The sequence below is a fragment of the Micromonospora sp. DSM 45708 genome, from assembly GCF_039566955.1.
Taxonomy (GTDB): domain Bacteria; phylum Actinomycetota; class Actinomycetes; order Mycobacteriales; family Micromonosporaceae; genus Micromonospora.
This window is the reverse complement of the sequence record NZ_CP154796.1, coordinates 2,101,182-2,158,852: the sequence shown is the minus strand read 5'-3', so window position 1 is coordinate 2,158,852 and position 57,671 is coordinate 2,101,182. Positions and strand designations below refer to the sequence as shown.

Here is a 57,671-nt window from a genome sequence, read left to right as displayed (position 1 = left end):
CTGTGGTTCCACGCCCAGGCGGTGGTGTTCGGGGCGGACCCGCCCAGCGCCGCCGTGACCGCCGACTTCCTGGCCCGCTGGGCGACGGCGCTCGGGCTGGCCGACGCCGACCCCGACGCCCGCGAGTTGCGCTTCGACGCCGCCGAGCTGACCGCGCGGGTCGCCGCCGCGTTCCCCGCCACCGCGCCCGGCTGGGCCGCCGCCCGGATCCACAGCCCGGACGTGCACCTGTGCGCCCCGGACGAGGCGGCGCTGCGGCGGGGCGACTTCACCGTCGTGCTCGGCGAGCTGCACGTGGCCCTGGCCGCGTTCGACACGCACTTCTTCGCCCACGGTCACCCCGATCCGCGGCGGCTGCGCGACGGCATGCGCGCCGACCTGCCCGAGGGCCGGGTGCGGCTGCTGGCCCCGGTGGACTGGCCCCGGCACACCGCCCGCATCGCGGAGTGGCTGCACGGGCCCGCCGACGCGCAGCTCGGCTTCACCGGCGCCCCCGGCGCCGACCCGGACCGCCTGGTGCCGATCACCGACCTCACGGTGCGTCCCGACGCCGACGGCGACCTGCGGGCGCACGCCGGCGACGGGCGGCAGTGGCCGCTGCTGGAGGTGTTCGCGCCGCTGGTCGACCACCAGGTGTTCGACACGTGGAAGCTGGCCGGGAACGCCGGGCACACGCCCCGGGTCACCGTGGACGGCCTGGTGCTGGTGCGGGAGACGTGGCGCACCACGGTCGGCGCGACCGGGCTGCACACGGTGAAGGGCGAGCGGGCGCGCTACCTCGCGGTGCGGCGCTGGCGGCGCGCGCTCGACCTGCCCGAGCAGGTCTTCGTCCGGGTCGACACCGAACTCAAGCCCACCTTCGTGGACCTGACCAGCGGTGTCTACACCCGGCTGCTGTGCACGCTGCTGCGCGGCGCGCACGCCAAGGGTGGGCACGGGGTCGGGTTGACCGTCACCGAGCTGCTGCCCGGCCCCGGCGACGCCTGGCTGACCGACGCGGCCGGCCGGGCGTACGCCTCGGAGCTGCGGCTACAGATCGTCGACCCGGCGCCGCCGCGGTAGCCACTGCGTCGCGTCCGCCGGCGCGTCCGGGGTCTCGGTGTCGAAGTGGCGCAGCCGGCGCACGCCGTAGGCGCCCGCCGCCACCACGGCCAGCGCCAGGCCGGACACCACGAACGCGAACCCGAGCCCCCGGCCGGGGCCGGTCCCGATCAGGGCGCCGACGCTGCCGGCCAGGGCGCCGCCCGGGGCGAACATCGGTTCGAGCACGGCACCGCTCAGTGGCACCAGCACGGCGAAGCCCAGCGGCAACGTCGCCCAGGTCAGCGTCTGGATGATCGCCAGCACCCGGCCGTGGAACCGCTGCGGCACCTTCACCTGGACGAGCGACAGGTAGATGCCGTTGTGCAGGCCCAGACCGAGGCCCACGCCGAAGCTGCCGAGCGCGATCAGCAGCAGGTTCGGGCGTACGCCGCTGAGCACCAGGCTGATCGCGACCCCGAACGCGATGGCGATGAGCGCGGGCATCCGGCGTCGGGTCGGTCCACCCCAGACCGCGACCGCCAGCCCGCCCAGGACGGCGCCCAGCGCCTCGGCGAACGCCACGGTGCCGACCTGGCCCATGGTGCCGAACGCCAGCACCATCGGCGGCACCAGCAGCAGGCTGGCCAGGCAGAGGTTGTAGAGCGAGAAGAAGCCGAGCATGGCCCGGAAGCCCGGCTCCGCCCACGCCATCCGCGCCCCGCCGACCAGTTCGGCCAGGAACGGCTCCTTGCGGCGGCGGCCGAGCAGCCGGGGGAAGCGGACCACCGCGAGCACGCCGATCGCGACCGTGTAGCTCACCATGTCGATCAGCAGCACCCCGGTCAGGCCGACGGCCGCGAGCAGGCCCGCCGCCAGCAGCGGCACCGCCAGCGAGCTGAGTCCCACGGCGAGCTGGGCGATGCCGTTGGCGTGGCCCAGGTAGCGCTTCGGCACGACCTGCGGGATCGCGGCCAGGTAGGTGATGCGTTGGAACACCGACGCCGCGCCGAGCACGCAGACCAGCGTGTAGACGGCGGCCAGCCCCAGCCGGTCGGTCCACAGCAGCGTGGCCAGCAGCGCCTCCGCCGTCACCGCGACCGCGCAGGCGGCGATCAGCACCCGACGCCTGTCGAACCGGTCCGCGACGGTGCCGGCGACCGGCAGCGCCAGCAGCGCCGGCAGGTAGGCGATCACCCCGGACAGGCCGAACCACAGCATCGAGCCGGTGCTCAGGTAGACCCAGACCGGCACCGCCCACTGGGTCAGCGCCGAGCCGGTGGCCGAGACGAGCTGGCTCGCGGTGAGCGCCAGGAACCGGCGTACGCCGGGCTGCACCCCGGCCTCGACGGCGGCCGGGTCGGCGCTTGTCGCGGCGAGTTCCCAGCCGTCACCGGCGACCGGGGCCGGCGCGGTGCCCGGCGCGGACAGACCCGGGTGGGTGAGCACCTCGGCGAGCGCCCGGGCCCGCTGCTTGACGAAGTAGTGCCCGGCCTGGTCGAGGACCACCAGGGCGGTGGAACCGCCGAGGAAGTCCCACTCGCGGTAGCGCTCCTCGTGGTACTCGGTGAGCACGTCGTGGCTGCCCACGACGGAGATCACCGGCGCGGGGACCCGGACCGGCTCGGCGTCCAGCCAGGCGGTGAACCGCTCCTGCGCCTCGGCCGCCTCGCGCCGCACGTGGTGGACGAACCGGTCGACCTGGGCCTGGTCCAGCCCGGCCAACTCGGCGCCGATCGAGCGCAGGAACGTCTCGTAGCGCCGGTCCGCGCCCCGCGAGTCGACCCAGTCGACCAGCCGGCCGAGCATGTTGTCCGGCCGGGCGGTGGGGAACACGCCGCCGGCGTAGATCGCCTCGATCGGCCGGCCCCGCTCGTGCAGCCGCCGGGCGATGCCGGTCAGCAGCGCGCCGCCGACGCAGTGGCCGTAGAGGACCAGCGGGCCGTGCACCCGGTCCTCGATCTCGGCCACGCACCGCTCGACCAGCTCGTCGAAGGGCAGCTCGGTGTCGTCGACCCCGACGTCGTGCCCCGGGACGGCCAGGGAGTAGAGCGTGTGCCCGGGCGGCAGCTCGTCCGCCAGCGGCTGGTAGATGCTGGCCAGCCCGCCGCCGTAGGGCACGCACACGTAGGACCGCACCCGTTGCTCCGCCGGCCGGGTCAGCTCGTAGAGCAGCGGGCGGCGGCGGTCGTCGGCCGGACCGTCGATCAGCGCGGCCAGCCCCGCCACGGTGGGGTGCTGGAACAGGTCCATCACGCCGACGTCGACCGGCCCGTACGCCGCGCGCAGCGTCGCCAGCATCCGGATCGCCAGCAGCGAGTGCCCGCCGAGGGCGAAGAAGTCGTCGTCGAGCCCGACGTCGGTGACGCCGAGCGCGTCCTGCCAGGCGGCGGCGACGGCCCGTTCGACCGGGGTGACCGGTGGGCGGTGCGCGGCGGTGCCGCCGCCGTCGGGCACCGGGTCGGGCAGCGCGGCGGTGTCCAGTTTCCCGTTGGCGGACAGCGGCAGCACGTCCAGCGGCACGAACGCCGACGGCACCATGTAGTCCGGCAGCCGCCGCCGCAGCGCCTCCCGCAGCGCCGCCGGGTCCACCGCCCCGGCGCCCGCCGCCGGTGTCACGTACGCGACCAGGCGTTGGCCGGCGGGCGGGGTGCCGCGTACCGCGACGGCGGCGGCGCCGACGCCCGGCTGCTCGCGCAGCACGGCGGCGATCTCCCCCGGTTCGATCCGCAGTCCCCGCAGCTTCACCTGGTCGTCGAGGCGACCGAGGTACTCCAGGGTGCCGTCGGCCCGCCAGCGGGCCCGGTCCCCGGTGGCGTAGAGCCGCCCGCCGGCCGCGCCGAACGGATCGGCGCGGAACGCGTCGGCGGTGAGCCCGGGGCGGCGCAGGTAGCCCCGGGCCACCTGCACGCCGCCCAGGTGGAGCTGTCCGGCCACCCCGACCGGCACCGGCCGCATGGCCCGGTCGAGCACGTAGGCGCGCACGTTGCGGATCGGCCCGCCGATCGGCACGCGGGTGACAGCGGCCAGCGCGGCCGGGGTGGCCGCCCAGGCGGTCACGTCGATCGCCGCCTCGGTGGGCCCGTAGAGGTTGTGCAGCGACGCCGCCGGGAGCGCGGCCACGGCCCGGCGGGCGAGGTCGAGCGGCAGTTCCTCACCACTGCACACGATCCGCCGCAGCGAGCCGCACCGGGCCAGGTCGGCGGCGTCGGCGGTGGCCAGGAACGCGTCCAGCATCGACGGTACGAAGTGGACGGTGGTGATCCGCTCGCGTTCGATCAGCTCCCGCAGGTACGCCGGGTCGCGGTGCCCGCCCGGCGCGGCCAGCACCAGCCGCGCGCCCACCACGAGCGGCCAGAACACCTCCCACACCGACACGTCGAACCCGATCGGCGTCTTGTGCAGCACCGCGTCGTCCGGTCCCAGCGCGAAGGCGTCCTGCATCCAGTCGAGCCGGTTGACCACGCCGGCGTGCGCGTTGACCACGCCCTTCGGTCGCCCGGTGGACCCGGAGGTGTAGATCACGTAGGCCGCGTTGCCCGGCCCGGCGGCGCGGCCCGGCACCGGTCCCGGCCGGTCCGGGCCGGTCAGCGGCACCGGCCGGTCCGGGCCGGTCAGCGGCAGCACCACGCCCGCGTCGGCGAGGCCGGTCGGCACCTCGTCGGCGAGCAGCACCTCCGCGCCGGCGTCGGCCAGCATGAACGCCAGCCGCTCCGGCGGATGGTCCGGGTCCAGCGGCAGGTACGCCGCGCCGGCCCGGTGGATGCCGAGCAGCCCGGCGACGAGGCGGCTGGAGCGGGGCTCGTGGACGGCGACGACCGACTCGGGCCCCACCCCGGCGGTGGTCAGCCGCCGGGCCACCCGGTCGGCGGCGGCGGACAGCTCGGCGTAGGTCAGCCGGGTGTCGCCGTCGACCAGCGCCACCGCGTCCGGCGTGCGCCGGACCTGGGCGTCGAACAACTCGGCCAGGGTGCTGCGGCGCACCGGGGCGGCGGTGTCGTTCCAGCCGGCCACCACGACGTCCCGTTCGGCGTCCGACATGACCGGCAGCGCGCCCACCCGGGTCTGCGGCGACGCGACGGCGGCGGCGAGCAGCAGCAGGTAGCGGTCCGCGAACGCGGCCATGCCGGCCGGCTCGAACAACGCGGTGTCGTACTCCAGCCGCAGTTCGTCGCCGGCGATCTCCAGCGACAGGTCGTCCATCGCGCCGCCGAACGCCGCGCCGCGCCCGGTCGGCAGGTGGTGGAACGTCACCTGGTAGAGCGGCGGCACCCCGGCGTCGCGCCGCACCGCCAGCTCCTCGACCAGCTTCTGGAACGGCATGTCCTGGTGGTCCCACGCGTCGAGCACCACCCGGCGGACCCGGCGGACCAGCGTCCGGAACGGCGGATCCCCGGAGACGTCGACGCGCAGCACCACCATGTTCATGAACATGCCCAGCAGCGGTTCCAGCTCGGCGCGGTCGCGGCCGGCCACCGGCATGCCGACCACGACGTCGTCGCTGCCGGACAGCCGGTGCAGCAACGCCACGAACGCGGCGAGCTGCACCATGAACGGGGTGGCGGCGGTCTGCCGGGACAGCTCGGGCAACGCCTCCGCCACGCCGTCGGGCAGGGGGCGACGCACGTCGGCGCCGTGGAACGCGCGCGTCGGCGGGCGCGGGCGGTCGGTGGTCAGCCCGTGCACGGTGGGCAGGCCGGCCAGCGTCTCCCGCCAGTGCGCGCGCAGCTCGCCCCAACGGGGGCCGTCGAGGCGGTCGCGTTCCCAGGCCGCGTAGTCGGCGTACTGGACGGGCAGGTCGGGCAGGTCCGGCGCGCGGCCCGCCACCGCGGCGGCGCACAGTTCGGTCAGCTCCGCGCGCAGGTTGAGCAGCGACGTGCCGTCGAGGATCACGTGGTGGCCGGCGAAGAGCAGCCACCAGGTGTCCGCGTCGAGCCGCAGCAGCCGCGCCCGCCACAGCGGCGGGCCGTCCATCGGCAGGTCGAGGCGGGCGTACTCGGCGACGATCCCGACGCGGGCCCGCTCCCGCTCCGGCGGCGGCAGCCCGGACAGGTCGGTCACCGGCAGCTCCACCGGCACGCTCGGGTGGATGTCCTGCCGGAGTTCGCCGTCCACCAGGCACAGCGAGGTGCGCAGCGCCTCGTGCCGTTCGGTGACCGTCCGCAGCGCGGCGAGCGCCTGCTCCGGGCCCGCCCCGGCCGGCAGGGTGACCGCGTCGGTCATCGTGAACAGCGGCTGCCCCGGGCTGAGCTGGGCGGTGAACCAGACCCGCTCCTGGGCGTACGAGGCGGCGGCGCGGTAGACGCCGTCGACCGGGGTGAGGTCCTGCCGCGACTCGGTCACGCCGGCCGCCCCGGCCGGCGCAGGCGCGGGATCGGCGCCTCCGCCGCCGTGGCCGGCCCGGTGGCGCGCAGCGCCTCGATCCGGGCGGCCATCGCGGCGACGGTCGGCGCGTCGAACAGCACCCGCATGGACAGCCGGGCGCCGACGGCCTGGCGGATGCGCAGCACCAGGTGCGCCGCCACCAACGAGGTGCCGCCGAGCCGGAAGAAATCGTCGTACGGGCCGACCTCGGCGACGCCCAGGACGTCGCGGAAGATCCCGGCGACGGTGGCGGTCAGGTCGCCGTCGACGGCGGTCGCGGTGGCGGTGGTCGCGGCGGTGACCGAGGCGAGCCGCCGCTCGTGGCCGGCGACCGCGGCGACGGTGTACGCGCCGATCGCGACCGAGCCGGCGCGGCCCGCGTCGAGGACCCGCCGCGCCGCCGCCGTGGCCGCCGCGGCGGGCAACCCGTCGTGGTCGGGCACGCCGTCCTCCTGCCACGCGCCCCAGGCCAGCGCCACCACGCGGGTCGGCCAGCCGTGCGGGGCGCGGGCGTACGCGTCGAGGAACGCGTTGGCCGCCGTGTCGTCGACCCGGCCCAGGCCACCGGCGAGCGCGGTCACCGACGCGCTGAGCGCCACGAAGTCCAGCGGCAGGTCACCGAAGACCTCGCGCAGCACCAGCGTGCCGGTGAGCTTCGGCCGCAGCTCCGCGGTGGCCTCCGCCAGCCGTGACCCGGCGACCGGGCCGGTGTCCGGCCGCCGCGCGGCGTGGATGATGCCGTCGAGACCGCCGAGGTCGCGCAGCACCTCGGCGCGGACCGCCCGCATCGCGTCCGGGTCGGCCACGTCGGCGGTGAGGTGCCGCACCCGGGCGCCCGCCCGCTCCAGCGCCTCGATCCGGGCGGCCGGCGGCGCGGTGGCGCGGCTCACCAGCACCAGCCGCGCGCCATGCCGGGCCAGCTCGGCGGCGAACGCGCCGCCGACCTGCCCCGGGCCGCCCGTGATCAGATACCGCCCGCCGTCCCGGACGGCCGGCGCGGAACCGGCCCGCGCGCCGGCCGGGACCGCCGCGAACTCGCGCATCCAGCGACGCCCACCGAGCCGCAGCGCGACCGCCTCGGCCCGGTCGACGCCGAGCAGCTCGTCGGCCAGCGTGTCCACGGCGGGTTCGCCCGGGTCGGCGTCGATCCAGTGACCACGCAGCCGCGGGCGTTCCAACGGCACCGAGCGCACCACCCCGGCGACCGTGGCGTGCTCCGGGCGCAGCAGGTCGGCACCGGTCACGTCGGCCACCCCGGCGGTCACCACGTCCAGCTCCACGTCGGTGTCCGGCAGCGCCTCCAGCAGCGTCAGCAGCGCGAGGTATCCGTGCTCCTGGGCCGCCGACACGGCCGCCACGTCGGAGCCGGCCGGCTCACCGTCGAGCGGCCAGGCGTGCACGACCCGGCCGGCGCGGTCGTCGTCGGCGCACTCGTCGAGCAGCCGCCGGTGGTCGGCGACGCTTGTCGGCCGCACCTGGTAGCCGTCCGGGTGGACCGCGAAGGCGGGCCCGGGGCGGACCACGGTGACGTCGACGCCGCGCTCCCGCAGCCGCTCCGCCAGTGCGGTGCCCCGCGGGCCGGCGGCGAACAGCAGCAGCGCGGCCGGCACCTCGGCGGGCGCCGGGGCGGGCAGCTCCCGCCAGACCGGGACCTCGACGACGCCGTCGTCGTGGCGGCGGTCGACGGGCGGCGCGGCGGGCGCCGCCACGGCCGGCGGCGCCGGGTCGATCCAGTGCCGGGTCCGCTGGTACGGGTAGCCGGGCAGGGACACCCGGCGCGGCCGGCCGGGCGTCGGCAGGTGGACCGGCACGCCGGCGGTCCACAACCGGCCGGCCGCCTCGTGGGCGGTCTGCCGGTCGGTCAGCCGCTCCCCCGGGGCGGGCAGCGTGCGCAGCGGCGCCCGGGCCCCCGGCGGCAGACTGAGCCGGGCCAGCCCGGCGAGCTGGCGGCCCGGGCCGCACTCCAGCAGCAGCCACCCGTCGGCCTGGCCGGTCGCCGCGAGCGCCGCCACCGTGGCCCCGAAGCGCACCGGCCGGCACAGTTGCTCCGCCCAGTACGCCGGGTCGGTGAGCTGCGCGTCGGTGAACGGCGCGGCGGTCGCCGCCGACCACACCGGCTCCGTCGGGGCCCGGCGCGGCACCGCCGCCACCAGCGCCGCGAACTCGTCGCGCACCGGCTCCAGCAGCGGCACGTGCATCGCGTACGGCGTGCGCAGCGGCGTGCAGCCGATGCCGCGCCCGCGCAGCGTGTCGGCGAACGCGGTCACCGGCTCCGGCGCGCCGGCCAGCACGCAGGTCTGCGGCCCGTTGCTGATCGCCACCGCGACCCCGGCCGGCAGCAGCGGCGTGATCTCGTCGGCGCCACGCTGCACGGCGAGCATCCGGCCCTCCGGCGCGGCCCGGACCAGCCGGCCCCGGGCGGCGGCGAGTCGCACCGCGTCGGGCAGGTCGAAGACTCCGGCGACGGTCGCCGCCACCAGCTCGCCGACGGAGTGGCCGATCATCGCGGCGGGCGTGACGCCCCAGTGCCGCCACAGCGTCGCCAGCGCGTACCCGACGGTGAACAGGGCGGGTTGCAGCACCTCGGGCTCGGCCAGCCGCTCGTCGGCGCCGGGTCCGGCGCCGACGATCAGCTCGTGCGGGTCGCGCCCGAGCACCCGGGCGCACTCCCCCACGGCGGCGGCGAAGACCGGCTCGGTCGCGGCGAGGCCCGCGCCCATTCCCGGGTACGGCGAGCCCTGGCCGGAGAAGAGCAGACCCACCCGGGGCGGGTCCGCCGCGTCCCCGTCGGCCCGACGGCGCGGGTCGGCCAGGGCAGCCGCCGCCCGGACCCGGTCCACCGCGACCACCGCGGCCCGGTGCCGGTACGCCGGCCGTCCCTCCCGCAGCGTGTACGCCACGTCGCGCAGCGCCAGCTCCGGCTGGTCGGTGAGGTGGGCGGCCAGCCCGGCGCACGCCGCCGCCAGCGCGGCCGGGGTCGCGGCGGACACCTGGAGCAGCTCGCCGCCGCCGTCGTCCGGTTCGGTGCGGACACCGGGCGGAGCCTCCTGGAGCACCAGGTGCGCGTTGGTGCCGCCGAGGCCGAGCGAGCTGACGCCGGCCCGCAGCGGGCGCTGCTCCTCCGGCTCCCACTTGGTCAGCGTCGACACCACGTAGAACGGGCTCGCCGCGAAGTCGATCTCCGGGTGGGGCCGGTCGTGGTTGATGCTGGGCGGGATCAGCCGGTGCCGCATCGACAGCACGGTCTTGATCAGGCCGACCACGCCGCCGGCGGCGCTGAGGTGACCGATGTTGGCCTTCGTCGAGCCGACCCCGCACCAGCCCCGCTCGGCGGTGCGCCGCCCGTACGCCGCGGTCAGCGCCGCGATCTCGATCGAGTCGCCCAGGACCGTGCCGGTGCCGTGCGCCTCCACGTAGCTGACCGAGCGCGAGGCCACGCCGGCCACCGCGAGGGCCTGCACGACGACCTCCACCTGGCCGGTGACGCTGGGCGCGGTGAAGCCGGCCTTGGTCGCGCCGTCGTTGTTGACCGCGTTGCCGATGATCAGCGCCCGGATGTCGTCCCCGTCGGCACGCGCGTCGGAGAGCCGCTTGAGCACGACCACGCCGACGCCGCTGCCGTAGACGGTGCCGTCGGCGCGGGCGTCAAACGGGCGGCAGTGCCCGTCGGCGGAGGTGTAGCCCTCGTCCGCGACGTACCCGACGGCGTGCGGCAGCTCCACGCACACGCCGCCCGCGAGCGCCGTGTCGCACTCGCCGTTGCGCAGCGCCTCACTGGCCAGGTGCACCGCGACCAGCGACGACGAGCAGGCGGTCTGCACGGTCATCGCCGGGCCGCGCAGGCCGAGCCGGAACGACACGGTGCTGGCCAGGTAGTCCGGCTTGTTGCCCAACGACACCCGCAGCTCACCGGCGTCGGCCAGCGCGCGCGGGTTCCGCCGGACGTTGAGCCACTGGTAGAGGTCGGCGTTGCCGCCCGCGTAGACGCCGATCTCGCCGTCGTAGCGGGCCGGGTCGCAGCCGGCGTCGGTGAGCGCGGCGTGCGCGTGCTCCAGGAACAGCCGCTGCTGCGGGTCGGCCAGTTCCGCGTCGCGCGGGCTCATCCCGAACAGGCCGGCGTCGAACTGGTCGACCTGGTCGAGCACGGCGGCCACCGGCACGTACGCCGGATCGTCGAGTTCGTCGGCGGCGACGCCCCGGGCCAGCAGCTCGGCGCGGCTGAACCGGGTGAACGACTCGGCGCCGTCGACCAGGTTGCGCCAGAACCGCTCCGCCGACGACGCGCCCGGCACGCGCAGGCTGAGCCCGACGATCGCGATCGGCTCCACTGTCTCGTTCGTCACGGCATGACCTCCGGCTCGGCGGCGTCGCGGATGTGCAGACGCAACTCGCTGACGTAGGGGCGGCCCCGGCCGTCGGGCAGCCACGCCTGCGCCGGCGTGGGCAGCAGCTCGGTCACCGTGACCGGCACGTCCGCGCCGCCCGCCCGCCGGGCCGCGCGCAGCGTCAGGCAGAGCCGGTTGGCGTAGAGCGGGCTGGTCAGGTCGACGTACTCGGGTTTCAGCTCGGTCGCCGCCCGGACGAAGACCCGCTCCGGCAGGCCCAGCGCGGCCCGCCAGCGGCGGACCGCCAGGTAGCGCCAGGCCGGGTCGACGACGTCGGTCAGGCCGCTCGCCCCGACCGTGGTGCGCCACGTCTCCCGGGCCAGCACCAGCCGGTCCACGGTGACCCGGGGACTGTGCAGGCGTTCGGTCATGATTTTGAACGCGTCGCCGGCGTGCACCGCGATCAGGTCGGAGAACACCTCGACCAGCGGCCAGCGGGTGCCGTCGGGGCCGGTCGCCACCAGCACGCCGTCCACCTCGCAGACCACGGCGGCGTTGGCCGGCACCAGCCGGTCCCGGCCCGCGCCGGGGGCGTCGGCGAACGCGAGCCGGTGGTCGTCCGGCCCGAACAGGGACGCCGACAACCGGCCGCCGACCCGGGGGAAGTCGACCGGGTAGACCGGGCGCAGCCGCGCCGGGCCCAGGTCCGCCGCGTACGCCCGGCGCAGCCGCGCCAGGTCGGGATGGCAGTGGGTGAACAGTTCGGCGTTGAACGTCGTGTACGCCGCGTGCAGCTCGCCGAGCACCGCGACGAACTCGGCGTCGGGCGACTCCGTTACGAGCTGGAGGTCCGGGCTGTGGATCCGGCCCGCGCTCCAGCCGGGGCGGGTCGCCGGGAACTCGGCCGCGACCCGGGGCGCCAGCTCGGCCGCGTCGAAGGCCAACCGCGCGGTGCCGGCGGGCAGGTCGGCGAGGCGGAGCACCCGTTCCCAGCGGGCGGCGAACTCGCGCGCGACCCGGTCGGCGGGCCGGTCGCCGGGGCCGAACAGCGGCCCCTGGGCGACGAACCACAGGTCCCCGAGCCGGACCGGCCCGTCGCCGCTCAGGTCGTCGTGGAGGTCACGCAGCGCGTCGCCGTACGCCGTGGCCAGCTCGGCGGTGAGCCAGCGCGCGGCCCGCAACGGCAGGTCCAGCGCCGGGGCGAGCGCGTCGAGCAGGTCACTGCCCACGGTGAACTCGACGTCGCGGACGGTCTCCTCGTGGCACAGCGCCCGCCCGGCGTAGTTCTGCCCGGCCCGGCGGCGCGGCGGCCGGCCGGTCAGCCCGGTGAACTCGGTGTCCAGGGCGGCCAGCGCGGCGGCCAGCGCGGCGGGGTCACCGCCGGCGTCGGCGACGCGGTCGCGGGCGGCGGCGAGCCGGTCCAGTCCGGCCCGGGCCGGCTCCCGGGCCGCCGGGTCCCCGACGGCGTCGATCCGCTCGCGCAGCTCCGCCTCCGCGGCGAAGCCCGGCGGCAGGTCGAAGTCCCAGCGCAGCAGCCCCCGCTCGGTCAGGTGGGTGAGGAGCAGGAACCCCTCCTCGGCCCGGCGCACGCCGGCCTGTTCGTCGCGGACCAGGCCGTCGACGATCTCCCGGGCGGGGTGGCGTCCGTCGCAGCGGGCCAGCGCGATCGACTCGGTCAGCGACACCGGGATGGGCCGCTGGGCGGGCCGGTGCACGATCCGCCCGTCCAGGTGGGCGTGCGGCGCCAGTCTCGGGGCCAGCCACGACCGCAGCAGCGGGTCCGCCGCCAGCCGGTCGGCGTAGGCGGACAGCGCCCAGTGCTCCAGGTGGACGACGCGTCGGCGGAGCAGGCCGGGGCCGGGCCGGGCGGTGACGGTGGCCGGGCCCGGCGCCACCGCGCCCCAGCACACCGGCCCGAAGAAGCCGATGGTCTCGCACTTGGCGACGTAGCGCTGCCAGTAGCCGGCGACGACGTTCTCCCGGCCCCGGCGGCGGACGTTGCGCGGCCCGTCCGGGCCGTCGCGGACCAGCCCGTCCAGCGCCACCAGCACGTCCGGGTTCTGCCAGGTGACGGCCTCACGGAACAGCGGGTCGGCGGCGATGCCGCACACCGCCGCCGACGCCGCCCGGGTGGTGTCGGCGTACGCGGCCGTGAACGCCGACGCGTCCAGGTCGCCGGCCAGGTGCCGGTCGGCGGCGTCGGCGCAGTCCGGTGCGGCGAAGCGGTCCAGGCCGTCGGCGGGGAACCCGGCGCTGCGCAGCAGCACGTCCCGCCAGACCGACCAGCCGGTGTCGCCGAGGGGGACCAGGTGCGTCACTCCGGATCACCCGCCCCGGCCGGCCCGTCGACGGCCCGGCGCAGCACCCGCTGGCGGCGGACGGCGCCCCGGCGGGCGGCCCGTTCCACCGCCGCGTCCTCGGCGGTGTCGCCGGGCGACCCGGCGGACGCGTGGCCGCTGTCCAGGTGCGCGGCGAGCGCGCGGACGGTCGGGTGGTGGAACAGGTCCACCACCCGCAGTTCGGTGCCGAGCAGCCGGTTGAGCTGCCGCTGCACGACGGCGACGGCCAACGAGCCGCCGCCGACGTCGAAGAAGCTGTCCGTCGCGGCCACCTCGGGCACGCCGAGCACGTCGCACCAGACCGAGGCGATCCGCCGCTCGGTGGCGGTGGCCGGGCGGGCGGCGGTCGCCCCCGGCCGGCGCGCGGCGCGGGTGACCGGCGCGGCCCGGGGCACCTCGCCCGGCCTCCCGGCGGGGATCTCCGCCCAGGCGGGCAGCCGGGACACCGGCCGCTCGGGGTCGGCGGCCCCGGCGCGCAGCACCCGCTCGACCCCGTCCAGCACGGCCGCCATCAGGTCGCCGCCGTAGACGTCCGGGTTGAACACGATCTCCACCCGGAGTTGCCCGTCCCGGGTCACGCCGTAGAGGGTGAGGTCGAACGGGGACCCGGGCGCGGCCACCGGCACCGGCTCGCCGGTCAGGCCGGCCAGGTCCAGTTTCGGCTCGTCGAACGTGTACATGTTGAACAGCACCTGCACCAGCGGGCTGCGGTCCAGCAGGCCGCCCAGGCCGAGCCCGCCGACGACGCGTTCCACCGGCGCCTCCGGGTGCGCGAGCGCGTCGAGCAGTTCCGCCCAGGCGGCGCGGACGTGTGCGGCGAAGCCGGCCCCGGGGAGCGGGCGCAGCCGCAGCGGCGCGATCTCGATGAAGAACCCGACCATCGGCGCGAAGTCGACCACGCGCCGGTCCACCGTGGGGGTGCCGACGAGCAGGTCGGGCAGGCCGGTGCGGCGGGCCAGCACCAGCGTGAACGCGGCCAGCACGGCGGCGGCCGGGGTCGCGCCGAGCGCGGCGGCGAGGTCGGTGAGGGCGGTGGTCGCGGCGCGGTCCAGCCGGGTGCCGACGGTCGCGCTGCGGTACGTCTGCTCGGCCGGCCGCTGCCGTCCCCCGGGCAGCTCCACCACCACGGGCGCGCCGTTCAGGTGCGCCAGCCACCAGTCCAGGTCGGACGCGGCGCGACGCCGGGAGCGCTCCTCACGCCACGCGACGTAGTCGCCGTAGGTGGCGGGCAGCGGCGGCAGCGGCGGCCCGTGCCCGAGCGCGGCGCGGTAGGCGGTGGCGAGGTCGGCGTAAAACAGCGACTGGGACCAGCCGTCGAACACGGCGTGGTGGGCGTAGACGGCCAGCACGTGCTCGTCGGCGCCGGTCCGGATCAGCTCGGCCCGCCACAGCGCGTCGGTGGCCAGCGCGAACGGCGTCGCCGCGCCGGCCGCGAGGTGCGCGGCGAGGTCCGTGCCCGGGGGGAGGTCGCGCACCGGCAGCGGCACCGGCGCGGGCGGGTCGACCACGGCGTACGGCTCGCCGTCGGTGTCGGGGATGCGCCAGCGCAGGATCTGCTGGCGGTCCGCCACGGCGGTGAGCGCGGCGGCGAGGGCCGCGACGTCGAGTCCGCCGGTGAGCCGTTCGGCGAAGGCGACGTTGTAGGCCGACGCGGCGGCCGGGAAGTAGCGGTCGAGGAACCACAGCCGGCGTTGCGCCGGGGACAGCGCCGGCGGCCGGCCCCGGACGGCGGCGGCCGGGCCGGTCCCGGCGGCGGCGTCGACGCGGGCGGCGATGCCGCGCAGCGTCCGCCCGAGCAGCACGTCCTCGATCGCGACGTCCCGGCCCAGCCGCTCCCGCAGGTCGGCGACGAGCCGCATCGCCGCGATCGAGTGTCCGCCGTGGTGGAAGAAGTCGGCGTCGCGGCCGACGGCCGGGGCGTCCAGCAGCGTCGACCACGCCTGCGCGACGAGGCGTTCGGTGTCGGTGGCCGGCGCCTCGCCGGGCGGTGCCGGCTGCGGCGCGGTGGCGGTGAGCGTGGCCAGCCGGTCGACGTCGATCTTGCCGTTGATGGTGACCGGCAGCGCGGGCATGGTGTGGATCAGCGCCGGTACGGCCGCCGCCGGCAGCAACCGCCCGCAGTGGGCGCGCAGCTCGGCCACGTCCACGCCGGTCGCCACGTACGCGACGAGTTGCGGCCCGCCGGGGCCGCCGCGTGCCTGGACGCTGGCCAGGTCGACGTCGGGATGACGGCGCAGCACCGCCTCGACCTCGCCCAGCTCGATGCGCTGCCCGCGGATCTTGACCTGCCGGTCGGCCCGGCCGAGGAACTCCAGGTTCCCGTCCGGCAGCCAGCGGGCCAGGTCGCCGGTGCGGTAGAGGCGCTGCCCGGGCCGGTCGGTGAACGGGTCCGGGACGAACCGCTCGGCGGTGCGCGCGGCGTCGAACAGGTAGCCCCGGCCGAGACCGGGTCCACCGGCCAGCACCTCGCCGATCTCGCCGGGACCGACCTCGCGGAACCGGTCGTCGACGAGGTGGATGCGGTGGTTGGCGGCCGGCCGGCCGATCGGGATGGGCCGGGTCCACACGCCGCTGCCCTCGAACCAGGTCACCAGCACGGTCGCCTCGGTCGGGCCGTAGACGCTGACGAACCGCCGGCCGCCCGCGGTCCAGCGGCCGACCTGCTCCGGGCCGGTCGCCTCCCCGCCGGTCATCACCAGCCGGACGCCGGGCAGCCGGGCCGGGTCCAGCAGCGGCAGGACCGGCGGCGGCAGCACCACCACGTCGACGTCCTGCTCGGCGCAGACGCGGTACAGCCGGGTCGGGTCGGCCCGCTCGGCGTCACCGGCCAGCACGACAGTGCCCCCGGCGGCGAGCGGGGCGAGCAGGTCGGCCACCGACGCGTCGAACCCGATCGAGGCGAAGGCCAGGCAGCGGGTCGCCGGCCCGAAGCCGGAGAACTCCGCGATGCCGGTGACCGCCTCGGTCAGCGCCCGGTGCTCGATCACCGCGCCCTTGGGCCGCCCGGTCGACCCCGACGTGAACATCACGTACGCGGTGGTGGCCAGCGTGGCGGGCGTCGGCTGCCAGGGCGCCGGCGCGGTGGGCACGTCCCGCACGGTCCGGTCGGCGAAGACGTCGGGCGCGGCGGCCGGCGCGCCCACGACGACGCGCAGGCGGGCCTCGGCGGCCAGCTCCCGCAGCCGCGGCGCCGGCAGCGCCGGGTCGAGCGGAACGTAGCCGGCGCCGGCCGCCTGCACGCCCAGCAGCGCCACCACCAGGTCCGGGCGGCGGTCCACGCACACGCCCACGAGGTCGTCCGGGCCGATGCCGTCCGCGCGCAGCGACGCGCCGAGGGCGGCGGCGCGGCCGACCAGGTCGGCGTAGCTCAGCGTCCGGTCGCCCTGCGTCACGGCCGGCGCGTGGGGCCGCCGGGCGGCGTGCCCGGCGACCAGGTCGGGCAGGCACACCTCGGGATAGGGCAGGTGGGGGCCGGTCACCGCGTCGCCTCGATCCAGTGCCGGCTCCGCTGGAACGGGTAGCCGGGCAGCGGCACCCGCCGCCCCCGCGTCACCGGCAGGTCGCCGCCGTCGCGCCAGGACCGGGTCGCCGCGTCGTCGGCCACCGGCCCGCCCCGGGCGAACGCGGTGAGCTGCGCGACCGCCTCCGGCACGTCGGCGCAGCCGATCGCGCCCCGGTGGGCCAGCCGCCGCCGGCCCACCGCCAGCGTGTGCGCCACGTCCGCGACCGTGAGGTCACCCTCGGCCAGCCGCGCGGCCAGCCGGCCGGCCAGCTCCCGCAACGCGGTCGGGCTGCCCGCCGACAGGCCGAGCACCACCCGTTCGCCGTCGGCGCCGGCCGGCCCGTCCCGGTCGCTCGCGGCCGGCGCCTGCTCCACCAGCACGTGCGCGTTGGTGCCGCCGAGGCCGAACGAGCTGACCCCGGCCCGCCGCGGCCCGTCCCACGGACGGGTCCGCGCGGTGACCTCGACGCCCGCCGCGGCCAGGTCGACGTCGCGGTGCGCGCCGGTGAAGTGCGCCGTGCCCGGCACCTGGCCGGTCCGGACCGCGTACGCGGTCTTGATCAGGGAGATCACGCCGGCCGCGGCGTCCAGGTTGCCGACGTTGCCCTTCACGGAGCCGAGCAGCAGCGGGGCCCGGCTGCCCCGCCGGGCCCGGACCAGCGCCTCGACCTCGATCGCGTCGCCGACCGGCGTGCCGGTGCCGTGGCCCTCCAGGTAGCCCACGTCGGCCGGGTCCCAGCCCACCGACGCCAGCGCCTCCGCCAGCACCGCCGCCTGCCCGGCCACGCCCGGCACGGTGAAGCCGGGCCGGTCCGCGCCGTCGTTGTTCACCGCCCACCCGGCGAGCACGGCGTGCACGTGGTCGCCGTCGGCGCGCGCGTCGGCGAGCCGTTTGAGCACCACCGCGCCGGCGCCGTTGCCGAACACCTGCCCGGTGGCCGCCGCGTCGTAGGGGCGGCACACCCCGTCGGTGGCGAGCAGGCCGCCCGGCCGCAGGCGGTAGCCGGCCTGCCGGGTCGACACCACCGCCGCGCCACCGGCGACCACCACGTCGCAGCGGTAGTCCAGCAGGCTCTGCGCGGCCTGGCAGACCGCGACCAGCGACGTCGAGCAGGCGGTCCGGACCGCCACCGCCGGCCCGGTCAGGCCCAGCGCGAACGCGGCGCGGGTCGGCAGGTAGTCGCCGTCGGCGCCGGTCAGCGCGTCGTCCCAGTCCTCGGCCAGGTCCCCGGCGACGGGCCGCAGGGCGGGGCTGCCCAGCAGGTGGTGACGCAGGTAGCGGTTGGGGCCGCAGCCGGCGAACACACCGATCTGGGCCGGGTCGCGGTCGGGGTCGATGCCGGCGTCCTCCAGCGCGCGCCAGGCCACCTCCAGGAACAGCCGGTGCTGCGGGTCGAGCAGCGCCGCCGGCCCGGCCGGGTAGCCGAACAGGTCCGCGTCGAAACCCGCCAGGTCGTCGAGCCGGCCGAACACCGGCACCCAGTCGGGGCCGGTGGGCGTGCCGTCGGCGGCGGCCAGCCGGCGTACCGACACCGTGCCGGCCAGCAGGTTGCGCCACAGGGCGGGCGCGTCGTCCGCGCCGGGCACCCGGCAGGCCAGCCCCACCACCGCGATCCGGTCGTCCTCGCTCACGGTGCCTGCCTTTCGTTCGCGACTGCGGGACTCCGCTGCGCTGCGTTCCTCGCGCTCACGGTTCACCCTGCCCCGGGCCGCCGCCGCGCGCGGCCCGGCGTCGCGCCATCCGGCGGCCGACCGCCGCCAGGCGACCGTCCTCCGGTACGCCGACCGTGGTCGACGCCGCGCCCAGGTGCGCGGCCAGCGACGCCACCGTCGGGAACTCCACCAGCCGGGCCAGCGGCACCCGCCGCCCGAGCTGGTCCTCCAGGTGCTTCTGCACCAGGGCGAGCTGGAGCGAGTGGCCGCCCGCGGCGAAGAAGTTCACCTGCCGGTCCACGGTGGGCAGTCCCAGCACCGCACGCCAGCCCGCCGCGATGGTCTCCTCGACCGGCCCCGACGGCGGCCCGCCGGTGGGTCGCCCGGACCCGGCGTCCGGGTCGGGCAGCGCGGCCGGGTCGGGCAGCGCGGCCGGGTCGAGCTTGCCGGTCGGACCGGTCGGCAGGTCCGCCACCGGCACCACGGCCCGGGGCACCATGAAGTCCGGCAGCACCGCCGCCAGCCGCTCCCGCAGCACCGCCGGCCGCAGGTCCGCCCCGCCGGCCGGCACCACGTACCCGATGATCTCCTGCTCGCCGGCGCCGGCCGCGCCGCGCCGCGCCACCACTGCCGCCCGACCCACCCCGGGCAGGCCGGCCAGGTGGGCCTCGACCTCGCCCAGCTCCACCCGGTAGCCGCGGATCTTCACCATCCGGTCGCTGCGGCTCAGGAAGACGAGCGTCCCGTCGGGCAGCCGCCGGGCCACGTCCCCGGTCCGGTACGCCCGCACCCCGTCGTGCTCGGTGAACCGGGCCGCCGTCAGCTCCGGCAACCCCAGGTAGCCGAGGGCGACGTGCGGGGTGCGGACGACGACCTCGCCGGTCCGGCAGGTGGGGCGACCGGCCGGGTCGGTCAGCACCACCTCGACGCCCGGCAGCGGGTGCCCGATCGGCACCACGGCCCGCTCCGGTCGCGCGCCGGGCGGCAGGTGGTGCTGCGCGGCGAAGCTGATCTCGGTGGTGCCGTACCCGTTGACGAACACCACGCCCGGCGCGAAGGACCGCCGGGCCAGTGTCACGTCGTGCCGGGTGACCTCCTCGCCGCCGAGCAGGACCGCCCGGACCGACGGCAGCCGCCCGCCGTCGCCCAGGCTCGCCACCAGATAGCGGTAGACGGTGGGGGTGGAGTGGTAGACCGTGACGCCCCGGTCGGCGAGCGCGCCGGCCAGGTGGCCGAGGCCGTGCGCCCGCACGTCGACGGGGACGGCGGCGGCGCCGGACAGCAGCGCGGCGAACGTGTCGGTGACCGCCATGTCGTAGCCGAACGAGGTGAGCACGCTGGTGCGGTCGTCCGGCCGGACGGCGAAGTTGCGCACGTGGTTGCGGATGCCGAACAGCACGTTGCGGTGGCTCTGCACCACGCCCTTCGGCCGCCCGGTCGACCCGGAGGTGTAGAGCACGTACGCCGGGTCGTCCGGCCGCGCCGGACCGTGCGGCACCGGCGGGCCGGACCCGGGAGCGCCCGGTCGCAGCGGCACCACGGGCAGCTCCGGCAGCCCGGCGTCGGCGGCCAGCGTGGCGGCGAGCCGCGCGTGTGCGGCGTCGGTGACGACAGCCCGCACCCCGGCGTCGCGCATCATGCCGGCCAGCCGGATCGTCGGGAACGCGGTGTCCAGCGGCACGTACGCCGACCCGGACGCCAGCGCCGCGAGGATCCCGGTGATCGTGGCGACGCCGTGGCGGCACAGCACCGCCACCGGCGCCTGCGGCGTCGCGGCGTCGTTCGGCCCGGTCAGCGCCGCCGCGGTCGCGGCCACCGCGGCGCCGAGGTCGCGGTAGGTCACTGTCGCGTCGTCGGCCAGCACCGCCACCCGGTCCGGGTGCGCGGCGACCACCGCGGCGAACGCGGCGGGAATCGTCTCCCCGCGTACGGCGTCGGCCTCGGTGCCGTCGCCGCCGTGCAGCCGGCCCGGGTCGGGCGCCGGACGCCACTCGTAGCGGGCCGAGCGCAGCACGTCGGCCGACGACGCGTCCGGGTCGAACGCGGACAGCACGTCGGTCAGGTCGGCGTGCAGGTCGTCGGCGTAGTCGTCGGGCAGGCCGGTCAGCGTGCCGGCGCGCAGGTCGGGGTCGATCCGGACGACCGCGTCGGGGGTGGCGCCGGGCGACGCCGGGCGCACCGCGCGCCACAGTTCCCGGATCGGGGCGTCGACGGTCAGGTCCAGCGTCACCGGCTCGTCGCCGTGGCGCAGCGTCACCACCTGGACGCCGGTGTACCGGCGTACCAGCAGCGCGGTCGCGGTGAGGACCACCGTGGCCGGCGCGACCCCGGCGGCGTGGGCCCGCGCGACGAGCCGCTCGGCCCGTTCGGCGGGCAGGCCGAGCGGGCGGGCGGCCGGCGTCGGGCTCACCGCCGGCCCACGACGGCCGCCGCGACGTCGGCGACGGTGGACACCTCGGCGTCCGCCTCGGCGACCGGGAAGTCGTCGGCGTAGCTGCCGGTGCCGTGCACCACGACGTCGTGTCCGGCCGGCACCAGGCCCCGGTCGACGGCGTTGCAGACACCGGTCAGCGCCATCACGATGGACCACTCCCGCAGCCGTCCGGGCTCGGCCGGCAGCACGAGCCCGGCGTCGGCCAGCCGGCCCCGGACCGCCGGGTAGCGCTCGACGCACTCGCGCCGCGACACCACGATGCCGTCGCCGCCGTGCCGGTCGATCAACGCGTTCATCGCCGGGGACGTCACCGGGCGGTGGGTGTAGAAGGTCGGGTCGAGCACCTCGGCCGGGTCGTCGGTGACGGCCGGGAAACGCGGGTCCTTGTCCTGCGTCCAGGCGTCCCGGCTCTCGTCGCGGGTCCAGGTGGGGCCGTTGTCCCGCGCGAACGAGCCGTGGCGCAGGCTGAGCACCATGTCGGGCGTGCCGAGGTGCTGCACGAGCAGGAAACCGGGACGGTCGTCCGGGTCGGCCCGGCCCGCCGCCTCCAGCACGTCGCGACCCAGGTTGTAGCCGAGCAGGCCGAACGCGCTGGAGACGGCGTGGGCGTGCCAGCGGGCGGGGGCCGCGCCGGTCGGGGCGACATCGGCCTCGAACGCGGCCCGGGCCGCGTCGGCCACCAGGTAGTTCTTCAGGTCCAGCGTGTACCAGAGCGTGACGCCCTGCTCGTCGTGCAGCCGGGCGGCGTACGCGTCCACGAACGCGCGGCCGAGCGCCTTCACGCCCTCCGGGTCGTCGCCGGTGTAACGCAGCAGCGGGTTGAGCCGGCGGGAGACCGGGTCGGCGGCGAGCGCGTCGTGGCGGAACTTGTGCCGGGTCGCCCGCGGCGCCAGCACCACGATGGCGAGTTGCTCGGGCGTGACCAGCCCGGCCGCGTACGCGCGGGCCACCGCGTCGCGCAGCGCGACACCCTTGTTGGCGGAGGTCGGGGTGACGATGCGCAGGCGGGCGCCGGTACGCCGGATGTGTTCCACCGCGCGGGCGACGATCACCAGGGACGCGAACGTCTTGGTGGTCCGGGTGCCCGGGTTGCCGGTCAGGTCGAGCAGGTGGAGGCGGTGCCCGCCGTACGCGCCCAGCGGGGCCCAGCGCACCGTGGCGGCGGCGTAGAAGTCACGCACGGCCGGGGTCAGCTCGGGCAGGTCGAAGCCGGGCGCGAAGCCGGGCGTGCCGGCGGCGTCACCGGGGACCGCGCCGCAGCGCCGCACGGCCGCGGCGATGACGTCGTGGTAGTCGGTGATCAGGTTGCGGGTGGTCGGGGCGGTCACGGACATCGGGCTTCCTCCCACACACTCCGGGCACGGGCCGGCGCCGGCGGCACCGTTCGCAGTTGGTCGCGCAGGGCGGCGAACCGGGCGAAGACCTCCGGCAGCTCGCCGGCGTGCCAGCCATCGGCCAGTTCCGGCCGGTACGCCGCCAGCGCCGCCCGCGACCGCTCCGGGTACCGCACGTGGCCGTCGTCGACCTCGACGCCGTCCCGGCGCCCGGCGGCGGTGTTCCAGGCCGACGCGTGCGCCACGTCGACGCCGGCCGGCAGGCGCAGCTCGGCCCGGCCGTCGCGCAGTCGGACCGGATAGCCGCCCGGCAGGCCCAGCGGCCCGGGCAGGTTCGCCGCCACCTCGTCCACCCCGGCGGCCAGCGCCGCCACCACGGCGGCCCCGGCGTGCCCGGCCAGCGCGTTCAGCTCCGGGCGGGGCAGGGCACGGTAGCCGGCGAGCAGCGCCGTGACGTCCGGGACCTCCCGGCCGTCCAGCCAGGCGCGTACCTCGGCGGTGTCGTCGGTGGCGGCCGGGTCGGGCGCGGCGAGGTGGGCGTGGTGGCCGAGCACCGCCAACCGCCGTGGCCCGGGGCCGCCCAGCGCGGCGTCCAGGCAGGCGGCCAGCGTCGCCACGTTGCCGAGGCCGCAGAGCACGGGCCGCCCCGCCGCGGCCAGCAGCGGGTTGACCGCGTCCGGGAAGGCGGCGTTCACCAGCGACGCGTCCGGCGCGCCGGCGGCCAGCGCGGCGGCCAGCCGGGACACCAGCTCCGCCTGCAACGCCAGCGTCACGCCGAACCCGGCGGCGGCGACCAGTTCCGTCCAGGCCGACGGCGCGTGCGTCCGCTCGTACGGCGACTGCGCCGACGCGGCGCAGACCAGCACGTCGGGCCGGAGTCGGGCCATCGACGCGGCGTCGGCGGCGTACCCGGGCCCGGGGTCGGTGGTGGACGGGGTGAACGGCCGGGCGGTGAACCCGACGGCGGCGCCGGCGACGGTGGCCCGCACCTGCGCGCCCCGGGCCAGTCGGTCCGCCGCGCCCGGGTCGCGGGCCAGCACGGTCACCCGGAGCCGGACGGGGGTGTGGGTCGCGGCCAGGGAGTCGCAGAGCGCGCGGGCGAGCCGGCCGCCGCCCACCACGACGACGTGCCGGGACGCGTCACCGGGCGGCGTTGACATCGCGTTCCCCGTCGGTGACCCGGGCCAGCCAGGCGGCGAACGACCCGGCGCGCAGGCAACTCGCCGGGGAGACCTCCAGGCCGGCCATCTCGCGCACCCGCAGCGCCGCCCGCAGCGCGGTCAGCGAGTGCCCGCCGAGGGCGAGGAAGTTGTCGTCGTCGTGGACCGCGTCGACGCCGAGCGTGACCCGCCACGCCTCGCGCAGCCGGTCGGCGAGGACGCCGCCCCGCTCGGCGGCGACGTCCGCCGGCCGCCGGGGTGGCGGCGGCAGCTCCCGCCGTGCCACCTTGCCGTTGGGCAGCCGGGGCAGGTGGCCGACGAGGACGATCTGGTCCGGGCGCATCGCCGACGGCAGCACCGACGCCAGGTAGCCCTGGAGCTGGGCGGTGGTCAGCATCTGGTCGGCGGGCTCGTCCCAGGGCGACCCGGCCGGCGGCTGCTCGCCCGGACGCACCGCGTAGAGGTAGCTGACGTCGGCGTCCGTGCCGACGTTCCAGTCGCCGATCTCGTGCACCTCGAAACCGGCCGCCGACAGCAGCTCCCGCGCCCGCGGCGTGGTGACGCTGCTGCGCTCGACCTCCAGGCACACCTGGCGGACGCGGGCCCAGTGCTCCGGGCGCACCCCGCGCAGCACGCTCAGCTCGGCGCCCTCGACGTTGATCTTCAGCAGGTCGACCCGGTCGAGCGCGAACCGGTCCAGCAGCTCGGACAGGCTCACCGTCGGCACGACGTGCGCCACCGGGGTCAGCCGGCGGCGCGCGTCCGCCAGCAACGCGGCCCGCTCGGCCTCGTCGTCGGCGCCGCCGCCGTGCCGGTAGTGCGACCGGACCAGCTCCGACGCCGCCTCGGCCCGGTCGGCGCCGAGGCCGGACAGGTAGCTCAGTTCGGGAAACGAGATCAGCTCGGCGGTGCCGGCGACGTCGGTCACCGCCGCCTCGACGACGGCCGCCGACGCGGCGTAGAGGCCGAGGTTGGCCCGCAGGTACGGCAACGTGTCCGGATTCGGCTCGACCGCGACCAGGCGTACGTCGCGGGCCTGCCGGGTCGCCCAGAGCGAGAACAGGCCGATGTTGGCGCCCACGTCGACGACGACCGCGCCGTCACCGAGGCGGACGCCGAACCGCGCGTACTCCGCGTGGTCGAAGATCTGCCGGTAGAGGAAGACCGCCTCGTCGGGCGAGGCGGCGGTCACCGCCATGCCGTTGGGCAGCCGGAACCGGGGCAGCCCACCGACCGCCGGGGCACGCCTCGGCCGCGGCACGACGTACCCGACCAGGCGCGGCCCGGCGTCGGCGTCGGGCACGGTCACCACCACCGCGTCGTGCACGGCGGGATGCTCGCGCAGCACGGCCGCGACCTCGCCCGGCTCCACCCGGACGCCCCGGACCTTGACCTGGTCGTCGGCCCGGCCCCGGAACTCCAGGAACCCCTGCGGCGCGATGCGCACCAGGTCGCCGGTGCGGTAGAGCCGGCCGCCCGGCCGCGCCGGGTCGGGCCGGAAGCGTTCCGCGGTGAGCGCGTCGTCGCCCAGATAGCCCAGGCCGACCGCGACCCCGCCGAGCCACAGCTCACCGGTCTCCCCGTCGGCGACCGGCCGGCCCTCCTCGTCGCGCACGTCCGCGCGGACGCCGTCGATGAGCCGGCCGATCGGGGCGATGCTGCCCGCGTACGGCTCCGCGCAGTCCCAGTAGGACACGTTGATCGACGTCTCGCTCGGGCCGTACCCGTTGAACAGCTCGCACGGCAGCGCCGCCCGCAGCCGCCGGACCAGCCGCATGTCCAGCGCCTCACCGCCGCACAGCACCCGCCGCAGCGTCCCGCAGCCGGCGAACTCCGGCTCGTCCAGCACGTGCCGGAGCATGGTCGGCACGAAGTGCGCGGTGGTGACCGCCTCCCGCCGGATCAGCCGGACCAGGCCGAGGCTGTCGAACGGGAGCCCCGGACCGGCGACGACCACGACGCCGCCCGCGACGAGCGGGGAGAAGATCTCGTGCACCGACGCGTCGAACCCGATCGACGCCTTGTGCAGCACCCGGTCCTCGGCGGTGAAGCCGAACCGCTCGTGGCCCCAGGCCAGCCGGTTGACCAGCCCGGCGTGGTGCAGCACCACCCCCTTCGGCCGGCCGGTGGAACCCGAGGTGAACAACACCAGCGCGGCCTGCTCCGCCGGCGGCGCCCAGCCCGCGCGGTCCGGCGGGTCGAGGCCCACCCCCACCCCGGCGGTACGCACGTCGCGCCAGCTCGTGCCCGCCGGCGCGGCGACCGTCGGGGGCCGGTCCGCGTAGAGCACGAGGCGGGGGGCGGCCAGGGCGAGCATCTGCTCGGCCCGGCCGGAGGGCAGCTCGGGGTCGACCGGGACCGCGACCGCGCCCGATCCGAGCGTCGCCAGCAGCGACGTCACGTAGTCGGCGGACCGGTGCAGGTAGAGGCCGACCCGGTCGCCCGGCCGCACGCCGGCCCGGCGCAGCAGCGCCACCGTCGCGTCGACCCGCTCCCACAGGTGCGCGTAGCTCAGCTCGCCGTCGGGGGCGACGACCGCGGGCCGGTCGGCGTCCGGGCCGGTGGGCCGGTGCACCAGATCGGACAGGTAGCGCGGATCGGACATGGCGGTCACGCCGCCCTGGTCGCGGTCGCGACGATCGCCATCCGGGGCACCTCGGCGACGAACTGCCCGTCGGCCCGGTAGACCACCGGCCGGACCGGGATGCCGTCCCGGCCGCCGATCGCGGCCAGGTAGCCGGTGTGGTCGAAGTGGTGGGTCAGCAACCGCCACACCTCGTCGTCGCCGATCGTCGCGAAGAAGTCCCGGAGCCCGTACATGTCGCCGACGTAGTCGCGCATCCCGGCGTACGCGGCCCGCTCGGTGTCGGCGCGCACGATCAGCGGGTCGTACAGGTCGACGACGCGCACCGGCAGGTCGGCCCCGGCGAACAGGCCGGCCAGCTCCGCGCGGCTGAAGTGCCGGTAGTCGTGGCCGCCGACGGCGTGCGGATGCACCACCTCGCCGAAGAAACCGGCCATCGGGCTGGACTCGTCGAAGTCGTGCAGCACGATCCGGCCGCCGGGGCGGACCACCCGGGCCGCCTCCGCCACCGCCGTTGGCCGCCGGTGCGCCGGGATGTGGTGGGTGCCGTACGCCAGCAGCACCGCGTCCACACTGTCGTCGCGCAGGAAGAGGAAGTGGGCGGCCTGACGCACGGCGGGCAGGCCGTGCGCGAGCGCCCGGTCGACCATGTGGCCGGACACGTCACCGGTGACGAACGCCAGTTTGGACTCGAAGCAGGCGGACTGGCTGCTCGCGGCGCGGGCCACGGTGCCGTCGCCGCCGAGCACGTCCAGGATCAGCGTGGCCGGCTCGGCGTCCGCCGGGGTGGCCAACTCCAGCAGGCGCCGCATTCCGGTCCAGCGCACCAGCGTGTCGCGCTGGGCCCGGCGGTACGAGTCGCCCCGGCCGGTGGAGTCGGTGTCGAACTCGCTCACCGTGGCGGCCAGCTCGGCCAGCGCGTCGGCCGCGCCCGGCCGTCCGAAGTCGAGCATCGCGCGCAGGTGCGGATGCAGTGTCGCCACCGCGTGCAGGTAGTCGCGCAGGACCAGGGACGGCAGGTACGGCCGGCTCATCAGCACCTCGGCGCGCTACGGTATGCCGCCTCGTCAGCGGCGTTCCTCGACGAAGGAATGGCGAACTCTAGCACCGCGTCTCATCGATCCACCATGTCCGCCGGCCGGCATCGTGGAAGCCCCCGCGCGCCGATGGGTCCTTACCTGTCCTTTGTCGCGGAATGCGCCGGAGCGGGGTGACCGGTGACGATGCGTCGCATCAGGTCCAGGATTTCCGACCGGTGCTCGGCCAGGAAGAAGTGCCCCCCGGCGAACACGTGGACCTGCGGCGGGGTGGCGCAGTCCCGCGCCCACCCGGCTGCCCGGCCCGGGTCGACGTGCTCGTCCCGGTCGCCGAGCAGCACGTGCACCGGCAACTCCAGCGGCGGCCCGGCACGGTAGGCGTACCGCTCGGACAGGGCGAAGTCGGCCCGGATCCCCGGCAGGATCAGCTCCATCAGCTCCCGGTCGGCCAGCAGCGCGGCCGACGTGGTCCCGAAGTCGCGCAGCGCCTCGATCAGGCCGGCGTCGTCGAGCTCGTGGCAGCGCCGCGCGACCCGCCGGGTCTGCGGCCCCTCGGCGCCGCCGACCAGCAACGCCAGCGGATCGGGGCCGCCCCGGCGGCGCAGCTCCCGGGTCACCTCGAACGCCACCAGCGCGCCCAGGCTGTGCCCGAACAGCAGGAACGGGCCCGAGGCCCGCTCGGTGACCGCCGTCGTCAGCTCCGCCACCAGCTCGGTCAGGTCGTCGACGGGCGGCTCGTGCAACCGGACCCCCCGCGCCGGCAACTGCGCGACCCGCACCGACAGCTCCGGCGGGGCCGCCTCCCGCCAGGACGTGAACGACGCGGCGATGCCGCCGGCGTACGGGAAGACGAACACCTGGGCCCCGCCGGCCGTCCCGGTCACCGGCCCGAACCAGCGGTCCGCGCCGCCCGCGCTCCCCAGGGACATGACCACGAGCATAGACACGGCGGCACCGCCGCCGGGGTGTGCCCGACGCGAACCGGCCGGGCGGCGTCTCGCCACCGTGTCGACGGCGACCTCGCCCCGCCCACGTTTCGCCGGAGCCGCTACGGGTCAATGTCGGCGCATGTCATCGCTGTCCTCGCGGGCTCGCGGCACCGTCTCCCGCGCCGCCGACAACCCCACCCTGGAGCGTCTCACCCGGGCCGGCTTCATCGGCTACGGCATTCTGCACCTGCTCTTCGCCTGGGTGGTCGTCCGGGTCGCCTCGGGCGGGCCGGCCGCCGACGGCGACCAGTCGGGCGCCATGCAGGAGATCGCCGACGAGCCGTTCGGCCTGGCGCTCGTCGTGGCGATCGTCGTCGGGCTGGTGGCCATGGCGGTCTGGCAGGTGCTGGAGATGTTCCGGGAGCGCCGGCTGACCGAGCGGGTGGCGTCGGCCGGCCGGGCCGCGTTCTACCTGTACCTCGCGTTCAGCGGGGTGAAGGTGCTGCGCGGCAAGAAGTCGTCCAGCGCCGACACCCAGCAGGACACCGCCGAGGGTCTGCTCGCGTCGAGCGGCGGACGGCTCGCCGTTCTCGCGGCGGGCCTGGTCCTGGCCGGGCTCGGGGGATGGCTGGCGTTCGTCGGGGCCACCGGGCGCTTCGAGAAGCACCTGCGGGTCGGCGAGATGGCGGCGGCGACCCGGCGGCTCGTGCGCCGGCTCGGCATGGCGGGATTCGTGGCCAAGGGGCTGGCGTACGGGATCGCCGGCGTGCTGTTCGTCCTGGCGGCGTGGCGGTACGAGCCGGACCGGGCGCGTGGGCTCGACGCGGCGCTGCGGACGCTGGCCGGCGAGCCGTACGGCACCGGGCTGCTGCTCGTGGTCGCGGCCGGGTTCGCGGCGTACGGTCTGTTCGCGGTGACCGAGGCGCGCTTCCGCAAGGTGTGACCCGGGGCGGCGCGGGGGGGGGGGGGCGCCCCCCGCCCCGCCCGTGCGCTCAGAAACCGGTCAGCCCGGCACCGTAGGGGTAGAGCGGATTGCCGTATGTCGTCGCCGGTGGCTGGCCGGCGTCGATCGAGGCCCGGATCTGACCCCGCTCGGTCGCGGTCGCGCCCAGGTCGTACGGCAGGTCCCACGACTCGACCGCGTCGGCCGGGGTGTCGGTGCCGCCGGGACGCAGCACGTCGGAGAGGTTGCGGGGCAGTTGCCAGGGCAGCTTGCCGCGCGGCTGGTAGTCACCGAAGAGCAGGCCGGCCAGGGCCGGGCCCATCTCCTCACCGCCCCGGTAGGTGACCACGATGGCGCTGGCCAGGTCACGCCACTCGGTGATGACGTAGGGCCGGGGCAGCACCAGCGCCACCACCACCGGGATGCCCCGGGCGCGGAACTTCTGGATCACCGCGAGCTGGTCCGGCGGCAGGTACGGCTGCTCCTTGGGCCAGTTGGTGGCGTGGGTGTAGGAGGCCTCGCCGACCGCGACGACCGCCAGCTTCGGGTTCGGGCTGTCGTCCTGGTGCACGGTCACCCCGGCCTGGGCGGCCCGGGCCCGGACCGCGTCCAGGATCGTCTGCGACCCGTACTCGGCGTGGAAGAAGCTGGTCCACACGCAGCAGGCGCCGCCGTCGGCCGCCCGTGGACCGGCGACCACGATGTCGTCACCGGCGGCGAGCCGCACCGGCAGCGTGCCGGCGTCGTTCTTCAGCAGCGTCATCGCCTCGCGGGAGGCCTGGCCGGCCAGCGCCGTGTACGCCGGCTGGTGGAAGCGGTACGGGCCGTTGACCGGGTCGCCGTAGGGGGCCTCGAAGATGCCGAGCTGGAACTTCAGCCGCAGCACCCGCCGGACCGCGTCGTCGATGCGCGACGCTGGCACGTTGGCCACGAAGTCGGCGATCGAGAAGCCGGCCGCGCCCGGGTCGGCGCCGCCCATCACGTCGGAGCCGGCCTTCGCCGCGCCGATCCAGGAGCCCGACGGCAGCCAGTCGGTGGTGATCAGACCCTGGTAGCCGAGGTTCTGCCGCAGGTAGGCGAGGATCTTGGCGCTGTCGCCGGCGCCGGGGCCGCCCGGGTCGAGCAGTGAGCTGCCCGCGTATCCGGGCATGATGTTGACCGCGCCGGCCTCCATCGCCGCGCGGAACGGGATCATGTGGTACTTGATCGTCACGCTGTCGTAGACGATCAGGGCCTCGCCGCCGGCGCCCTCGCCGGGCCAGTGCTTGACCGTCGCCAGCACCGAGTGCGGGTTCAGCTCCGGACCGCCCTGGAGGCCGGCCACCAGGGCGCGGACCTGGGCCGCGGCGACCTGCGCGTTCTCGCCGTTGCCCTCCTGGATCCGGGGGTAGATCACCTTGGTGCCGACCTCGGCCAGCGGACCGAGCACACCACGGGTGCCGACCTCCAGCTGTTCCCGCCGCTGCACGTCGCCGAGTTGGTAGTCGAGGGGATAGTTCTTCGCCGCGGCCAGCGCGCTCTGCATCGGGTACGTCGTCTGGTAGCCGTGGATGGTGTCGCCCGCCGAGACGAACGGGATGCCCAGCCGGGTGCCGGCCGAGGCGAGCAGTTGGCTGTGCAGGTCCGCCGCCTGCGCGGGGCCGAAGTGCCAACCCGACCGGGGGTACGCCTGGGCGTTGTAGAACAGCTGGTACGCCTTCTCCTCGGGCGTCATCCGGGCGAGCAGGTCGTCCACCCGGCTCTGCACCGGCAGCCGCCAGTTCTCGTACGGTTCGATGGCGCCGCTGCGGTTGAGGTCGCGGGCGTCGGCGACGATGCCGATCCCGTCGGCGACGCTCTCCAGCTCGGGCAGGTAGACGCTGAAGCGCCGGATGTTCGACGTGACCGGCGTGCCGCCGACGGTGGTCACGTACCACTGATAGGTCCAGCGGTCCGGCAGGTCCCAGGTGGGCGTGTACGTCGTGCCGGTCGGCTCGGCGACCTTGGTGTAGAGGTCGAGCAGGTTGCCGGCGGCGGTGAAGTCGTAGTCGGTGCGACTGATGTTGATCCACACCTGGTAGCGGGTCGCGCCGGCGACCGCCGTCCAGCTCAGCGCGGGCCGGCGGGTGGTGGTGACCATCGCCGCGTCGGCCGGCGCGGTCAGCGCGAACTGGTCGCGGGTCGCCGGCGGGCGGGTGGGGCCGGAGAGCAGCGGCGCGGTGGTGGCCGTGTCGTCGACGCCGCCGTACGCCTGCACCTCCCACAGCGAGTAGCCGTAGCCGGTGGCCCGGGCGGTGCCGTAGAGACGCAGGTAGCGGCCGGAACCGGTGACGGTGAGCTGTTCGGTGCCGCCCCGGCCGGTGGTGGTGGCGTAGATCGTGGTCCAGGTGGCACCGTCGGCGGAGGTCTCCAGCCGGTAGCCGGTGGCGTAGGCGGCCTCCCACACGAGCACCACCCGGTTGATGGTGGCGAGGCCGCCGAAGTCGATGCTGAGCCACTGCGGGTCGCTGCCGAACTGGCTCGACCAGCGGGTGGTGCTCCGCCCGTCGAGCGCGGCGGCGGGCGCGTTGCCGCCCTCCCACGAGGACGCGGCGACCTTCCGGAACTCCGAGATGGGCCGACCGGTGGGCGGCGGGACGGTGCCGATGCTGCCGAAGACCTTGAACTCCCAGAGCGAGTAGCCGTAGCCGGTGGCCCGACTCGTGCCGTACATCCGCACGTACCGGCCGGTGCCGGTGACCGCGAGGGTCTGCGTGCCGCCGGTGCCGGCGGTGGTGGTGTGGACGGTGGTCCACGGTCCGGACGGCGCGGCGGCCACCTGGATCTGGAACGCGGTCGCGTAGGCCGCCTCCCAGACGAGCTGGACCTGGTCGATGGTGGCGGTCGCCCCGAGGTCGACCTGGAGCCACTGCGGGTCGGCGAACGTGCTGGACCAACGGGTGCCGGCGTCGCCGTCGGTGGCGGCGGCGGCCGGTGTGGCGGCGCCCTCGGACGACGAGGCGGTGGTCGGGCGTCCCTGCGAGATCAGCGGCCCGGCCGCGACGGCGACCGGGCCGGGCACGACGAGACACGTGGCGAGGAGGGCGAGCAGCGCCAGCGTCACGCCGGCCGGGCGGTGCCGGCGGCGCACGGGTGCGGACAGCGGTGGTGTCGCGGGCATGCGTGGCTCCCAGACGGTGATGGTGGGGACCTTGCGGAGAGAGCGCCCTCGAATCCAGCGTCATCGACACTCTTCACTGAGTCAACGATGCGCGGGAAGTCCGGAAAAGATCATGGAGCGCCGGTTGTTCCTTGACAGCGACCGCGATCCGGGTCCACCCTCGGTGACCGAGAGAGCGCCCTCCGTCGGATCCACCGAAGGAGGCGTTCATGTCCCCCACCCCACCCGTCCCGCACCGGCTCGTGCCGGCCCGTCCCGCCCCCGGCCGTCCCGGGCGTCGGCTGCTCGCCGCCGCCGTCACCGCGCTCACCCTGCTCGCCGGCGGCATGCTCGCCACCGCCCCCTCGGCGGGCGCCGCCCCGGGCCTCGCCGCCTGCGGCGGCAACGTGGCCGCCGGCCGTCCGGCGGTCGCCTCGTCCACCGAGAGCGCCGCCTTCCCGGCCTCGGCCGCGGTCGACGGCAACACCGGCACCCGGTGGTCGAGCGCGTTCGCCGACCCGCAGTGGCTGCGCATCGACCTCGGCACCACCCAGAACATCTGCCAGGTGGTGCTCCGGTGGGAGGCCGCGTACGCGGTGGCCTTCCAGCTCCAGGTGGCGGCCGGACCGGACGGGCCGTGGACCACCGTCTCCTCGACCACCACCGGCACCGGCGGCACGCAGACCCTCGCGGTCACCGGCACCGGCCGCTACCTGCGGATGTACGGCACCGGCCGGGCCACGCCCTACGGCTACTCGCTCTGGGAGGTGGCGGTCGCCACCACCGACGGCTCGACGACACCGCCGACCACCCCACCGCCGACCGGCGGGTTCTGGGGTGACACGACAAGCATCCCGCCGGCCCGCAACGTGCTCACCGTCAAGGTGCTCAACCGGACCAACGGCCGCTACCCCGACAGCCAGGTCTACTGGAGCTTCAACGGGCAGACGCGCTCCATCGCCGAGCAGCCCTACCTGGACATGCCGGTCAACTCCGCGGGCCGGATGTACTTCCGCCTCGGCTCGCCGACCAGTCAGTACAGCGACTTCATCGAGTTCACCGTGGGCGCGAACCAGTTCAACGGCAACACCACCCGGGTCGACGCGTTCGCGCTCAAGCTGGCGATGCGGCTGCACGCCCGCGACGGCTACGACGTCGCGGTCGGCGAGAACGAGGCGACCTTCGCCGAGGACCGCTCGGTGACGTTCCAGCGCTTCGCCGACGCGGTGCCGGCGGAGTTCAAGCATCTCGCCAGCATCGAGGCGCCCTACCGGATCCCGGCGCCGGGCAGCTCGCCGCAGTTCCGGGCCGGCGGCCAGTACGCCGGCTACTTCACCGCGTACGCCGACTCGGTCGGGCTGTCGGCGGCCACGTCGGACATCTTCGGCTGCGCCGGCCGGTTCGCCGGTGACCCGACCGGCTGTGCCGCGCTGAACCGGCACACCGCGCAGTTGCCCCGGACGCAGTGGGAGGACCCGACCCGCTTCTACCAGCAGTCACCGGCCAACTGGTACGCGAAGTTCTGGCACGACCGCGCCATCAACGGCCGCGCCTACGGCTTCCCGTACGACGACGTCGCCGACCAGTCGTCGTTCGTGTCGCACAGCGACCCGCAGTGGTTGGTCGTCGCCGTCGGCTGGTGAACGCGTGACGGTTCCGGAGCCGCCCGGGGCGGCTCCGGAACCGAGGCGAACGACCGTGCCGACGGCGCCGCCGCTCCCGCTCCGTGGTCTTTCTTCCTCCACCCCGTTGACGCGTCGGTCATCCGTCTGAAACATTGACGGCCATCCTTGCAAAAACTCGCTAGAGAAACGCAAGAACGTAACGAGGCCACGGAAGAAGCCGGGAACCGCATCCGTGTGATGCGTGCGGCCCGCCCCCGCCACCCACGGATCGAAGGACCCGATGACACCGAAGAATCACCGCCGACGGCTCGTCAGCGGGCTCACCGCAGCCCTGCTGGCCGGCCTGTCGGCCCTCGCGCCCACCCCGGCGGCGGCAGCCGGCGGCGCGAACCTCGCCGCCGGCAAGGCCGTGTCCACGAGCGGCTCGGTCGAGAGCTACGTCGGAAGCAACGTCACCGACGGCAACCAGCAGACGTACTGGGAGAGCCCCGCCCAGGCGTTCCCGCAGTGGGTGCAGGTCGACCTCGGCAGCAGCGTCGCGGTGGACCAGGTCAAACTCAAACTGCCGGCGTCGACCGCCTGGGCGACCCGGACCCAGACGCTGGCCGTGCAGGGCAGCGGCGACGGCAGCACCTTCAGCACCCTCTCCCCCTCGGCGGGACGGGTCTTCGACCCGGCCTCGGGGAACACGGTGACGATCGACTTCACCGCCGCGACCGTCCGCTACCTGCGGTTGACCATCACCGGCAACACCGGATGGCCCGCCGCCCAGATCGCCGAGCTGGAGGTCTACGGCGTCGCCGGGCAGGGCGGCGGCGACCCGGGCACACCGTCCGGCACCAACCTGTCCGCCGGCAAGCCCGTCGACGCGTCCTCCTCGGTGTTCACGTTCGTGGCCGCCAACGCCACCGACAACAGCCCCACCTCCTACTGGGAGTCGAACGGTCTCCCGGCGACCCTGACGGTCAAGCTGGGCGCCGACGCCGACGTCACCGGGATCGTGGTCAAGCTCAACCCGGACCCGGTCTGGGGCGCCCGCACCCAGACCATCGAGGTGCGGGGACGCACCCAGGGCGCCACCACGTTCACCACCCTGAAGGCCGCCGCGGCCTACGGCTTCGACCCGTCCGGCAACCGGAACTCGGTGACCATCCCGGTCACCGCTCGGGTGGCCGAGGTGCAGCTCAGGTTCACCGGCAACACCGGAGCGCCCGGCGCGCAGGTCGCCGACCTCCAGGTCTTCGGCGGCTGGGCGCCGAACCCGGACCTGGTCGTGACCGCGGCGAGCTGGACCCCCACCGCGCCGAGTGAGGCCACACCGGTCAACCTGAGCGCGACGGTCCGGAACAGCGGCAGCGCGACCGCGGCCGGCACCAAGGTCGACTTCAGGCTCAACGGCGGCGTCGTCGCCAGCGGCGTGGTCGGTTCCCTGGCCGCCGGCGCCACGGCCACCGTGTCGGCGACCGCGCCGGCGCAGGCCATCGGCACCTACACCCTCGTCGTGGTCGTCGACCCGGCCGACACCGTCGCCGAGCAGAACAACGACAACAACAGCTTCACCGCGTCCGCGCCGCTGGTCGTCGGCCAGGCCCCCGGCCCGGACCTCCAGGTCGTCGCCATCACCAGCAACCCGCCGAGTCCCGCCGTCGGCGCCACCGTGACGTTCTCCGTCAGCGTCCGCAACCGTGGCACCAGCGCCGCCGCCGCCAGCGTCACCCGGCTCGTGGTCGGTGGCACCACCCTGAACACCGCCACCGGGGCACTGGCCGCCGGAGCGACCGCCACCGTGGCCGTGACCGGCAGTTGGACGGCGACCGCCGGCGGTGTGACGCTGACCGCGACCGCCGACGCCAGCGGCGTCGTCACCGAGACCAACGAGACGAACAACTCGCTGTCGCAGTCCATGGTGGTGGGACGCGGCGCGGCCGTGCCGTGGACGGAGTACGAGGCCGAGGCGGCCCGCTACCAGGGCACCCTGCTGGAGGCCGACCCGCTGCGCACCTTCGGCCACACCAACTTCGCCACCGAGTCGTCCGGCCGCAAGTCGGTCCGGCTGACCAGCACCGGCCAGTTCGTCGAGGTCACCTCCACCAACCCGGCCAACTCGATAGTCGTCCGCAACTCCATCCCCGACGCGCCCAACGGGGGCGGGCTGACCGCCAGCCTCAGCCTCTACGTCAACGACACGTTCGTCCAGAAGCTGACGCTCTCCTCCCGCAACAGCTGGCTGTACGGCACCACCGACGACACCGAGTCGCTCTCGAACACCCCACAGGCGAACGCCCGGCGGCTGTTCGACGAGTCGCACGCCCTGCTCGCCCAGTCGTACCCCGCCGGCACCCGGTTCCGGCTGCAACGCGACGCGACCGACACCGCGTCGTTCTACGTCGTCGACCTGATCGACCTGGAGCAGGTGGCGCCGCCGGCGAGCAAGCCGGCGGAGTGCACCTCGATCACCGCCTACGGCGCCGTCCCCAACGACGGGATCGACGACACGGCCGCCATCCAGCGGGCCGTGACGGACGACCAGAACGGCGTCATCGGCTGCGTCTGGATCCCGGCCGGCCAGTGGCGGCAGGAACAGAAGATCCTCTCCCCCGACCCCAACCGGGGGCAGTACAACCAGCGAGGCATCCGCAACGCGACGATCCGGGGCGCGGGCATGTGGCACTCGCAGCTCTACACCGAGACCGAGCCGCAGAACGTGGTGGGCAACATCAACCACCCGCACGAGGGCAACGTCGGCTTCGACATCGACGACAACACCACCATCTCGGACCTGGCCATCTTCGGCATGACCACCAACCGCGCCAACCGCGGGCACGGCCTGAACGGACGGTTCGGGAAGAACACGAAGATCAGCAACGTCTGGATCGAACACGTCAACGTGGGCGCCTGGGTGGGACGCGACTACTCCGACACCCCCGCCTACTGGAACCCCGGCGACGGGCTGGAGTTCACCGGGATGCGCGTCCGCGACACCTACGCCGACGGCGTCAACTTCTCCAACGGCACCCGCAACTCACGGGTGTTCAACTCCTCCTTCCGCACCACCGGGGACGACTCGCTCGCGGTGTGGGCCAACCCCCGCGTCAAGGACGCCGCGGTGGACGTGGCACACGACAACCGCTTCCTCAACAACACCGTGCAACTGCCGTGGCGGGCGAACGGCGTCGCGATCTACGGCGGTTACGGGAACACGGTGGAGAACAACCTGATCTCCGACACCATGAACTACCCCGGGATCATGCTGGCGACCGACCACAGTCCGCTGCCGTTCTCCGGCACGACACTGGTGGCCAACAACGGCCTCTACCGGTGCGGTGGCGTGTTCTGGAACGAGGACCAGGAGTTCGGAGCCATCACCCTGTTCCCCGCCAGCGGCGACATCACCGGCGTCACCATCCGCGACACCGACGTCATCGACTCCACCTACGACGGCATCCAGTTCAAGAACGGCGGCGGCAGCATGCCGAACGTCACGATCAGCAACGTCCGCATCGACCGGTCGAACAACGGCGCGGGCATCCTCGCCATGAGCGGCGCCCGGGGCAACGCCACGCTGACAAACGTCACCATCAGCAACTCCGCCGACGGTGACATCGTCCGGCAGCCCGGCACCACGTTCACCATCACCGGCGGCTGACGCCGGTCAGGACCGCCGGACGGGCGGCGGGGTGGTCCGGGCGCCGGTCGGCGCGCGGGCCACCCCGTTCCGTACCCCGTCAGGTCGGGGCGGCCGGCGCCCCGCGGCTCAGAGCGCCCGCTGGTACTCCTCCCAGGTGCGCTTCGGGCTGACCACCGGACCGTCGTCGGGTCCCCGGTTGGCCAGTCCGTTACGGCCCAGGTAGTAGTCGCCGGCCTGGTTCTGGGCACCGGTCGACTGGTCGGTGTCGGCCAACGCGATCGCGTGGATGTGGTATCCCCAGTCGCCCTGGTCCGGGGTCCGGTACCAGGCGGCGAAGCCCACCGTGCGCAGCCGGCGCAGCACGTCGGTCCGGGTCGCCGACGACAGCCCGCTGACCGAGATGTCCAGCGCCCCGCCGCCGTCGTGGGTGCCGGCGGATGCCCCGACGCCCGTGTTGTAGGAGCCCTGGGTGAGGCCGAGCTGACGCCCGAGCAGACGTTCCGCCTCCAGCAGCATCGACCGGGTACGGGTGTTGACCTGCACCCCGCGCATCGTCACGATGCTGCCGGGTGAGATCGACCGGACCACGGTGTAGCGTCCGTCCCCCAGCGACCGCAGCGAGGACGGGCCCGGCAGGCCGGTCGCGTCGAGGCCGGTGTAGCCGAGCGAGCGCTGGTACGCCGCGTACGCGGCGACGGTGCTGGTGCCGAAGTGCCCGTCCACGTACGTCGAGGCCAGCAGCCCCCGGGCCTGCAACGCGCGCTCCACCAGCAGGACGCTGTCCCGGGCACCCTCGGTGAGCGCGGTGTCCGCCCGGCGCGGGTCGATCTGCGCTGCCTTGATCAGGGCTTCCATGTCGACCTCGGGCAGTGCGGCGCCGGCACGCAGCGGTGTGCCGGCACCGACCGCCACCGCCGCCGCCGAGACGAGCAGGCTCCTTCTCGTGATCACGTGGCCTCCGTACTGTGTCGGGATCGGGCCGCCCGGCCGGGCGGCCCGGAAGGCACGGCGAAACCCGGGGGCTCCCGCCCCACGAACGGCTTCACCCGCGCCGACGATCAGGCGATCTCCAGGTAGTCGAGTTCCGCCCAGCGGCTCCGCCGGGTCAGGCGCACCGTGTTCCATCCGGCGTTCAGCACCACGTCCGCGCGGGCCTGCCGCCACGTCTCCCACCCGGTGTTCGGGTACGCGAGCACCTGCGCGCCGCCGCCGTTGACGGTCAACGTGTGCTCGGCGTCGCCGTAGCCGGCGGAGTAGCCGACGTACGCGGTGTAGCCGCCGGCGCGCGGCGCGAAGACGCTGACCTCGACCCAGCTGTCGGCGTCGTCGAGGTACGCCGCCACCTGTCCCTGCGAGGCGGTCGTGGTGCTGCGGACGGCGCAGTGGTTGAGCGTGCCCCGCTCGGCCTCGTAGCGCACCCGGCTGCCCCGCACGACCGGGTAGTCCCCGGCCCAGCCGAGGTCGGCGACGTACATGCCGCGCGCGGAGTAGTCGTTGCGCCACCCGTGGAAGACCAGCCGGTCCCCGCTGGCCTCGCGCACCACGTCCGCGCCGCCCGGCCCGCGCACCGCGCCGTCGAGGCTGGCGGTGGTCAGCAGCGACCGGTACGCCTTGGTGTACGGGCCGGCCAGCGACGTGGCGCTGGCGTAGCTGGTCTGGTAGCCGTCACCGCCGTACCCGCCGAGGGAGTAGAAGAGCACGTAGTGCGAACCCACCCGGGTCAGCACGGGCGCCTCGATGACGCCCGCCTCCTCGGCGCGGCCACTGCGCAGCAGTTCGACCCGGCCGCCCTGGAGCGTCACGCCGTCGGCGGCGACCGCCTGCGCCCACAGGCTCGTCGGCTGCCCGATGGCGTTGCCGTCGTCCTTGTAGAGCAGGTAACGCCGGCCGTCGGTGTCGACGAAGCTGGACGGGTCGATGTCACCGCCCTCGGCGGCGTCGCAGACCAGCGGGCCGGACCCGACCGGGGCGAAGGGGCCGAGCGGTGAGGTCGAGGTGGCCGCGCCGATGCACTGGCGGCCGGCGGCACGGCTGCGCGCGGTGTAGTAGAGCAGGTAGGTGCCGTCGGCCCGGCGGGACACGTCCGGCGCCCAGGTGAGGCCGCCGGAGGCCCAGGCGCCGAGCGTCGGCAGCGCGTCGGCGCGCCGGGTCCACGGGCCGGTGAGCGCCGACGCGGTGGCGACCGGGACGTTGCCGTTGCCGTTGTTCGTCGAGTAGGCGTGATAGGTGCCGCCGACCTTGAGGATGTCGGGGTCCGGGAAGTCGGTGCCGAGCACCAGGGACGGCGCGGTGGTCGCCGCGCCGGCCGGCGCGGCGACGAGCACGCACGACGCGGCGACGAGGGCGGCCAGCAGGTGGGCGAGAGTGCGACGCATGCCCACATGCAACCACAGATGTCGATGCCCAGGTGTGGTGGCGGCGTGGTTCCGGAACCGCCGGATTTCCTTGACACGCGCCTGTCGCGCGCCGAACCTGGTCACCAGGGAGCGCTCTCCATCGCTGGTCACGGCCGACCGGCGAGCCATTCTCCGGCCACCGCCCGCTCCTGGAGACGCCCATGAACCGCCAACCCGTCCGCACCGTCGACCCGCCGACACGTACCCGTCGCCGCCTCACCGCCGCCGCCCTCGCGGCGACACTTCTCGCCACCCTGACCGGCCTCGCCGCCGGTCCGGCCCAGGGCGCCGACCCGCTGCTGTCCCAGGGCCGCCCGGTCACCGCCTCGTCCACGCAGAGCGCCGCCTTCCCCGCCTCGGCGGCGGTGGACGGCGACTCCGGCACCCGGTGGTCAAGCGCCGCCGCCGACCCGCAGTGGCTCAGCGTCGACCTGGGCGCCGCCGCCACCGTCAGCCAGGTGGTGCTCTCCTGGGAGGCCGCCTACGCCACCGCCTACCAGGTGCAGGTCTCCGCGGACGGCGCGACCTGGACGACGCTGCGCGCCGTCACCGGCGGCGACGGCGGCGTCGACACGCTCGCGGTCGCCGGCACCGGACGGTACGTGCGGGTCACCACCACCGCCCGGGGCACCGCGTACGGGGTCTCGCTCTGGGAGTTCCAGGTGTACGGCACGAGCACCGCCACCGGGTGTGACACCACCGGCAACGCCGCGTTGAACCGCCCGGCCACCGCCTCGTCGACCGAGAACGCCGCGCTGCCCGCCTCGGCGGCGGTGGACGGCAACCCCGGCACCCGGTGGTCCAGCGCCGCCGCCGACCCGCAGTGGCTGCGCGTCGACCTCGGCGTCGAGCGCGCCGTCTGCCGGGTCGACCTCACCTGGGAGGCGGCCTACGCGACGGCGTACCAGGTCCAGCTCTCCACCGACGGCGCCACCTGGACCACCGTCTACGCCACCACCACCGGCACCGGCGGCGGTCAACAGCTCACCGTGACCGGTTCCGGCCGCTACCTGCGGGTCCTCGGCACCGCACGGGCCACGGCGTACGGCTACTCGCTCTGGGAACTCGCGGTCCGCACCACCGGCACGACACCGACGACGCCACCCCCGTCCGGCGGTGACGTGCTGCTGTCCTACGGCAAGCCGGCGACCGCCTCGTCCTACCAGGACGACGGCGCCTGCTGGCAGTGCTCACCGGCGCGGGCGTTCGACCTGGATCCGGCCTCACGGTGGGCGACGAGCCCCACCACCGGCTGGGTCGACCCGGGCTGGATCTCGGTGGACCTCGGAGCCACCGCGACCGTGCACCGGGTGGTCCTCCAGTGGGATCCGGCCTACGCCACCGCGTACCAGATCCAGACCTCGACGGACGCGACCACCTGGACCACGATCTACCGCACCACGACCAACCCGGGCTTCCGGCAGGACCTCACCGTCAGCGGCACCGGCCGCTACGTGCGGATGTACGGCACCGCGCGCAGCAACGGCTACGGGTACTCGCTGTGGGAGTTCCAGGTGTACGGCACCGGGGGCGCCCCGACCGCTCCCCCGGCCCGACCCGCCGACCCGACGTTCCCGGCCACCACCCTCGTCTTCGCCGACGAGTTCGACGGACCGGCCGGCGCCCGGCCGGATGCCGCGAGGTGGACCGTCGATCCGGGCACCGGGCAGAACAACGAGTTGCAGTACTACACCGACAACGCCAACGCGGCGATGAACGGCGCCGGCCAACTCGTCATGGAGGCCCGGCGGGAGAACGCCGGCGGACGCGCCTACACCTCGCACCGGATGAACACCGGCACGAAGTTCCAGGTGCAGTACGGCCGGATCGAGGCGCGGATCAGGGTGCCCAAGGGCACCGGCCTCTGGCCGGCGTTCTGGATGATGGGCGGCGACTTCCTCACCGGCCGGCCGTGGCCGTACAACGGCGAGATCGACATCATGGAGATTCTCGGCCGCGACACCTACCGCAGCTACACCACCCTGCACGCGCCCGCCTACAACGGCGGGGGCGGCTACGGCCAGGAGCACGTCTGGACCGTCGACCTGTCCGCCGACTTCCACGTCTACGCGGTCGAGTGGGACAGCCGGGGCATGCGGTTCCTCGTCGACGGCACGCAGGTGTTCTACGCCAGCAAGGAGACGGTGGAGACGACCCGCGGTCCGTGGGTGTTCGACCACCCCTTCTATCTGATCCTCAACCTGGCCGTGGGCGGCGACTGGCCCGGCCCGCCGGACGCGTCGACGCCGTTCCCGGCGCGGATGCTCGTCGACTACGTGCGCGTGTACCGGTGACCGGCGGGGGGTGTGGGCCGGCCGGGGCCGGCCCGCACCCCCCGCCGCGTCGCGGCTAGCCGCGGGCCGGCTGGACGGCGACGTGGAAGTTGAACACCGCGCCGTTGCGGGTGAGGACGAGATTCCACTTCTCGCCGTTCTTGAGCACGGTGGGGTTGGACGTCGGATAGCGCCGCAGGAACCACGTCTCCAACTCCTGCGCCTCGGCGGCGGAGAGCACCCCGACCTGCCCCACCTCCGCCGCGTGGTGCGGCTGCGGGTTGCAGCCGGCGTTGAACCGGTAGCTGGTGTCCCGGTTCCACCGACCGCTGCCGAGCATCGTGACCGTGACCGGACCGGACTGCTGGAAGGCCAACTGCGGGACCGGCGGATCGGCGACGACCACGTCGGGTGGCGTCTCCAGGGACGGGAACGGCACCGCGACCGTCTCGATGATGGCCTGCGACGCCCAGTTGAAATCGACCTCGAACGACATGCCCAACCCCCTGCCCGGAATGCCACGCCCGCCGGCCCGTCGCGGCGGCGCGTCGACGGACCCATCATCGAGCCGCCCGGACAGCGGAGCACGGGCACTGTCCGTGCCCGGACACTGGCGGCCAGGCGACAGCGCCCGGCGCGATTGCCGGGGCGGCGGCGCGTCCGGAGTGGACGTCCACCGCACCGGCAGCGACGGCTCCCGGGGGCGGCCCGTGTGACGGCCGTCCCCGGGAGGGCCGGCGGAACCGGCGTTCTGTCCACGGCCGGTGGGCGAGGTCTCCGGTTCCAGGTTCTGCTCGGTCGCTGAACCATCCACCGGAGACCTCGCCCGTCCGGGCCCGGATCCCGGCTAGAAGCCCGCGGAGATGCGGCTGAACTCCCAGTCACTCTGGGCGATGCCGCTGCAGTTGGACACCACGCCGCCGCCGGCACAGCCGCGATCCCGGTTCACCGCCCAGAAGGTGAAGCGGGCGAGGCCGCTGCTCCTGGCGTAGTCGCGGATCCGCGTCCAGGTCTCCGGGGTGGTGACCTCCTGCTGGTCGGACAGACCGTTCATCCCGGAGATGCCCATGTGCGCGTACGCCGTCTGGTCGTTCCAGCCGAACGTGGACTTCAGTTGGTTCTTCAGGCCCTCCGCGGCGTTGCGGGTGCTGGTGTACATGTCGCTGCCGCCGCCGAAGTCGAACGGCATGATGGTGAAGACGTCCACGTTGGCGTTCAACGCCCGGGCCTGGTTGATCAGCCGGACGCCGTGCACGTTGGGTCCACTCGTGGTCGTGCCGAAGGTGAGAATCGTGGTGACGCCGGGGTTGTTGCGCTTGATGATGCCCAGGGCGCTCACGATGCGGTCGGCGACCGCGTAGTTCTCGAACTCGTCGTAGTTCTCGATGTCGATGTCGATGGCCTTGAGACCGAAGGTGTTGATGACCTTCTGGTAGGCGCCGGCGAGGGCCTCCGGGGTGGAGCAGTTCGGGCCGAGCTTGTTGCCCTGCCAGCCGCCGATCGACGGGACGATCGTCGCGCCGGCCGCCTTGGCCTGGTTGATCCAGGACTCGTGGACGCCGCCGGTCAGGCCGCCCTCACCGTCCCAGACCGGGTTGCAGCCGTTCGCCAGCACGAACGCGACCGTGAACGCGCGGACGCCCTGACCGGTGATGGTCGAGGGCGCCGGCGGGTTGCCCCAGCCGGGGTAGACGTACGGCGCCGCCGCCATCTTGCCGGCCGGCGGCGGGTTGGTCGGGCCGGTGGGCGGCGGGGTGGTCGGGGTGGTGCCGCCGCCGCAGGTGCCCTGGTTGGCCCAGACGTCCCACTGGCCGCTGTGCGTGGCCGGGTTCTCGTTCTGGGTCCACCACTTGGCCTGGTAGTTGACGCCCTGGTAGGACGCCTGACCACCGCCGACGTAGGCCTGGGACGCGGACCAGGTCGGGTAGCAGGCCACGGCCGCGCTCGACGTGGACATGGGGACGATCGCGATCGCGGTGGCGGTGACCGCGATTGCGGCGACGGCCAGGATCTTCTGCCTGAGTTTCATGACACGCTCCGGTGGGGGTTCAGGGCAGGGTGGTGAGGTGCGGGCGGATGGTGTTGGCGAATCCGTTGCCGTTGGTGACGTCCCAGTTGATCGACCAGGTCATCGCGCCACGGATTCCGGGGTAGGTGCGCGGCGGCCTGAAGGAGCCGCAGTTGGTGCCGTAGGCGAGGCAGTCGAGGGCCTGGTTGACCACCGAGGGGTTGACGTAGCCGCCGCCGGCGGCGCTCGGTGCGGCCGGCAGTCCGAGGGAGACCTGGTCCGGCCGGAGCCCGTTCTCGAGCTGGATGCAGGCCAGCGCCACGAGGAAGTTGACCGATCCCTGGCCGTACGCGGCGGTGTTGTCGCAGCCGAGCATCGCGCCGGAGTTGTAGAACTGGGTGTGGACGACGGTCAGGATGTCCTTGATGTTCAGCGCCAACTGGAAGTACTGGGCGCCGGTGCTCTGCATGTCGATCGTCTGCGGTGCCATCGTGATGATCAGGTTGGCGCTCGTCCGGTTGCGGATGTCGCGCAGCGCCTGGGTCATGTACGTCGCGTTGACGCCGTTCTCCAGGTCGATGTCGACACCGTCGAACCCGTAGGTTCCGATGAGGTCGACGATCGAGTTGGCGAAGTTGGTGGCGGCGCTGGAACTGGCGACCGAGATGGTGCCGCGCTCGCCGCCGACGGAGATGATGACCTTCTTGCCGCGCGCGTGCAGGGTGGCGACGTCGTTCTTGAAGTCGGTGTTGGTGTAGCCGCCGAGCGAGGCGCTCAGGCCCGCGTCGATGCCGAAGGACACCGCGCCCGGTGTGCTCGTCGCGTCGGCGAACGCGACCGCGACCAGGTCGTAGGAGGCTGGAACGTCACGGAGCCGGATCTCCTGGGCCGGGTTGTCGAAGTTCTGCCAGTACCCGGTGAGGAAGTGCTTCGGGAGCTGGCCGTTGCCGGTCGGCGGCGGGGTGGTGGGTGGCGGGGTGGTCGGGGGTGGCGGGGTGGTGGGTGGCGGGGTGGTCGGGGGTCGCGAGGTGGGCGGCGGGGTGGTGGGGGTGGTGCCGCCGCCGCAGGTGCCCTGGTTGGCCCAGACGTCCCACTGGCCGCTGTGCGTGGCCGGGTTGTCGTTCTGGGTCCACCACTTGGCCTGGTAGTTGACGCCCTGGTAGGACGCCTGGCCGCCGCCGACGTACACGGCGGACGACGACCAGGTGGGGTAGCACGCGGCGGCTGCGGAGGCGGACGACGCCAGATGGACGGAGGTGGCACCGGCGGCCAGGACGGCGGCCAGGGCGAGCAGGACGGGACGGCGCATGAGTGAGGTGGGCCTTCCGGAGGGGGTCGGAGCCGGGGAACCAATTATTAGGAGTGTTAACAGTAAAGGTCCAGAGTTAGACCATCTTGAATTTCTGACCGAGGAGTGCCAGGGGGTCGTCGAGGGTCGGGCACCGTCGGGTCAGGGCAGCGCCTTGAGGAACGGGCCGTGGTTGAGCCGGAACTCCCAGGAGTAGTACCGGTCCCAGTTGATGGACCAGGTCATCAGGCCCCGGAAGGAGGGGTTGGTGCCGCTGCGGGGGCTGTATCCGCCGCAGTTCTGGCCTCGAACGAGGCAGGTGACCGCCTGTTGCACGCCGGCGGGGGCGAGGTAGCCGTTGCCGGCGCTGGTGGAGGAGGGTGCGCCGAACGCGACCTGGTCCTCGCGCAGCGCGGGGAAGACGGCGTTGGCGTTCCCGGCGACGGGGAAGCCGGCCAGCAGCATGTCCGTCATCGCGATGTGGAAGTCGGCGCTGCCCATCGTGTGGTACTGGCCGTCGAGCCCGACGATGGGGCCGGAGTTGTAGTCCTGGACGTGCAGGACGGTGAGGATGTCGCGTAGCGCGTGGATCACCGGCAGGTAGGACCCGGCCCTGGGGTCCTGGCCGCCCCACGGGCCGGAGCCGTAGAACTGGTAGCCGAGCTGCACGAAGAACGTCTCCGGGGCCATGGTGAGCACGAAGCCGCTGCCGTAGCGCTGCTTGAGGGTGCGGATCGCCGAGATCAGGTTCACCACGACCGGCGTGGTCGGGTTGCGGAAGTCGGTGTCGCCGGTGTCGAGGTAGAGGGAGTGGCCCTCGAAGTCGATGTCCAGGCCGTCGAGGCCGTACCGGTCGATGATCGCCGACACCGAGCGGACGAACGTGTCCCGGGCGGCGGTCGTGGTGAGTTGCACCTGTCCGTTCTGGCCCCCGATGGACAGCAGCACCTTCTTGCCCTGCTGTTGCTTGGCGCGGATCGCGGCGACGAACTGGGCCTCGGTCTCCACGGTGGGGCACTCGGCGACCGGGCAGAGCTGGAAGCGGATGTCGCCGGAGGTGACGGAGGTGGGCTCGCCGAAGGCGAGGTTGATGACGTCCCAGTCCGCGGGCACGTCGGCCATCCGCAGGTACCCGGCGCCGTTGGCGAAGCTGGCGTGCAGGTAGCCGATCAGGGCATGCTTCGGCAGCCCGGTGTTCGGCGGACTGGTGGGCGGCGGGGTTGTCGGCGGCACGGTGGTGGGCGGTGTCGTGGTCGGTGGCGGTGTCGTGGGCGGGGCGGTGGTGGGCGGTGTCGTGGTGGGGGGTGCGCCACCCCCGCACGGCGCGCCGTTGAGTGTGCAGTCGACGGGCGAGCCGGAGCCGGTGGCCAGGAAGCCGAACGACACCGACGCGCCGGGGGCCAGCGTGCCGTTCCAGGAGCGGTTGGTGAAGGTGTGCCGCTGTCCGACGCTGGTGACCGTGGCGTCCCAGTACGAGCCGAGGGTGGTGCCCGCCGGAAGCGTGACGGCGACCTGCCAGCCGGTGATCGTGCTCGACCCGCCGTTGGTGATGGTGTAACGGCCCTCCCAGCCGGTGCCCCAGTCGGAGGTCTTGGTGAACGTGGCCGTCGGACCGGCGGCCAGGGCCGGATCGGCGAGGGTCAGGGTCGCCGCGGCGGCGGTGACCAGGGCCGCCAGGGCGGCCAGGAACGGTGTTCGGAATCTGCGCGCCATCCGGTCCTCCCGAGAGGTGCCCGCCCGAGGGGTATCGACGGGAGGCTAATTATTAGGTTTGTTAACTGAAGTTGTCCAGGGGTGCGGCGCCGTCGCCTTGCCGCACCGCCACGGTTTGCCTCACTCCCCCGAGCACCTGGGAACGGCTTGCCGGCCCGACGGTTGACGCGATGCGACATATCGATGGATGAGGATTGACGGGTTGTCCGTCAGGGCTCTATAACGTCATACAGACGGCAGCGACGTCGGGACCGACCTGACCTGATCGGCCGCCGGACACCCGCCAGCCGCCGGCGGCGCAGCTCGGCCCTGACGGCCCGTCCGATGGAGACGGCATGACACGTCCCGATCCCGTCCGCCTCGCCGCACCCCTCCTGGCCGTTCTCACCCTGGTCGCCGGCCTGCTCACCACGCCGGCCGCGCCGGCGCGCGCCGTGCCGGCCAAGAGCCCGCCGCTGACCACCCCCTGGACCGCCCAGGCCCTCGACGGCGTGCCGCTGCCGGACTACCCGCGACCGCAGATGACCCGGCCGGAGTGGCTCAACCTGAACGGCGAATGGCAGCTACGCCAATCCGCCACCGACGACGCCCCACCGTTCGACACCGATCTGCCCGAGCGGGTCAACGTGCCGTTCCCGGTGGAGAGCGCACTGTCCGGGGTGCGCCGCGCTGCCGGCGACAGCCGCAACTACCTGTTCTACCGGCGGGCCGTGACGGTGCCCGAGAGCTGGGGCGGACGCCGGGTGCTGCTCCACTTCGGCGCCGTCGACTGGCAGACCACCGTCTGGGTCAACGGCGCCGCGGTCGGTGGTCACACCGGCGGCTACGACGCCTTCACCTTCGATGTCACCGCGCGGTTGCGGAGCGGCGCGAACGAGATCGTGGTGAAGGTGTGGGACCCGACGGACAGCCGGCAGAACGGCAGTCTGCCGCCGATCGGCAAGCAGACCAGGCAGCCCGGTGGGATCTTCTACACGCCGAGCTCGGGCATCTGGCAGACGGTGTGGTTGGAACCGGTGCCGACGGCGTCGATCAGCAGCGTCGACCTCTACCCGAGCCTGGCCGACAACACCCTCCGCGTCCGGGTCTTCACGCGCGGGGACGTCACCGGTCACCAGGTCCTGGCCGAAGCGCTCAACGGCACCACCGTGGTCGGCTCCGCCACCGGCGGCTTCGCCGAGTTCAAGGTGCCCGTGCCGAGCGCCCGTCGCTGGTCCCCCGACGACCCGTTCCTCTACAACCTGCGCATCACCCTGCGCAATGCCGCGGGCGGTCAGGTCGACCGGACCACGCACTACTTCGGCATGCGCGAGATCAGCACCGGCGTGGTCAACGGTGTTCTGCGGCCCATGCTCAACGGCCAGTTCGTCTTCCAGACCGGCACGCTGGACCAGGGGTTCTGGCCGGACGGGCTCTACACCGCACCCACCGACGCGGCGCTCGCCTTCGACCTGCAGAAACACAAGGACCTCGGCTTCAACATGGTGCGCAAGCACATCAAGGTCGAACCGCAGCGCTGGTTCTACCACGCCGACCGGCTCGGTCTGCTGGTGTGGCAGGACATCCCGTCACTGACCGCGCAGGACATCAACGCGACCGACGCGCAGCAGGCGCAGCTCGAAGCCGAGACCCGCGAGATCGTGGACGAGCATCGCAGCTCGCCGGCCGTCGTGACCTACACCGTCTACAACGAGGGATGGGGGGAGCGTGCGCTGGCCGACACGCGCCGGGTCGCCGGGAACGTGAAGAACCAGGACCCGACCCGGCTGGTCAACGCGCACAGCGGATACAACTGCTGTCAGTCGTTGGGCGATCCGGGCAACGGCGACATCAACGACTGGCACGTCTATCTGGGTCCGGACTCGCCGGTGCCGTCGAGCAGCCGGATCGCCGTGCTCGGCGAGTTCGGCGGCCTGGGCCTGCGCGCGCCCGGACACGAGTGGAGCCCGAACGGGAACTTCTTCGCGTACGAGTGGCAACCGGACTCCACCGCGCTGACCGACCGCTACGTCGGCCTGGTGCAGGGCACGCAGAACCTGATGCTCGGCAAGGGGCTGAGCGCCTCGGTCTACACCGAGATCGCCGACCAGGAGGGTGAGCTGAACGGATTCCTCACCTACGACCGGCAGGTGGTCAAGATGGACCAGGCCCGGGTACGCGCCGCCAACCTGTCCCTCATCGACGCGTCGAGATCCATCGGCAGCTCGGCGCCGGTGGCGCTGCCACTGAACACCCGGCGTTCCCTACAGGTGACGACTCCCGGGCTCACCAACCGGTTCCTGCGGCATCGGGACGGCCTCGCCTACACCGAGGTCGTGGACGGGAACAGCTCGGCGTTGCTCAGGAACGACGCGACCTACACGGTCCGGGCAGGTCTGGCCGACGCGGCGTGCTATTCGTTCGAGTCGGTCAACTTCCCCGGGCAGTTCCTCCGGCACCAGGACTCGCGCGTGCGCAACTCGCCGAACGACGGCTCGGCGCTGCTGCGCGCGGATGCGACCTGGTGCGCCCGGGTCGGGGTCACCGGGAGCGGGATTTCGTTGGAGTCCTACAACTTCCGCGGCAGGTACCTGCGGCACTACAACGCCGAGGTCTGGCTGAGCAACGGCACGGGCGGCGAGGTGTGGAACTCACCCGCGCTGTGGGCCGCGGACAGCACCTGGAACATCACGACACCCTGGGCGCCCTGAGAGGCACGGAACCGCCTCGGTGTCCTCGACCCCCGCGACCGGGACGGGACGGCCCGGGCGGGATGGACGGGTTCCGCAGATCGCTCCATGTGCGTGGTTTCCGCCCGCTCCGACGGCGTGCCCGGTGTTAGAGCCAGCCCGGGGCGGGTAGCCGACGCCGGCCAGGCACCGGTGGCAGCGAGGAGGTCCGGGTGACGTCGATCGACGCCTTCTTCGACGGTCTGGGTCGCAACGGCTCCGACGAGCGGCTCGTCAAGGTCAGCGGCAGCGTGCGGTTCGACATCCGCGACGACCGAGGGGTACGCCACCGGCGGCTCGACATCGACCACGGGCGGCTGCGGGTCACCGAGGACGACGGCCCCGCCACCACGGTCATCACCCTCTCCGAACAGACCGCCGTGGCGATGGTGGCCGGCGGGATGAACGGGCTGGCGGCGATCGCCCGGGGCGAGATCATGGTCGACGGTGACCTCGCGCTGGCACTGCGGATCGGACGGCTGTTCCCCGCGCCCGTGACGGCGGCCGGCCGGCAGGGTGGAGGCGCCGCGTGAGGGACGTGCCGGGCACCGTGTCCTGCATCGACGGGAACACGTTCGTCGTCTCCGACAGCAGTGGGGACATCGAGGCCTCGTCGGCCGCGCCGGTGGGCCTGTTCACCGCCGACTCGCGCTACCTGTCCCGGTGGGTGCTCACCATCGACGGCGAGCGGATGACCGCCCTCTCGGTGGACGACAGCCAGTACTTCGAGGTGGCGTTCTTCCTCGTGCCCGGCGGCCGGATGGACTACGTCCAGGCGGACGTGTCCGCGATCCGACGACGCCGCATCGGCGCCGACCTGGTCGAGACCGTCACCGTCTTCAACTACGGCGAGTCGGACCTCGACCTCGCGGTGCGTCTAGAGGTGGCCGCCGACTTCGCCGACATCTTCGAGATCAAGTTCGCTGCCGACGCGAAGGTGGGCGAACGCTACGCGCACGTCACCCCCGACGAGCTACGGCTGGGCTATCGCCGTGCCACCTTCCAACGGGAGGTCGTCCTCACGGCCAGCCAGCCGGCGACCTTCACCCCGGAGCACCTCGACTTCCCGGTCCGGCTGGACGCCGGATCCAGTTGGACGGTCGAGGTGAGGGCCGAGATGAGAGCGCCGCGACCCGACGGCGTCGACCTGCGGGCCGGGCTCCGGGTCCACCGGCCCGACGCGTCGACCCTGCCCGACAGCGTACGTGCCTGGGTGGCGGCGGCTCCGACCCTGGACACCGACAGCCCGGTGCTGCGCCAGGTCTACCAACGCAGTCTGGTGGACCTGGCGGCGTTGCGGTTCGCGCCGCTCTCACTCGGCGGCGCCACCGTGCCGGCCGCCGGGCTGCCCTGGTTCATGACCCTGTTCGGCCGGGACAGTCTGCTCACCTGTCTGCAGGCGCTGCCGTTCACACCGTCCCTGGCACCGGCCACCCTGCGGATCCTGGCCTCGCTTCAGGGCGCGCGCACCGACGACGTGCTGGAGGAGGATCCCGGCCGGATCCTGCACGAGCTGCGCTACGGCGAGTCAGCGGCCTTCGAGGAGCAACCCCACTCGCCGTACTACGGCACCGTGGACGCCACCCCGCTGTTCCTGGTGCTGCTCGACGAGTACGAGCGGTGGAGCGGTGACGCGGACCTCGTCCGCGAGCTGGAACAGGAGGCGCGCGCCGCGCTCGACTGGCTGGACCAGCACGCCGACCTCACCGGCGCCGGCTACGTCTCGTACGAACGCCGCAACCGCTCCACCGGCTTGGACAACCAGTGCTGGAAGGACTCGTGGGACAGCATCACCTACGCCGACGGCCGGCTCCCGGGTTTCCCCCGTTCGACGTGTGAGACCCAGGGTTACGCCTACGACGCCAGGATCCGCGCGGCCCGGCTGGCGCGTACCTTCTGGCACGACCCGGCCCTGGCCGAGCACCTGGAGAACCAGGCGGCGGCGTTGTACGACCGGTTCAACCGCGACTTCTGGCTGGAGGACCGCGGCTACTACGCCCTCGCGCTCGACGGCGACGGCACGCCGGTGGACAGCCTGACCTCCAACATCGGACATCTCCTGTGGAGTGGCATCGTCCCGCCGGAGCGCGCCGGCCGGGTCGCCGAACTCCTGATGAGTCCCGCGCTGTTCTCCGGCTGGGGTGTCCGCACGCTGGCCGAGGGGCAGAGCCGCTACAACCCGCTGGGCTACCACACCGGGACCGTGTGGCCGTTCGACAACTCGTTCATCGCCTGGGGCCTGCGTCGGTACGGCCTGACCGAGGAGGCGGGCCGCATCGCCGAAGGCATCATCGAGGCAGCGGGCTTCTTCGAGGGCCGCCTGCCCGAGGCGTTCGGCGGCTTCGACCGCCGGACCACCCGGTATCCGGTCCGCTACCCGACCGCCGGCAGCCCGCAGGCCTGGTCCAGCGGCGCGTCGCTGCTCCTGCTGCGCACCATGCTGGGCATGGAGCCCCACGAGGACCACCTCGCCACCACCCCGGCGCTCCCGCCCGCCTTCGAGCGGATCACCCTGCTGGACATTCCCGGCCGCTGGGGCAAGCTCGACGCCTTCGCGCGCCGCCGACCGGGTCCGGCGAGTCCGTGAGGGGCCACGCCCGCGAGCCGTTCCGGGCTCGTACGTCGGTCGGTCGGGCGCGGTAGCCGATCCCGCTCCACCACGTCAGTCATGGTTATTTCATACGGCGAACGAATTAACGAGTCAAGTAGCCGAACGGCTGATGCTTCCCACCCCCCACGCGTATTGCCCAGCAAAAACGTGGCCGACGCCCACCATGACGGTCCGTCAGCCAGACCCCACTCCTCCCGTCTGGAGGCCCCCAGGGGCGTCTACTTGTTTTCTTCTGGAAATTAAGAAAGTCTTTGCAAAGCATTGACGCGCCACCGCGCCGGTCCCTAGCGTCACCGGCGAAGGCCTTCCAGTGTGTACGGACCGCCGTGCTGCTGGCACCCGTCCCACGCCTCTACTCCATGCCTGCCGCCTCTGGCGGCCCCACTTACGGTCCACCCGCGACCCGACGTCGGCGCAGCCGTGCCCGACGTCGCCGGCCGCTGCGCGGACGTCGCACCACGAAAGGATCTGCATGCGCATCAAGGCGTTCCTGCTACCCACGGCGCTCGCCCTGGCCCTGTCCGGGACACCGGTCGTCGCCCACGCCGCACCCACCACCAACCGCCCGGCCGACGCGGTCGACCTGGACGTCCTCTTCGTCAGCGCGCACCCCGACGACGAGGCCGGCAGCCTCGCCACCCTCGGCCAGTGGAAGGAGAGGTACGGCGCCAAGGCCGGCGTCGTCACGATCACCCGCGGTGAGGGCGGAGGCAACGCCGTCGGCCTGGAGGAGGGACCGCCGCTGGGCATCATCCGGGAGCGCGAGGAGCGCACCGCGATCGGCAAGGCCGGGGTGGAGAATCTCTACAACCTCGACCGCGTCGACTTCTGGTACACGGCCTCGGCGCCCCTGTCGGAACAGATCTGGGGACACGACGAGACGCTGGGCCAGATCGTCCGGGTGATCCGGCAGACCCGGCCCGAGATCCTGATGACGATGAACCCGTCCCCCACCCCCGGCAACCACGGCAACCACCAGCAGGCCGCCCGGTTCGCCGCCGAGGCGTTCCACGCCGCCGCCGACCCCACCGCCTTCCCCGAGCAGCTCACCCGGGAAGGGCTCGCGCCGTTCCGGGCGGCGAAGCTGCTGCGTACCGGCGGCAGCGGCACCTCGTCGGCCGGGCCGCAGTGCGCCTCCAGCTTCGTCCCGGCGGTCCCCACCGATCAGGTGTTCGGCGTCTGGGAGGGCGCTCGCGCCGCCGACGGCCGGACCTGGGCCGAGATCGAGGTCGAGGCCCGCCGGGAGTACGTCACCCAGGGCTGGGCGAACACCGCCGCCGCCCCCACCGACCCCGCCGCGATCCGCTGCGACTTCTACACCCTGGTCGACAGCCGCGTCCCGTACGACCCGTCGGACACCTCACCCGAGGCGATCCTGCGCGGCTCGGTGCTGCCCCCGGCCGCCGGCGGGCTGCCCCGCGGCACCGAGTTCCAGCTGACCGCCGACCGGTTCGACCTCGCCCCCGGGCAGAGCGTCGAGGTCACCGCGCACGTACGGGCGCCCCGTGACCGGGCGCTGACCGCGCCCCGGGTCGCGCTGCGACTGCCCGAGGGCTGGACCGCCACCGGTTCCGGCGCGCTACGCGGCGCCGTCCCGGCCGGCAAGGAGCGTACGGCCACCTTCACCGTGACCGTCCCCGCCGGCAGCGACACCAACGTCCAGCACCTGCTCGGCGCGTCGCTCACCACCGGCCGGGGCACCGGCCGTACGGACCGCGCCGTCCGGGTGGTCGCCGACGTGCGCGGCACCCTGGAGCCGCTGCCCGAGGTCGGACTGTTCCGCAGCTGGGCCGGCGACAGCGGCTACCCGCAGTTGGACACCCTGATCAAGCCGGTGCTGACCATCGGCTCCGGCAAGAGCCGGACCGTCCGGGTCGACCTGCGCAACCACGGCCGGACGCCGCAGAGCGGCGCCGTCACCCTCGGCCTGCCGGCCGGTTTCACGGCGGACGCGGCGACGAAGAGCTACACCGACCTGGCGCCGGGCGCCACCGGCGCGGTCACCTTCACCGTCACCAACAGCAACGCCGGCCTGCCGACCGCCAACGAGGGCGGCGACGGCGGCGACTACGGAATCACCATCACCACCACCAGCGGCACCGGCAGCACCGTGGAGACCGGCGCCCTGGAGATCGTGCCGACCAGTGTGGTCCCGCGCGCCGGGCAGGACCACTCCGTCGACGGGGTGGCCAGCCCCGGCGAGTACCCCGGCGAGGAACTGGACCTCTCCCGCATCTGGGAGGGACAGGCCACCACCCCGCAGGACGCCTCGGCCACCGGGCGGATCGCCTGGACCGAGGACTCCCTCGTCGTCTTCGTCCAGGTCACCGACGACGTCCTCGGCAAGAAGGTGGTGCCCCAGGACTGCAAGCGGCAGCGGCGTACCGACAGCGTCGAGATCATCGTCGACCCGAAGGGGAACTCGTCGGACACCTCGACCGTGTTCAAGGCGGGCATCTTCCCGGTCACCGACGACCCCGCCAACGGTGACCCGCCGTGCTGGCAGCGGGACGCCGACAACCGGCAGGGACCGGGTGCCACGACCGCCCCCGGGATGACCGTGGTCAGCAAGGTGACCGCGCCGTACACCGGTTACACGATCGAGGCCCGCATCCCGTTCGCGGTGCTGCCCGACGCGATCGACCCGTCGCGGATGGGCTTCAACGTGCTGGTCTACGACTCGGACACCCAGGACCTCAGCTCCCAGTCCCGGCTGGGCTGGTCCACGTTCACCGGCGTCCGGGCCGACCCGTACCGGTACGGACTGGTCACCCTGCCCGGCCTCACCCCGGCGTCCCGCCAGCCCACCGCCCCCGTCTTCCCGGACACCGCCGCGCGCAGCGTGCACAGCGCGCAGACCATCGCCCAGTCGGCGGTGGACGGCGTCGCACCGGCCGCCGTGGCCCGACTGCCGGAACGGGCGCTGCGACTGACCGGCCAGCGACAGGTGGCCGGTGGCGTGCGGGTGACCGTCCAGGCCGACCGCGCCGGCACGGCGTACCTGCACACCTCCGACGGGGACCGGTCGCTCGGTGAGCGCACGGTGCAGCTACGCCCCGGGCACCCGGTCACCGTCCTGGTGCCGGTGACCGGTGGCACGCCCAGCGCCGTCCTGGCCGCCTTCGAAAGCGGCGGCGCCGCGCTCGCCCGCCAGGTGCCGTTGACCTGACCCGCGCGCGCCGGACCCCCCAGCCGATCGGCTGGGGGGTCCGGCGTCGGCAGGCGGCACGCCGGGCCGTGCGTGACGGGCGGCGGCAGACCTGGGCTCAGCGGGGAGACATGCGCAACGCGCCGTCGAGGCGGATCACCTCGCCGTTGAGGTAGTCGTTGCCGATGATGGACAGCACGAGAGCGGCGTGTTCGCCGGGCTCGCCGAGCCGGCTCGGGAACGGCACTCCGGCGCCCAGCCCGGCCCGGAACTCCGGCGAGACGGTCCGCATCATCGGCGTCAGCATGATGCCCGGCGCGATCGTCATCACCCGGATGCCCTGCTGGGCGAGGTCGCGGGCGGCGGGCAGGGTGAGTGCCACCACGCCTCCCTTGGACGACGCGTACGCCGCCTGACCGACCTGGCCCTCGTAGGCGGCGACCGACGCGGTGTTCACGATCACGCCCCGCTGCCCGTGCCGGTCGGGCGTGGTCTCCGCGATGCGCTCCGCGGCCAGCGTCAGCACGGTGAACGTGCCGATCAGGTTGACCTGGACGACCCGGGCGAACAGGTCCAGGTCGTGGGCGCCCCGCCGGCCGAGGATCCGCTGTGACGGGGCGATGCCGGCGCAGTTCACCACGGTCCGCAGCGGTTCCCCGCCACCGGCCGCGCGGTCCACCGCCGCGCGGACCGCGGCCGGGTCGCACACGTCGACGTCGGCGTACCGTACGCCGGCCGGCGCGTCACGGACGGCGGCGACGGCCGGTCCGAGGTCGAAGCCGTGCACGGTGGCACCGGCGGCGGCCAACGCGGCGGCCGTGGCCGCGCCCAGGCCGGACGCGGCGCCGGTGACGATCGCGGCGGTACGGGCGAGCTCCATCAGGCGTGCTCCTTCTGCCGCAGGTCACACGTCGGTGACACGCAGGCCCGCATGGGCCCGGTAGCGCCGGTTGACCGAGATGAGGTTGGCGGTGAACGCCTCGACCTGGCGCGCGTTGCGCAGCCGGCCGCCGTAGACGCCGCGCACGCCGGGAATCACGGCGGCGAGGTCCTGGACCAGGTCGGTGGCCTCTCGGTCGTCACCGAGCACGAGGACGTCGGTGTCGACGGTGTCGAGGGAGGGATCCTCCAGGATCACGGCGGAGACGTGGTGGAACGCGCCGACGACCCGTGCCCCGACCAGGATCGTGGCGGCCTGCTGGGCCGCGGAGCCCGCCGGGACGTCGAGCGCGTAGGGACCCTGCTTGTCGAAGCCCAACGGGTTCACGCAGTCGACCACGATCTTCCCGACCAGCGCGGGGGCGAGTTCGGTGAGCAGTTCGGCGTGGCCGGCCCACGGCACGGCGACCACGACGATGTCGCCGGCGACCGCCGCGTCGGCGTTCGACAGGCCCCGCACGCGGCCGGGCAACGCCGCGGCCGTCTCCGCCGCGCGGTCGGCGGCACGCGAGCCCAGCACCACGTCGAGCCCGGCCGCGGCGAAGCGACGGGCCAGCCCACGCCCCTGCGGGCCGGTGCCGCCGAGCACGGCGACGGTCCGGCCGAGAAGTGCCTCGCTGACGGTCATGCGGTGTCCTTCCGCCACCCGGTGCCGGGTGGGAGGTCAGGGCGACGCCGGCCGGACGCGGACCGCCCGACCACGCCGCCGGGTGGGGTCAGGTCCGTCGCTCGTAGACGACCAGCGGATTACCGCCCGGGTCGACGACCAGCGCCCGCCGCTCGTGCGGCCCGGTCACCGGCGCGGCGGCGGTGGCGCCGGCCGCGACCAGCCCTGCGACGCAGGCGTCCAGGTCGTCGACCTGGACGCTGAGCAGGGTCCGGCCGGCGACGGGCTGTTGTGAGGCGTCGGCCAGGCCGATGGTCACGGTGCCGTCGGTGACCGCGGCGTACCGGTCGCCGTCGCGGAACCGCACCGTCAGGCCGAGACGGGTGTAGAAGTCGAGTTGGGCGTCCAGGTCGTCGGCGGGGACGATCACGTGTCCGATCCTCATCCGCGGAACCTCGGCATGACCTCGCGGGCGAACCGCTCGACGATCTCGATCGACCGCTCGATCGGCAGGCCGAGCCACTGCGCCCGGAAGACGAAGTGGTTGTAGCCGGCGTCCGCGAAGTCCTGGATCTTCGCCGCGATGTCGTCGGGCGAGCCGAAGAACAACGCCTTCTCCTTGATCGCGTCCCACTGTGACTCGAAGAAGTCCATGCCGTACTGGACGTACTCGCCGTAGGAGCGACGGACCGCGTCCCCGGCCACCGCGTACGCGTCGTCGAACGAGTCCGCGACGCACAGGTCGCGGTGGATCGGGAAGACCGCCCCCTCCTCGTCGAAGCCGGCGGCCCGGCGCTGCTCGCGGTAGTCGGCCAGGTTGCCGACCGCCCAGTTGCGCCGCACGTTCGACGGGGCCAGCCAGGGCAGCCCCTGCCGGGCGATCCGGGCGATGCCCGCCGGGCCGTTCGCGCCCACCCAGACCGGCGGGTGCGGGCGCTGCACCGGCAGCACGCTGCACCGCACCCCGTCGAGCCGGAAGTGCCGG

Annotated in this window: 31 protein-coding genes (2 of these 31 cut by a window edge); 9 read left to right on the top strand and 22 right to left on the bottom strand. The window is 74.4% G+C overall.

All coding sequences use genetic code 11. The annotated features are described in order from the left end of the window. On the top strand, positions 1–1,062 hold the 3' portion of the coding sequence (locus VKK44_RS09675; RefSeq protein ID WP_343446532.1) for a lantibiotic dehydratase. It extends 1,254 nt beyond the left edge of the window; 1,062 of the gene's 2,316 nt are visible here — the last part of the coding sequence; the start codon falls outside the window, past its left edge; its stop codon occupies positions 1,060–1,062. On the opposite strand, the gene VKK44_RS09670 is transcribed toward VKK44_RS09675, so the two are convergent. The 11 genes from VKK44_RS09670 to VKK44_RS09620 all read right to left on the bottom strand — a co-directional run bounded on the left by VKK44_RS09670 (position 1,030) and on the right by VKK44_RS09620 (position 27,681). Next, positions 1,030–6,363 (bottom strand): non-ribosomal peptide synthetase/MFS transporter, encoded by a 5,334-nt coding sequence (locus VKK44_RS09670; protein ID WP_343446531.1) that lies wholly within the window; start codon positions 6,361–6,363, stop codon positions 1,030–1,032. The two genes, VKK44_RS09675 and VKK44_RS09670, sit on opposite strands and share 33 nt — an antisense overlap. Then, positions 6,360–10,727, bottom strand: a complete 4,368-nt coding sequence (locus tag VKK44_RS09665) for a type I polyketide synthase (RefSeq protein WP_343446530.1) — start codon at positions 10,725–10,727, stop codon at positions 6,360–6,362. The genes VKK44_RS09670 and VKK44_RS09665 overlap by 4 nt, the downstream gene beginning before the upstream one ends. Then, a complete protein-coding gene (locus VKK44_RS09660) occupies positions 10,724–13,027 on the bottom strand; it encodes a lantibiotic dehydratase (protein WP_343446529.1) in 2,304 nt (767 codons plus the stop codon). The genes VKK44_RS09665 and VKK44_RS09660 overlap by 4 nt, the downstream gene beginning before the upstream one ends. After that, on the bottom strand, positions 13,024–16,527 hold the full coding sequence (locus tag VKK44_RS09655) for an amino acid adenylation domain-containing protein (RefSeq protein ID WP_343446528.1): 3,504 nt from the start codon (positions 16,525–16,527) through the stop codon (positions 13,024–13,026). Before VKK44_RS09655 ends, VKK44_RS09660 begins: the two co-directional genes overlap by 4 nt. Beyond that, complete coding sequence (locus VKK44_RS09650) at positions 16,524–18,182, bottom strand: beta-ketoacyl synthase N-terminal-like domain-containing protein (protein WP_343446527.1); 1,659 nt, start codon at positions 18,180–18,182, stop codon at positions 16,524–16,526. Before VKK44_RS09650 ends, VKK44_RS09655 begins: the two co-directional genes overlap by 4 nt. Positions 18,183–18,237: 55 nt before the next feature. Further along, positions 18,238–20,613 carry a non-ribosomal peptide synthetase gene (locus VKK44_RS09645; protein ID WP_343446526.1) on the bottom strand — a complete coding sequence of 792 codons (2,376 nt, stop codon included), beginning with the start codon at positions 20,611–20,613 and terminating at the stop codon, positions 18,238–18,240. Then, positions 20,610–21,971: a DUF6002 family protein gene (locus VKK44_RS09640; RefSeq protein WP_343446525.1), complete on the bottom strand. Its 1,362-nt coding sequence runs from the start codon at positions 21,969–21,971 to the stop codon at positions 20,610–20,612. Before VKK44_RS09640 ends, VKK44_RS09645 begins: the two co-directional genes overlap by 4 nt. Then, a complete protein-coding gene (locus VKK44_RS09635; protein ID WP_343446524.1) occupies positions 21,962–23,131 on the bottom strand; it encodes a potassium transporter TrkA in 1,170 nt (389 codons plus the stop codon). Before VKK44_RS09635 ends, VKK44_RS09640 begins: the two co-directional genes overlap by 10 nt. Continuing rightward, positions 23,112–25,736, bottom strand: a complete 2,625-nt coding sequence (locus tag VKK44_RS09630; protein WP_343447727.1) for an amino acid adenylation domain-containing protein — start codon at positions 25,734–25,736, stop codon at positions 23,112–23,114. The genes VKK44_RS09635 and VKK44_RS09630 overlap by 20 nt, the downstream gene beginning before the upstream one ends. A 5-nt stretch (positions 25,737–25,741) precedes the next feature. After that, the gene (locus tag VKK44_RS09625; protein WP_343446523.1) at positions 25,742–26,749 is read right to left on the bottom strand and encodes a class I SAM-dependent methyltransferase; all 1,008 of its coding nucleotides are present in this window, start codon (positions 26,747–26,749) and stop codon (positions 25,742–25,744) included. A 140-nt stretch (positions 26,750–26,889) separates the two neighbouring features. Next, on the bottom strand, positions 26,890–27,681 hold the full coding sequence (locus tag VKK44_RS09620) for a thioesterase II family protein (RefSeq protein ID WP_343446522.1): 792 nt from the start codon (positions 27,679–27,681) through the stop codon (positions 26,890–26,892). A gap of 139 nt (positions 27,682–27,820) precedes the next feature. On the opposite strand from VKK44_RS09620, the gene VKK44_RS09615 reads away from it, so the two are divergent. Continuing rightward, positions 27,821–28,624: a DUF1206 domain-containing protein gene (locus VKK44_RS09615; RefSeq protein WP_343446521.1), complete on the top strand. Its 804-nt coding sequence runs from the start codon at positions 27,821–27,823 to the stop codon at positions 28,622–28,624. Between the two features lie 49 nt (positions 28,625–28,673). On the opposite strand, the gene VKK44_RS09610 is transcribed toward VKK44_RS09615, so the two are convergent. Then, positions 28,674–31,763 carry a discoidin domain-containing protein gene (locus VKK44_RS09610; protein WP_343446520.1) on the bottom strand — a complete coding sequence of 1,030 codons (3,090 nt, stop codon included), beginning with the start codon at positions 31,761–31,763 and terminating at the stop codon, positions 28,674–28,676. Between the two features lie 209 nt (positions 31,764–31,972). Between VKK44_RS09610 and VKK44_RS09605 the strand changes: the two genes are divergently transcribed. Both VKK44_RS09605 and VKK44_RS09600 read left to right on the top strand, forming a co-directional pair. Next, positions 31,973–33,385: a beta-1,3-glucanase family protein gene (locus tag VKK44_RS09605; RefSeq protein ID WP_343446519.1), complete on the top strand. Its 1,413-nt coding sequence runs from the start codon at positions 31,973–31,975 to the stop codon at positions 33,383–33,385. 262 nt (positions 33,386–33,647) lie between these two features. Then, a complete protein-coding gene (locus VKK44_RS09600; RefSeq protein WP_343446518.1) occupies positions 33,648–37,013 on the top strand; it encodes a CARDB domain-containing protein in 3,366 nt (1,121 codons plus the stop codon). A 108-nt stretch (positions 37,014–37,121) separates the two neighbouring features. On the opposite strand, the gene VKK44_RS09595 is transcribed toward VKK44_RS09600, so the two are convergent. Further along, positions 37,122–37,946 (bottom strand): peptidoglycan-binding domain-containing protein, encoded by an 825-nt coding sequence (locus VKK44_RS09595; RefSeq protein WP_343446517.1) that lies wholly within the window; start codon positions 37,944–37,946, stop codon positions 37,122–37,124. A 107-nt stretch (positions 37,947–38,053) separates the two neighbouring features. Next, complete coding sequence (locus tag VKK44_RS09590; RefSeq protein WP_343446516.1) at positions 38,054–39,370, bottom strand: family 43 glycosylhydrolase; 1,317 nt, start codon at positions 39,368–39,370, stop codon at positions 38,054–38,056. A gap of 182 nt (positions 39,371–39,552) precedes the next feature. Between VKK44_RS09590 and VKK44_RS09585 the strand changes: the two genes are divergently transcribed. Then, entirely contained in the window at positions 39,553–41,685 is a 2,133-nt protein-coding gene (locus VKK44_RS09585) for a discoidin domain-containing protein (protein ID WP_343446515.1), read from the top strand. A 55-nt stretch (positions 41,686–41,740) separates the two neighbouring features. Here the strand turns inward: VKK44_RS09585 and VKK44_RS09580 are convergent, their stop codons facing one another. The 4 genes from VKK44_RS09580 to VKK44_RS09565 form a co-directional block, all read right to left on the bottom strand. After that, positions 41,741–42,160, bottom strand: coding sequence for a hypothetical protein (locus tag VKK44_RS09580; protein ID WP_343446514.1), 420 nt, complete (start codon positions 42,158–42,160; stop codon positions 41,741–41,743). 351 nt (positions 42,161–42,511) lie between these two features. Continuing rightward, on the bottom strand, positions 42,512–43,693 hold the full coding sequence (locus VKK44_RS09575; RefSeq protein WP_343446512.1) for a carbohydrate-binding protein: 1,182 nt from the start codon (positions 43,691–43,693) through the stop codon (positions 42,512–42,514). A 19-nt stretch (positions 43,694–43,712) separates the two neighbouring features. Then, positions 43,713–44,981, bottom strand: coding sequence for a chitinase (locus VKK44_RS09570; RefSeq protein ID WP_343446510.1), 1,269 nt, complete (start codon positions 44,979–44,981; stop codon positions 43,713–43,715). A gap of 141 nt (positions 44,982–45,122) precedes the next feature. Further along, positions 45,123–46,673 carry a chitinase gene (locus VKK44_RS09565; protein ID WP_343446509.1) on the bottom strand — a complete coding sequence of 517 codons (1,551 nt, stop codon included), beginning with the start codon at positions 46,671–46,673 and terminating at the stop codon, positions 45,123–45,125. Positions 46,674–47,008: 335 nt separating this feature from the next. Here VKK44_RS09565 and VKK44_RS09560 point away from each other — a divergent pair, with 335 nt between their 5' ends. The 4 genes from VKK44_RS09560 to VKK44_RS09545 all read left to right on the top strand — a co-directional run bounded on the left by VKK44_RS09560 (position 47,009) and on the right by VKK44_RS09545 (position 55,161). Then, positions 47,009–49,363, top strand: a complete 2,355-nt coding sequence (locus VKK44_RS09560) for an AbfB domain-containing protein (protein ID WP_343446507.1) — start codon at positions 47,009–47,011, stop codon at positions 49,361–49,363. A gap of 191 nt (positions 49,364–49,554) precedes the next feature. Further along, complete coding sequence (locus VKK44_RS09555) at positions 49,555–49,914, top strand: SCP2 sterol-binding domain-containing protein (RefSeq protein ID WP_343446505.1); 360 nt, start codon at positions 49,555–49,557, stop codon at positions 49,912–49,914. 5 nt (positions 49,915–49,919) lie between these two features. Next, positions 49,920–51,968, top strand: coding sequence for an amylo-alpha-1,6-glucosidase (locus VKK44_RS09550; protein ID WP_343447726.1), 2,049 nt, complete (start codon positions 49,920–49,922; stop codon positions 51,966–51,968). 496 nt (positions 51,969–52,464) lie between these two features. After that, positions 52,465–55,161 carry a sugar-binding protein gene (locus VKK44_RS09545; RefSeq protein ID WP_343446503.1) on the top strand — a complete coding sequence of 899 codons (2,697 nt, stop codon included), beginning with the start codon at positions 52,465–52,467 and terminating at the stop codon, positions 55,159–55,161. A gap of 97 nt (positions 55,162–55,258) precedes the next feature. Here the strand turns inward: VKK44_RS09545 and VKK44_RS09540 are convergent, their stop codons facing one another. The 4 genes from VKK44_RS09540 to VKK44_RS09525 all read right to left on the bottom strand — a co-directional run. Further along, on the bottom strand, positions 55,259–56,020 hold the full coding sequence (locus VKK44_RS09540) for an SDR family NAD(P)-dependent oxidoreductase (protein WP_343446502.1): 762 nt from the start codon (positions 56,018–56,020) through the stop codon (positions 55,259–55,261). Between the two features lie 24 nt (positions 56,021–56,044). Further along, positions 56,045–56,707 (bottom strand): NADPH-dependent F420 reductase, encoded by a 663-nt coding sequence (gene npdG / locus VKK44_RS09535; RefSeq protein WP_343446501.1) that lies wholly within the window; start codon positions 56,705–56,707, stop codon positions 56,045–56,047. Positions 56,708–56,795: 88 nt separating this feature from the next. Next, the gene (locus VKK44_RS09530; RefSeq protein WP_343446500.1) at positions 56,796–57,131 is read right to left on the bottom strand and encodes a VOC family protein; all 336 of its coding nucleotides are present in this window, start codon (positions 57,129–57,131) and stop codon (positions 56,796–56,798) included. After that, on the bottom strand, positions 57,128–57,671 hold the 3' portion of the coding sequence (locus VKK44_RS09525; protein WP_343446499.1) for an LLM class flavin-dependent oxidoreductase. Its footprint extends 440 nt past the window's final position; only the last 544 of its 984 coding nucleotides appear in the window; its start codon lies beyond the right edge, outside the window; its stop codon occupies positions 57,128–57,130. Before VKK44_RS09525 ends, VKK44_RS09530 begins: the two co-directional genes overlap by 4 nt.

Bases quoted from the DNA above. Each gene is read 5' to 3' on its own strand.
- VKK44_RS09640 (WP_343446525.1), bottom strand. From the start codon at position 21,971: ATGTCCGTGACCGCCCCGACCACCCGCAACCTGATCACCGACTACCAC.
- VKK44_RS09600 (WP_343446518.1), top strand. From the start codon at position 33,648: ATGACACCGAAGAATCACCGCCGACGGCTCGTCAGCGGGCTCACCGCA.
- npdG (WP_343446501.1), bottom strand. From the start codon at position 56,707: ATGACCGTCAGCGAGGCACTTCTCGGCCGGACCGTCGCCGTGCTCGGC.
- VKK44_RS09590 (WP_343446516.1), bottom strand. From the start codon at position 39,370: ATGCGTCGCACTCTCGCCCACCTGCTGGCCGCCCTCGTCGCCGCGTCG.
- VKK44_RS09560 (WP_343446507.1), top strand. From the start codon at position 47,009: ATGACACGTCCCGATCCCGTCCGCCTCGCCGCACCCCTCCTGGCCGTT.
- VKK44_RS09565 (WP_343446509.1), bottom strand. From the start codon at position 46,673: ATGGCGCGCAGATTCCGAACACCGTTCCTGGCCGCCCTGGCGGCCCTG.
- VKK44_RS09635 (WP_343446524.1), bottom strand. From the start codon at position 23,131: ATGTCAACGCCGCCCGGTGACGCGTCCCGGCACGTCGTCGTGGTGGGC.
- VKK44_RS09620 (WP_343446522.1), bottom strand. From the start codon at position 27,681: ATGTCCCTGGGGAGCGCGGGCGGCGCGGACCGCTGGTTCGGGCCGGTG.
- VKK44_RS09610 (WP_343446520.1), bottom strand. From the start codon at position 31,763: ATGCCCGCGACACCACCGCTGTCCGCACCCGTGCGCCGCCGGCACCGC.
- VKK44_RS09585 (WP_343446515.1), top strand. From the start codon at position 39,553: ATGAACCGCCAACCCGTCCGCACCGTCGACCCGCCGACACGTACCCGT.
- VKK44_RS09580 (WP_343446514.1), bottom strand. From the start codon at position 42,160: ATGTCGTTCGAGGTCGATTTCAACTGGGCGTCGCAGGCCATCATCGAG.
- VKK44_RS09545 (WP_343446503.1), top strand. From the start codon at position 52,465: ATGCGCATCAAGGCGTTCCTGCTACCCACGGCGCTCGCCCTGGCCCTG.
- VKK44_RS09530 (WP_343446500.1), bottom strand. From the start codon at position 57,131: ATGAGGATCGGACACGTGATCGTCCCCGCCGACGACCTGGACGCCCAA.
- VKK44_RS09605 (WP_343446519.1), top strand. From the start codon at position 31,973: ATGTCCCCCACCCCACCCGTCCCGCACCGGCTCGTGCCGGCCCGTCCC.
- VKK44_RS09625 (WP_343446523.1), bottom strand. From the start codon at position 26,749: ATGAGCCGGCCGTACCTGCCGTCCCTGGTCCTGCGCGACTACCTGCAC.
- VKK44_RS09630 (WP_343447727.1), bottom strand. From the start codon at position 25,736: ATGTCCGATCCGCGCTACCTGTCCGATCTGGTGCACCGGCCCACCGGC.
- VKK44_RS09540 (WP_343446502.1), bottom strand. From the start codon at position 56,020: ATGGAGCTCGCCCGTACCGCCGCGATCGTCACCGGCGCCGCGTCCGGC.
- VKK44_RS09575 (WP_343446512.1), bottom strand. From the start codon at position 43,693: ATGAAACTCAGGCAGAAGATCCTGGCCGTCGCCGCAATCGCGGTCACC.
- VKK44_RS09615 (WP_343446521.1), top strand. From the start codon at position 27,821: ATGTCATCGCTGTCCTCGCGGGCTCGCGGCACCGTCTCCCGCGCCGCC.
- VKK44_RS09570 (WP_343446510.1), bottom strand. From the start codon at position 44,981: ATGCGCCGTCCCGTCCTGCTCGCCCTGGCCGCCGTCCTGGCCGCCGGT.